The 57671-nt window shown below is 59.5% G+C and carries 53 protein-coding genes (1 of these 53 only partly in view); 34 read left to right on the top strand and 19 right to left on the bottom strand.

The window, feature by feature from the left end; translation table 11 throughout:
- Positions 1-249, bottom strand: the 5' portion of a protein-coding gene (locus FHX16_RS09345) for a hypothetical protein (RefSeq protein WP_040674664.1). Its footprint begins 72 nt before the window's first position; the window shows 249 of its 321 coding nt (coding positions 1-249); the start codon lies at positions 247-249; the stop codon falls past the left edge of the window.
- A 46-nt stretch (positions 250-295) separates the two neighbouring features.
- Positions 296-1186: a LysR family transcriptional regulator gene (locus FHX16_RS09340; RefSeq protein WP_183861596.1), complete on the bottom strand. Its 891-nt coding sequence runs from the start codon at positions 1184-1186 to the stop codon at positions 296-298.
- A 122-nt stretch (positions 1187-1308) separates the two neighbouring features.
- On the opposite strand from FHX16_RS09340, the gene FHX16_RS09335 reads away from it, so the two are divergent.
- The gene (locus tag FHX16_RS09335; protein ID WP_259127182.1) at positions 1309-2049 is read left to right on the top strand and encodes an SDR family oxidoreductase; all 741 of its coding nucleotides are present in this window, start codon (positions 1309-1311) and stop codon (positions 2047-2049) included.
- A gap of 83 nt (positions 2050-2132) precedes the next feature.
- Positions 2133-3032, top strand: a complete 900-nt coding sequence (locus FHX16_RS09330; protein WP_183861592.1) for an SDR family oxidoreductase — start codon at positions 2133-2135, stop codon at positions 3030-3032.
- A gap of 240 nt (positions 3033-3272) precedes the next feature.
- On the opposite strand, the gene FHX16_RS09325 is transcribed toward FHX16_RS09330, so the two are convergent.
- A complete protein-coding gene (locus FHX16_RS09325; protein ID WP_183861590.1) occupies positions 3273-4184 on the bottom strand; it encodes a LysR family transcriptional regulator in 912 nt (303 codons plus the stop codon).
- 167 nt (positions 4185-4351) lie between these two features.
- Between FHX16_RS09325 and FHX16_RS09320 the strand changes: the two genes are divergently transcribed.
- The 6 genes from FHX16_RS09320 to FHX16_RS09295 all read left to right on the top strand — a co-directional run bounded on the left by FHX16_RS09320 (position 4352) and on the right by FHX16_RS09295 (position 13712).
- Complete coding sequence (locus tag FHX16_RS09320; RefSeq protein ID WP_183755569.1) at positions 4352-5173, top strand: alpha/beta hydrolase fold domain-containing protein; 822 nt, start codon at positions 4352-4354, stop codon at positions 5171-5173.
- A gap of 41 nt (positions 5174-5214) precedes the next feature.
- Entirely contained in the window at positions 5215-6405 is a 1191-nt protein-coding gene (locus tag FHX16_RS09315; protein WP_183861589.1) for an efflux RND transporter periplasmic adaptor subunit, read from the top strand.
- A gap of 124 nt (positions 6406-6529) precedes the next feature.
- Positions 6530-9730, top strand: coding sequence for an efflux RND transporter permease subunit (locus FHX16_RS09310; protein WP_183861587.1), 3201 nt, complete (start codon positions 6530-6532; stop codon positions 9728-9730).
- 139 nt (positions 9731-9869) lie between these two features.
- Positions 9870-10853, top strand: coding sequence for a D-erythronate dehydrogenase (gene denD / locus FHX16_RS09305; protein WP_183861585.1), 984 nt, complete (start codon positions 9870-9872; stop codon positions 10851-10853).
- On the top strand, positions 10850-11746 hold the full coding sequence (locus tag FHX16_RS09300) for an NAD(P)-dependent oxidoreductase (protein ID WP_183861583.1): 897 nt from the start codon (positions 10850-10852) through the stop codon (positions 11744-11746). The genes denD and FHX16_RS09300 overlap by 4 nt, the downstream gene beginning before the upstream one ends.
- Positions 11747-11930: 184 nt before the next feature.
- Positions 11931-13712: a bifunctional diguanylate cyclase/phosphodiesterase gene (locus FHX16_RS09295; protein WP_183861581.1), complete on the top strand. Its 1782-nt coding sequence runs from the start codon at positions 11931-11933 to the stop codon at positions 13710-13712.
- Positions 13713-13725: 13 nt separating this feature from the next.
- Here the strand turns inward: FHX16_RS09295 and FHX16_RS09290 are convergent, their stop codons facing one another.
- From FHX16_RS09290 to FHX16_RS09275, 4 genes are all read right to left on the bottom strand, one after another.
- Positions 13726-14742, bottom strand: coding sequence for an NAD-dependent epimerase/dehydratase family protein (locus FHX16_RS09290; RefSeq protein ID WP_183861579.1), 1017 nt, complete (start codon positions 14740-14742; stop codon positions 13726-13728).
- Positions 14743-16059 carry a UDP-glucose/GDP-mannose dehydrogenase family protein gene (locus tag FHX16_RS09285; protein WP_183861577.1) on the bottom strand — a complete coding sequence of 439 codons (1317 nt, stop codon included), beginning with the start codon at positions 16057-16059 and terminating at the stop codon, positions 14743-14745.
- A 95-nt stretch (positions 16060-16154) separates the two neighbouring features.
- Positions 16155-17582, bottom strand: coding sequence for a mannose-1-phosphate guanylyltransferase/mannose-6-phosphate isomerase (locus FHX16_RS09280; RefSeq protein WP_183755576.1), 1428 nt, complete (start codon positions 17580-17582; stop codon positions 16155-16157).
- Between the two features lie 34 nt (positions 17583-17616).
- Positions 17617-19041: a phosphomannomutase gene (locus FHX16_RS09275; protein WP_259127166.1), complete on the bottom strand. Its 1425-nt coding sequence runs from the start codon at positions 19039-19041 to the stop codon at positions 17617-17619.
- A 152-nt stretch (positions 19042-19193) separates the two neighbouring features.
- On the opposite strand from FHX16_RS09275, the gene ung reads away from it, so the two are divergent.
- From ung to FHX16_RS09230, 9 genes are all read left to right on the top strand, one after another.
- Positions 19194-19895 (top strand): uracil-DNA glycosylase, encoded by a 702-nt coding sequence (gene ung, locus FHX16_RS09270; RefSeq protein WP_183861573.1) that lies wholly within the window; start codon positions 19194-19196, stop codon positions 19893-19895.
- Between the two features lie 139 nt (positions 19896-20034).
- A complete protein-coding gene (locus tag FHX16_RS09265) occupies positions 20035-20967 on the top strand; it encodes a VOC family protein (RefSeq protein ID WP_183755579.1) in 933 nt (310 codons plus the stop codon).
- Positions 20968-20978: 11 nt separating this feature from the next.
- Entirely contained in the window at positions 20979-21587 is a 609-nt protein-coding gene (locus FHX16_RS09260; RefSeq protein ID WP_183861571.1) for an alpha/beta hydrolase, read from the top strand.
- Positions 21588-21756: 169 nt separating this feature from the next.
- A complete protein-coding gene (locus tag FHX16_RS09255; protein ID WP_246712588.1) occupies positions 21757-23592 on the top strand; it encodes a GNVR domain-containing protein in 1836 nt (611 codons plus the stop codon).
- Between the two features lie 66 nt (positions 23593-23658).
- A complete protein-coding gene (locus FHX16_RS09250; protein ID WP_259127156.1) occupies positions 23659-24924 on the top strand; it encodes a glycosyltransferase family 4 protein in 1266 nt (421 codons plus the stop codon).
- Positions 24925-24940: 16 nt separating this feature from the next.
- On the top strand, positions 24941-25915 hold the full coding sequence (locus tag FHX16_RS09245) for an NAD-dependent epimerase/dehydratase family protein (protein ID WP_183861569.1): 975 nt from the start codon (positions 24941-24943) through the stop codon (positions 25913-25915).
- The gene (locus FHX16_RS09240) at positions 25912-27210 is read left to right on the top strand and encodes an oligosaccharide flippase family protein (RefSeq protein ID WP_259127152.1); all 1299 of its coding nucleotides are present in this window, start codon (positions 25912-25914) and stop codon (positions 27208-27210) included. The genes FHX16_RS09245 and FHX16_RS09240 overlap by 4 nt, the downstream gene beginning before the upstream one ends.
- A complete protein-coding gene (locus tag FHX16_RS09235; protein WP_183861565.1) occupies positions 27210-28541 on the top strand; it encodes a hypothetical protein in 1332 nt (443 codons plus the stop codon). The genes FHX16_RS09240 and FHX16_RS09235 overlap by 1 nt, the downstream gene beginning before the upstream one ends.
- 2 nt (positions 28542-28543) lie before the next feature.
- The gene (locus FHX16_RS09230; protein ID WP_183861563.1) at positions 28544-29137 is read left to right on the top strand and encodes a DapH/DapD/GlmU-related protein; all 594 of its coding nucleotides are present in this window, start codon (positions 28544-28546) and stop codon (positions 29135-29137) included.
- Here the strand turns inward: FHX16_RS09230 and FHX16_RS09225 are convergent.
- Positions 29115-30968 (bottom strand): SGNH/GDSL hydrolase family protein, encoded by a 1854-nt coding sequence (locus tag FHX16_RS09225; RefSeq protein ID WP_183861561.1) that lies wholly within the window; start codon positions 30966-30968, stop codon positions 29115-29117. The two genes, FHX16_RS09230 and FHX16_RS09225, sit on opposite strands and share 23 nt — an antisense overlap.
- Positions 30969-31258: 290 nt before the next feature.
- Here FHX16_RS09225 and greA point away from each other — a divergent pair, with 290 nt between their 5' ends.
- Positions 31259-31741 (top strand): transcription elongation factor GreA, encoded by a 483-nt coding sequence (gene greA, locus FHX16_RS09220; protein ID WP_183861559.1) that lies wholly within the window; start codon positions 31259-31261, stop codon positions 31739-31741.
- 327 nt (positions 31742-32068) lie between these two features.
- Positions 32069-32914, top strand: coding sequence for a GNAT family N-acetyltransferase (locus FHX16_RS09215; RefSeq protein WP_183861557.1), 846 nt, complete (start codon positions 32069-32071; stop codon positions 32912-32914).
- Here FHX16_RS09215 and FHX16_RS09210 read toward each other — a convergent pair.
- On the bottom strand, positions 32911-33828 hold the full coding sequence (locus tag FHX16_RS09210; protein ID WP_183861555.1) for a DMT family transporter: 918 nt from the start codon (positions 33826-33828) through the stop codon (positions 32911-32913). The genes FHX16_RS09215 and FHX16_RS09210 overlap by 4 nt on opposite strands.
- Positions 33829-34024: 196 nt before the next feature.
- On the opposite strand from FHX16_RS09210, the gene FHX16_RS09205 reads away from it, so the two are divergent.
- Both FHX16_RS09205 and FHX16_RS09200 read left to right on the top strand, forming a co-directional pair.
- On the top strand, positions 34025-35323 hold the full coding sequence (locus FHX16_RS09205; RefSeq protein WP_183861553.1) for an adenylosuccinate synthase: 1299 nt from the start codon (positions 34025-34027) through the stop codon (positions 35321-35323).
- A 60-nt stretch (positions 35324-35383) separates the two neighbouring features.
- Positions 35384-37720 (top strand): hypothetical protein, encoded by a 2337-nt coding sequence (locus tag FHX16_RS09200; protein ID WP_259127125.1) that lies wholly within the window; start codon positions 35384-35386, stop codon positions 37718-37720.
- Between the two features lie 73 nt (positions 37721-37793).
- Here FHX16_RS09200 and rpoH read toward each other — a convergent pair whose 3' ends face one another.
- Both rpoH and FHX16_RS09190 read right to left on the bottom strand, forming a co-directional pair.
- A complete protein-coding gene (rpoH, locus tag FHX16_RS09195) occupies positions 37794-38702 on the bottom strand; it encodes an RNA polymerase sigma factor RpoH (protein WP_016554940.1) in 909 nt (302 codons plus the stop codon).
- A gap of 162 nt (positions 38703-38864) precedes the next feature.
- Positions 38865-39899, bottom strand: coding sequence for an RluA family pseudouridine synthase (locus tag FHX16_RS09190; protein ID WP_183861549.1), 1035 nt, complete (start codon positions 39897-39899; stop codon positions 38865-38867).
- Between the two features lie 42 nt (positions 39900-39941).
- On the opposite strand from FHX16_RS09190, the gene FHX16_RS09185 reads away from it, so the two are divergent.
- Both FHX16_RS09185 and FHX16_RS09180 read left to right on the top strand, forming a co-directional pair.
- Positions 39942-40328, top strand: a complete 387-nt coding sequence (locus FHX16_RS09185; protein ID WP_183755591.1) for a hypothetical protein — start codon at positions 39942-39944, stop codon at positions 40326-40328.
- Positions 40329-40332: 4 nt separating this feature from the next.
- Complete coding sequence (locus FHX16_RS09180; protein ID WP_183861547.1) at positions 40333-41151, top strand: RNA methyltransferase; 819 nt, start codon at positions 40333-40335, stop codon at positions 41149-41151.
- A gap of 2 nt (positions 41152-41153) precedes the next feature.
- Here the strand turns inward: FHX16_RS09180 and FHX16_RS09175 are convergent, their stop codons facing one another.
- Both FHX16_RS09175 and FHX16_RS09170 read right to left on the bottom strand, forming a co-directional pair.
- Positions 41154-42311, bottom strand: a complete 1158-nt coding sequence (locus FHX16_RS09175; protein WP_183861545.1) for a hypothetical protein — start codon at positions 42309-42311, stop codon at positions 41154-41156.
- A 119-nt stretch (positions 42312-42430) separates the two neighbouring features.
- The gene (locus FHX16_RS09170) at positions 42431-43027 is read right to left on the bottom strand and encodes a DUF1134 domain-containing protein (RefSeq protein ID WP_183861543.1); all 597 of its coding nucleotides are present in this window, start codon (positions 43025-43027) and stop codon (positions 42431-42433) included.
- A gap of 191 nt (positions 43028-43218) precedes the next feature.
- Between FHX16_RS09170 and chpT the strand changes: the two genes are divergently transcribed.
- Together chpT and FHX16_RS09160 are read left to right on the top strand one after the other, a co-directional pair.
- Positions 43219-43866 carry a histidine phosphotransferase ChpT gene (chpT, locus tag FHX16_RS09165; protein WP_183862006.1) on the top strand — a complete coding sequence of 216 codons (648 nt, stop codon included), beginning with the start codon at positions 43219-43221 and terminating at the stop codon, positions 43864-43866.
- Positions 43867-43978: 112 nt separating this feature from the next.
- Positions 43979-44341, top strand: coding sequence for a PleD family two-component system response regulator (locus FHX16_RS09160; protein WP_183861542.1), 363 nt, complete (start codon positions 43979-43981; stop codon positions 44339-44341).
- 115 nt (positions 44342-44456) lie between these two features.
- Here FHX16_RS09160 and ctrA read toward each other — a convergent pair whose 3' ends face one another.
- The gene (ctrA, locus tag FHX16_RS09155) at positions 44457-45158 is read right to left on the bottom strand and encodes a response regulator transcription factor CtrA (protein WP_003542362.1); all 702 of its coding nucleotides are present in this window, start codon (positions 45156-45158) and stop codon (positions 44457-44459) included.
- A 442-nt stretch (positions 45159-45600) separates the two neighbouring features.
- On the opposite strand from ctrA, the gene FHX16_RS09150 reads away from it, so the two are divergent.
- On the top strand, positions 45601-45951 hold the full coding sequence (locus FHX16_RS09150; protein WP_016554933.1) for a hypothetical protein: 351 nt from the start codon (positions 45601-45603) through the stop codon (positions 45949-45951).
- Positions 45952-46052: 101 nt separating this feature from the next.
- On the opposite strand, the gene FHX16_RS09145 is transcribed toward FHX16_RS09150, so the two are convergent.
- Together FHX16_RS09145 and FHX16_RS09140 are read right to left on the bottom strand one after the other, a co-directional pair.
- Positions 46053-46334 carry a GNAT family N-acetyltransferase gene (locus FHX16_RS09145; protein ID WP_183861539.1) on the bottom strand — a complete coding sequence of 94 codons (282 nt, stop codon included), beginning with the start codon at positions 46332-46334 and terminating at the stop codon, positions 46053-46055.
- Positions 46335-46647: 313 nt separating this feature from the next.
- Positions 46648-46923, bottom strand: a complete 276-nt coding sequence (locus FHX16_RS09140; protein WP_007533628.1) for a DUF1153 domain-containing protein — start codon at positions 46921-46923, stop codon at positions 46648-46650.
- Positions 46924-47322: 399 nt separating this feature from the next.
- On the opposite strand from FHX16_RS09140, the gene FHX16_RS09135 reads away from it, so the two are divergent.
- Complete coding sequence (locus tag FHX16_RS09135; RefSeq protein WP_183861537.1) at positions 47323-48063, top strand: LuxR family transcriptional regulator; 741 nt, start codon at positions 47323-47325, stop codon at positions 48061-48063.
- A 17-nt stretch (positions 48064-48080) separates the two neighbouring features.
- Here the strand turns inward: FHX16_RS09135 and FHX16_RS09130 are convergent, their stop codons facing one another.
- Both FHX16_RS09130 and cysQ read right to left on the bottom strand, forming a co-directional pair.
- Entirely contained in the window at positions 48081-49118 is a 1038-nt protein-coding gene (locus FHX16_RS09130) for a DUF2793 domain-containing protein (protein WP_183861535.1), read from the bottom strand.
- 134 nt (positions 49119-49252) lie between these two features.
- On the bottom strand, positions 49253-50047 hold the full coding sequence (gene cysQ / locus FHX16_RS09125) for a 3'(2'),5'-bisphosphate nucleotidase CysQ (protein WP_183861533.1): 795 nt from the start codon (positions 50045-50047) through the stop codon (positions 49253-49255).
- A 446-nt stretch (positions 50048-50493) separates the two neighbouring features.
- On the opposite strand from cysQ, the gene FHX16_RS09120 reads away from it, so the two are divergent.
- The 7 genes from FHX16_RS09120 to FHX16_RS09090 all read left to right on the top strand — a co-directional run bounded on the left by FHX16_RS09120 (position 50494) and on the right by FHX16_RS09090 (position 57117).
- Positions 50494-51396, top strand: a complete 903-nt coding sequence (locus FHX16_RS09120) for a branched-chain amino acid ABC transporter permease (protein ID WP_016554928.1) — start codon at positions 50494-50496, stop codon at positions 51394-51396.
- 4 nt (positions 51397-51400) lie between these two features.
- Positions 51401-52795, top strand: a complete 1395-nt coding sequence (gene livM, locus FHX16_RS09115; protein WP_183861531.1) for a high-affinity branched-chain amino acid ABC transporter permease LivM — start codon at positions 51401-51403, stop codon at positions 52793-52795.
- Entirely contained in the window at positions 52795-53670 is an 876-nt protein-coding gene (locus FHX16_RS09110; RefSeq protein ID WP_016554926.1) for an ABC transporter ATP-binding protein, read from the top strand. Before livM ends, FHX16_RS09110 begins: the two co-directional genes overlap by 1 nt.
- Positions 53670-54398 carry an ABC transporter ATP-binding protein gene (locus tag FHX16_RS09105; protein WP_016554925.1) on the top strand — a complete coding sequence of 243 codons (729 nt, stop codon included), beginning with the start codon at positions 53670-53672 and terminating at the stop codon, positions 54396-54398. The genes FHX16_RS09110 and FHX16_RS09105 overlap by 1 nt, the downstream gene beginning before the upstream one ends.
- A 24-nt stretch (positions 54399-54422) precedes the next feature.
- On the top strand, positions 54423-54776 hold the full coding sequence (locus FHX16_RS09100) for a DUF6867 family protein (protein ID WP_114713530.1): 354 nt from the start codon (positions 54423-54425) through the stop codon (positions 54774-54776).
- 119 nt (positions 54777-54895) lie between these two features.
- Positions 54896-56020, top strand: a complete 1125-nt coding sequence (locus tag FHX16_RS09095; protein ID WP_016554923.1) for a branched-chain amino acid ABC transporter substrate-binding protein — start codon at positions 54896-54898, stop codon at positions 56018-56020.
- 125 nt (positions 56021-56145) lie between these two features.
- Complete coding sequence (locus tag FHX16_RS09090) at positions 56146-57117, top strand: D-glycerate dehydrogenase (RefSeq protein WP_183861524.1); 972 nt, start codon at positions 56146-56148, stop codon at positions 57115-57117.
- 27 nt (positions 57118-57144) lie between these two features.
- Here FHX16_RS09090 and FHX16_RS09085 read toward each other — a convergent pair whose 3' ends face one another.
- Positions 57145-57450 (bottom strand): N-acetyltransferase, encoded by a 306-nt coding sequence (locus tag FHX16_RS09085; protein ID WP_246712587.1) that lies wholly within the window; start codon positions 57448-57450, stop codon positions 57145-57147.
- Positions 57451-57671: the final 221 nt, after the last annotated feature.

Raw genomic sequence — 57671 nt, 5'->3', positions numbered from 1 at the left:
GGTGTCCTCGAGGCCTTCCTCCAGTTCCTCTTCCAGTAGTGCGGCATCCTTGCCGCGTGCTCCGTCGACCTGCGAACTCTGTAGCGTTGCGGCAAGCAGCGCCCTTGCGCGAGTAATCGCGTTGTCGCTCGTCAGTCCGGGAGAGGCTGCAGCATAGAGCGTGACCGATATGTTGTTGCCGGACTGATCCGTAAAGATGACAACGAAGCCGCCGTCCTTCGGATGTACGGTGACGTCTGTGATGGCCATGGAAATCTCCGGGTTCTGACAGTTGCTCCAAGTGAAACGCTTTTCGCTAGGATTGTCGAGCAAAGACCTTCACCAGCCAGTCGATGAAAACGCGAACGCGCGGAGAGAGCTGCCTGTTTCGCGGATAGAGCAGGGAGACGGGTGTCTCCGTCGGCGGAAAATCCGGCAGCACATGAACCAGCGTGCCATCGAACAGATCCTTCTCGGCATGATACCGCGGCACCTGAATGAGACCGAGGCCGAGCCGGGCTGCCGACATGAAGCTTTCGGCGGCGTTGACGGTGACCGGCGCCGGCAGGGTGACGTTGTGGATATTGCCGCCGACGAGGAATTCCAGGGGCAGGACACCACCCGTCGCGGTCGAGCGAAAGCCCACCATGCGATGACCGTCGAGCCTGTCGGGATGCTCGGGCACACCATGCTTTTCAAGATAGCCGGGAGACGCCAGCGTGATCTCTTCCAGCATGGCGACGCGTCGCGCCACCATGTCGCTGTCCTGGGGAACGCCGACGCGCAGCACGCAATCGATGCCTTCGCGGACGACGTCGACCAGCCGGTCACCCTCGCTCATGTAGAACTCGATATCGGGATAGGTCTCGAGGAAGGACGGAAGACTTGGCAGCACGAAATGGCGGGCAAGCGTGCCATGCACGTCGACGCGCAGCATGCCTTTCGGCTTGGCGCCGGCGAAGGCGCCCTCTGCGTCCTCGATGTCGGCGAGTATGGAAAGACAGCGCTGGTAGTAAGCTTCGCCATCAAGCGTGGGGCTGACATGGCGCGTCGTTCTCTGCAGCAATCGTACGCCGAGGCGGGCTTCCAGCTGCTTAACCGCATCCGTGACCGTGGAGCGCGGAAGGCCGGTGTCCTCGGCGGCGAGCGTGAAGCTCCGCCTCTCCACGACGCGGGAAAACACCCGCATGGCATCGAATCTGTCCATCTTGTTTGTTCGTTATGTCCGGATAGTGATGCCGAATAATGGCTGATTATCCGCTATTCGAAAAGTGGCATCTTCTCCTCATCCAAAACGCGGCGAGCCGCACCCAGTGAAGGAGAAAGGTAATGAGCAACAACGAGAACAAGGTCGCACTGGTCACAGGCGCATCGAGGGGCATCGGTGCCGCAATCGCCGAACGGCTGGCCAGGGACGGTTTCACCGTCGTCGTCAACTATGCCGGCAACGCAGCACTCGCCGAGGCGCTGGTGGAAAAGATCGAGCAGAGCGGCGGCAGGGCGTTGACGGCTCAGGCCGATGTCAGCGATCCCGCAGCCGTCCGCCGCATGTTCGATGCTGCGGAAGCAGCCTTCGGCGGTGTTGATGTGCTGGTCAACAATGCCGGCATCATGCAGCTCTCGTCGATTGCCGATGCCGACGATGCCAATTTCGATCGCCAGGTCAGCGTCAACCTGAAGGGCACCTTCAACACTCTGCGCGAAGCCGCAAAGCGTCTGCGCAACGGCGGCCGCATCATCAACTTTTCGACGAGCGTCGTCGGTCTGAAGCTTGAAAACTACGGCGTTTACGCCGCGACCAAGGCGGCTGTCGAAACGCTGACGGCGATCATGTCGAAGGAAATGCGTGGTCGCGAAATCACCGTGAACGCAGTGGCTCCGGGGCCGACAGCGACCGACCTTTTCCTCGATGGCAAGTCGGATGAACTGATCGCCCGCATGGCCAAGATGAATCCGCTGGAGCGCTTGGGGACGCCCGAGGATATCGCCGCTTCTGTTTCGTTCCTGGCAGGCCCCGATGGTTCCTGGATCAACGGTCAGGTGCTGCGCGCCAACGGCGGCATCATCTGACTCCAGCCTTGCAGCGGCGGGGTCGGCCCGGCGCCGATCTCCCGCATCAGACGTCATCAGTCACTTCTCGAAGGAATAGGACAATGGAAAAGCAGGTCATCGTCATTACTGGAGCATCCAGCGGCTTCGGCGCTCTCACCGCCCGTACACTCGCCAAGGAAGGGCACATCGTCTATGCCGGCATCCGCGATACGGCGGGCCGCAACGCAAAGGCCGTCGCCGATATCGCAACGTTCTCGGGGGACAACAAGGTCGATCTCCGCTCAGTCGAGCTCGATGTCGTCTCGGATGCTTCCATCGCAGCCGGAATTGCCAAGGTGCTCGAAGAGGCGGGTAGGCTGGATGTCATCATCCACAATGCCGGTCATATGTCCTTCGGACCGGCCGAAGCATTCACGCCGGAGCAATATGCCGAGCTGTTCGACATCAACGTGCTATCGACGCAACGGGTGAACCGCGCCGTGCTTCCCCATATGCGCAAGCGGGGCAAGGGGCTTGTCGTCTGGGTGTCTTCTTCCAGCACGCGCGGCGGCACGCCGCCCTATCTCGCACCCTATTTCGCGGCCAAGGCGGCGATGGACTCGGTTGCCGTTTCCTATGCGTCCGAGCTTACTCGCTGGGGCATCGAGACCGCGATCATCGTGCCCGGCGCCTTCACCAAGGGCACCAACCACTTCGCGCATTCCGGCTCGCCGGCTGATGCGGCGCGCGCGGCCGAATACAACGACGGACCTTACAAGGGTGTGCCGGAGCAGGCGCTGCAGGGGCTTGCTGCGCTCGAACCTATTGATGCCGATGCCGGTTCGGTTGCGACGGCAATTGCAGAGGTTGTCGCGATGCCTTTCGGCAAGCGTCCGTTCCGTACCCATGTCGATCCGTCCGAAGATGGCGCCGAGGTGGTCAATGGTGTTGCTGATCGTGTTCGCGCCGAAATGTTCCGGCGGATCGGGCTGGAAGATCTCCTCAAGCCAGCTGTTCACTAGTCGTGATATTTGCCATTGTTCCGTTTTTGCGAACCTGCTGTGCAGGAATCAGCACTTAACAAACGGCAAAAAGCAGGCTTATATTTGTGATGTAAGGGCGACTGGAAGACCTCCAACTCCGGGCGCCAACCTCAGATACCGGCCGAGCCATTTCCCTGGTGGCGCGACGAGGTCTGAAAGGAATTTGAAGACAGACAGTTGCGGCCCGTCGAAGGAACTCCCTTCCGGGCCGCAACTGCGTCACGCATCGTTCAACTTCGCATCCGAGAGCAGTTTCACCAGCCAGTCGACGAAGACGCGGACCTTGTTGCTGAGGTGCCGATTCGGCGGATAGACGATGTAGAGAGGAAGGGGTTCGCGGCTCCATTCCGGCAGGATTTCCACGAGGTCGCCCTTGGCCAAGGCGTCGCGGATCATGAAGCGCGGCAGTTGAGCAATGCCGAGCCCCCTCAATGCCGCTGTCACGAAGGTCCGGCTGTCGTTGACCGATAGCAGGTAGCGCGGATTGATCTCCAGATCCTCATTGTCCTTGCGGAATTCGAAGGGAAGCGTCCTGTTCGTCTGGGCGCGGAAGTAACTTACTGAATAGTGGTCGTTTTCCAGCTCTTCCGGACGGGCGGGAACGCCGAATTTCTCGATGTAAAGTGGCGCTGCGCAGGTCACCAATTCAACCTCTGATACGCGTCTCGCGATTAGTGACTGGTCGGCCGGCGTGCCGCCGCGAAGGGCGCAGTCGACGTTCTCCGCGAGGTAGTCGACGGTGCGGTCGCCGACGCCGAGATCGACACGAATATCAGGATATTTCTGGTAGAAATCGCAAAGTGCGGGCACGACGATCCAGTCGGCGAAGGCGCCTGCCATTTCGACGCGCAAGCGGCCGGTCGGCAGGCCCTGGGAGTTCGAAAGGCTGCCGTCCAACTCCTCGAGTTCGGAGACGATCTGCGCCGCTCGCTCATAGTAGAGTGCGCCATCGGTCGTCACCATGACGCGGCGTGTGGTGCGGTTGAGAAGCTTGGTGTGCAGGTGCGCTTCAAGCCCCTGAATGAGATTGGTCACCGTCGCCTTGGGCATGGCGAGTGTGTCGGCGGCCCGTGTGAAATTGCCCGTCTCTACGACGCGGATGAAAGCGCGCATTGCCGAGAGCTGGTCCATCGGAAATCACCTAAGCAGGTTGCACTGCGGTATTGTTCGAAATTCGGAACAGTGTAATTGCTCTATCGCTTCTTATTCCGACAATGGAATAACAATATGTTTTCTTCAGAAATTGCAAGCCGTCTTGGCTCGCAATACGTTATGTGGGTCAGACGCGAGCCGAAACGATGACGGTGCAGGTGAAAGACATAGTGATGGAAAAGGTGGCCACTGGCCCCGTTTCCGCACGCGTCTATCAGGGCGCCGAGTTCGGCAAGGGGTCGCCGATCGTGCTGTTTTTCCACGGCGGTGCTTTTCTGCAGTCGGGCGTTAGGGACAGCGTGGTTGCCGAGAGCCTGGCGAAAGCGGGCGCCATCGTCGCCGTGCCCGACTACAACGCCCCACTTGGCAACGTCTTTCCGAAGCCGCTCGAAGTCGGCTACTCTGTTTTTTCCTATCTCGCCAACAAGCGGGCGTCCGGCATTGGCGATCGCAATTCGTTGCTGATCGTTGCTGGCGAAGAGGCGGGCGGCAATATTGCTGCCGGTGTCGCTTTCAAGGCGCGAGACCATTATGCGGATGCGCTCGATGGCCAAATTCTGATTTCGCCACTGCTTGATCCTTTCATGGGTACGTCGTCGATCCGCAAGGCGGACGGCATCGGTATGCGTCAGCGCTGGGCCGAGGGCTGGAGTCATTATCTCAGCGGCGGCGGTTGTCATCCCTATGCGGCGCCGTGTCTCTGTTCGCGGATTTCAGGGGTCGCGCCCGCGCTCGTTCTGACCGCAGAAGATGATCCACTTCGCGACGAAACGCTCGGTTACGCAGACCGCCTGAAACAGGCTGGCGTTCCAGTTCGCCGGAATGTCCTCCCCGCCGGGGCAGGCTGGCCGTTGCTTTATGGCGGGAAGTGCGAACAGGCACCGAATTGGGAACGGACGATCACGGACCAATTCGAAAGCTTCGTTCGGGATATTAGCAGCCAACCTATTGCATTGAAGACGAACTGATTGAATTCGGCCACTGAGAGAGGGCCGTAAGGAGAGTACCAATGACGTCCAGTAAAAAGCGCTGGGCCCTTGTGGGCGCCGGCTTGGGACTTGCTGCGTCCGTTTCGGCCGCAGCCATCTTTTTCGAACTGCCGATGAGCACGACTGCAACGGCGGCTTCCACACCTGCGCAGGCTCCCGCTGTGCCGGTCACGGTTGCCGTCGTCGCCAGCCGTGACGTCACGACATGGCAGGAGTTTTCGGGGCGGCTTGAGGCCGTCGACCGCGTGCAGGTCCGTTCACGTGTAGCCGGCGCCGTCCAGTCCGTGCACTTCCGCGAAGGCGCGCTGGTCAAGGCCGGCGATCTGCTCTTCACCATCGATCCGGAGCCCTACCAGGCGGCGGTTTCGCAGGCTGAAGGACAGACTGCCTCTGCCGAGGCCAAGGTCAATCTTGCTCAGATCGAGCTGGAGCGTGGCCGCAGGCTTTCCGACAACAAGACGATTTCGCAAAGCGATTTCGACCAGCGGCAGAATGCCTTCACCGAGGCGCAGGCCGGTCTCCGCACCGCCCAGGCGGCGCTTCGCTCGGCACAGCTTGAGCTCGGCTACACCGAGGTCCGCGCCCCGGTTGCCGGCCGTGTCGGCAAGATCGAGGTGACGGTCGGTAACCTCGTTGCCGAAGGCAGCGCATCTCCCGCGTTGACGACGCTCGTGTCCGTCGATCCGATCTACGCCAGCTTCAACGCCAGCGAAGAGATGGTGACAAATGCGCTTGCCCAGCTTCCTGCTGGCGACGGTGCCGTTCCCGCTGTCGAGCAGATCCCCGTCGAGGTCGGCACGCTCGCCGACCAGGGCACGCCGATCAAGGGCAAGCTGCAGCTGATCGACAACCAGGTTGACGCTGCCAGCGGCACGATCGGCGTTCGCGCCGTCTTCGACAATCCCGGCGGCAAGCTGATCCCCGGCCAGTTCGTCCGCGTCCGCATGGGCGAGCCGAAGGCCGAGAACAAGATCCTGATCAGCGACCGCGCGATCGGCACCGACCAGGACAAGAAGTTCGTGTTCGTCGTCGATGCCGAAAACAAGGTCAGCTACCGGCCGGTCCAGCTCGGCCCGTCGGCGGATGGCCAGCGCATCGTCGAAAGCGGTCTTGCTGTCGGCGACAAGATCGTCGTCAACGGTCTGCAGCGTATCCGTCCGGGTGCAGTGGTTGCACCACAGGCGGAAGAAAAAGTCGCGACGGCTCAGTAAGTCGAAGCATCCGGAGCGTCCCGGCGCTCCGCGTTAATTCCGAAATGACCCGACCCACCGGCGGCCTCCCAACCGCCGGAGAGGGTCGTTGCATCCAAAATTTCATCCCGGAGAGGGCTTTGAAATGAATTTCTCCAGATTCTTTGTCGACCGTCCGGTGTTCGCCGGAGTTCTATCGGTCCTCATCGTGGTCGCCGGCCTGCTTGGCCTGCGTTCACTGCCGATTTCCGAATATCCGGAAGTCGTTCCGCCATCGATCGTCGTGCGCGCCACCTATCCCGGTGCAAACCCGGAGGTCATCGCGCAGACGGTCGCGACACCGCTCGAAGAGCAGATCAACGGCGTCGAGGGCATGCTCTACATGTCCAGCCAGGCGACCTCGGACGGCGTCATGACGCTGACGGTCACCTTCAAGCTTGGCACCGACCCCGACAAGGCACAGCAGCTCGTCCAGAACCGCGTGTCGCAGGCCGAACCGCGTCTGCCGGAAGAGGTGAAGACCATCGGCATCACGACGGTCAAGAGCTCTCCCGACCTGATGATGGTCGTGAACCTGATCTCGCCTGACAACCGCTACGACATCACCTATCTGCGCAACTACGGCGTCCTCAACATCAAGGACCGGTTGGCGCGCATCGATGGCGTCGGCCAGGTACAAGTGTTCGGTTCGGGCGACTATTCGATGCGCGTCTGGATCGACCCGCAGAAGGCGGCCGAGCATGGCCTTGCCGCCAGCGACGTCACCAATGCGATCCGTGGCCAGAACGTCCAGGCCGCAGCCGGCACCATCGGCGCTTCGCCCAGCCTGTCGGGTGTCGACCTGCAGCTGAACGTCAATGCGCAGGGCCGTCTGCAGACGCCTGAGCAGTTCGGCAACATCATCGTCAAGACCGGCACGAACGGAGAGATCACCCGCCTGCGCGACGTCGCCCGTATCGAACTCGGCGCTGCCGATTATTCGCTGCGCTCGATTCTCGACGGCAAGCCGGCGGTCGCCATTCCGGTCTTCCAGTCTCCTGGTTCCAACGCCATCACCATCTCGGACGAAGTCCAGAAGACGATGGAAGAGCTGAAGACCGCCATGCCTGACGGCGTCAGCTACGAGATCGTCTATGACACGACGAAGTTCGTCCGTTCGTCGATCGAGAAGGTCGTCGATACGCTGCTCGAAGCCATCGCGCTCGTGGTCATCGTCGTCATTCTGTTCCTGCAGACATGGCGCGCCTCGATCATCCCGCTGATTGCCGTTCCGGTTTCGATCATCGGCACGTTCGCGGTGATGTATGTCTTCGGCTTCTCGATCAACGCGCTCAGTCTCTTCGGCCTCGTATTGGCGATCGGTATCGTGGTGGACGACGCGATCGTCGTTGTCGAAAACGTCGAGCGAAACATCGAAAATGGTCTCAGCCCGCGGGCTGCCACCTACAAGGCCATGAAGGAAGTGTCTGGTCCGATCATCGCGATCGCGCTGGTGCTTGTCGCGGTCTTCGTGCCGCTCGCCTTCATCTCCGGTCTGTCCGGACAGTTCTATCGCCAGTTCGCGCTGACGATTGCGATCTCGACGGTCATTTCGGCCTTCAACTCGCTGACGCTGTCTCCGGCTCTGGCTTCGCTGCTGCTGCAGGACCATCACGCCAAGCGTGACTGGCTGACCCGCGCCATGGACGCCGTCTTCGGCTGGTTCTTCCGTGGCTTCAACAAGGCCTTTGGCGCCGGTTCGCGAGGCTATGGCAAGGGCGTCGGCGGTCTGCTGTCGCGCAAGAGCATCGTCATGCTTGTGTATGTCGTGCTGGCAGGCGCGACCTACGGGCTCTTCAATGCCGTGCCGGGCGGCTTCGTGCCGGCGCAGGACAAGCAGTATCTGATCGGCTTTGCCCAGCTGCCGGATGCCGCCAGCCTTGACCGTACCGAAGACGTCATCAAGCGGATGAGCGACATCGCCATGGCAGAGCCTGGCGTCGCGCATGCGATCGCCTTCCCGGGCCTGTCGATCAACGGCTTCACCAACTCCTCGAACGCCGGCATCGTCTTTGTGACGCTGAAGGATTTCGAGGAGCGCAAGTCGCCGGCGCTTTCGGGCGGCGCGATTGCCATGTCCCTGAACCAGAAGTTCGGGGCGATCCAGGATGCCTTCATCGCGATGTTCCCGCCGCCGCCGGTCAATGGTCTCGGCACGACCGGTGGCTTCAAGATGCAGCTCGAAGACCGCGCCGGTCTCGGCTATCAGGTGCTCGACGAGGCCAACAAGGCGATGATCGCCAAGGCCTACCAGACGCCTGAGCTGACGGGCATCTTCTCTGCCTACCAGATCAATGTTCCGCAGCTCTATGCCGATCTCGACCGTGAGAAGGCGGAACAGCTTGGCGTCCCGGTAACCGACGTTTTCGAGACGCTGCAGATCTACCTCGGTTCGCTCTATGTCAACGACTTCAACGCCTTCGGCCGTACCTACAGCGTGCGCGTCCAGGCCGATGCCAAGTTCCGGGCGCAGCCCGAGGATATCGGCAAGCTGAAGGTTCGTTCGGCATCGGGCCAGATGATCCCGCTGTCTGCGCTCCTGAAGGTGAACGCGACAACCGGGCCGGAGCGGACCAACCGTTATAACGGTTTCCTCTCCGCCGATATCAACGGCGGTCCTGCTCCGGGCTTCTCCTCCGGCCAGGCTCAGGCAGCGATCGAAAAGATCGCCGAAGAGACCTTGCCGAAGGGCATCAGCTTCGAATGGACGGATCTGACCTATCAGCAGATCCTGGCCGGCAACTCGGGCGTGATCGTCTTCCCGCTGGCGCTGCTGCTGGTGTTCCTGGTGCTCGCTGCGCAGTACGAGAGCCTTGCCTTGCCGATCGCGATCATCATGATCGTGCCGATGGGCGTGCTGGCGGCGTTGACGGGCGTCTGGCTGACCGGTGGAGACAACAACATCTTCACGCAGATCGGTCTGGTGGTCCTTGTCGGCCTCTCGGCGAAGAACGCGATCCTGATCGTGGAATTCGCCCGCGAGCTGGAATTCGAAGGACGGACTCCGGTTCAGGCTGCCATCGAGGCAAGCCGCCTGCGTCTGCGCCCGATCCTGATGACATCAATGGCGTTCATCATGGGTGTCGTGCCGCTGGTCACCTCGACCGGTGCGGGTGCCGAGATGCGCGCCGCCATGGGTGTGGCGGTGTTCTCGGGCATGATCGGGGTCACCTTCTTCGGCATCTTCATGACGCCCGTCTTCTACGTGCTGGTCCGCAAGCTGTCGGGCAACCGCCCGCTGATCCAGCACAAGGAGCACGAGCACGATGCGGAGGAAGCCGAAATCATACGACTCGCTGCCGAATAGCCCCTCCGAGCGGCGAGACGTGGAAAGGCGGAGCAATGCTCCGCCTTTCCTGTTTTCATGGGAGAGCCATACGGCTATGTCTCAAAAGGGATGCAGGGCGAGGGGAGTCGCACACTGCAACGATTGATGGAGGCAGCCAGTGCATATCGCGATTATCGGCGCAGCTGGAATGATCGGGCGCAAATTGACGGCGCGGCTTGTCTCGGATGGACGGCTAGTAGGCCAGTCGATCAATCGGCTTTCTCTTGTTGATGTCGTCATTCCCGCCGCGCCTGAAGGGTTCAACGGGCGTGTCGAGACCAGCGCGATCGACGTTTCTGGTCCAGGGCAAGCCGCGCGAATTATCGCCTCGCGGCCCGATGTGGTGTTTCATCTCGCCGCAATCGTGTCGGGCGAGGCTGAGCTGGATTTCGAAAAAGGTTACGGCATTAATCTAGAAGGCACGCGTGCGCTTCTTGAGGCGATCCGGGAGGCACATCTTCAGGACGGCTATCGGCCCTGCGTCGTTTTCACCTCGTCCATAGCGGTCTTCGGAGCACCATTCCCCGAGGTGATCCCTGACGATTTCAATCTCACACCGTTGACGAGCTATGGCACGCAGAAGGCGATGGGCGAATTGCTCCTGGCAGATTATACGCGCCGGGGCTTCATCGACGGCATCGGCGTCCGGTTGCCGACGATCTGCGTCCGTCCCGGCAAACCGAATAAAGCTGCCTCCGGTTTCTTCTCCGGCATCGTGCGCGAACCATTGGCCGGGCAGGAGGCAATCCTGCCGGTGCCGGAAACTGTCCGTCATTGGCATGCGTCGCCGCGTTCGGCCGTCGGCTTTCTCATCCATGCCGCCAGTATCGATCTCGAGCCGCTTGGCGCCCGCCGCAGCCTGACGATGCCGGGTGTCAGCGCTACGGTGGGGGAGCAGATTGAAGCGTTGCGCAAGATCGCAGGAGAAAAGGCCGTCACTCTGATCCGACGCGAACCCGATGAGCTAGTCATGAAGATCGTGTCCGGTTGGCCGCAGGCATTCGCGGCCGAGCGCGCGAGAAAGTTGGGTTTCGTCGCCGATGCTTCTTTCGACGACATTATTCGCGTGCATATCGAGGATGAACTGGGAGGACGGCTATGACGACCAGCAAATCGCGCAGCATTGCATTCCTGGGGACAGGGCTGATGGGCGCACCGATGGCTCGCCGCTTGCTCCACGCCGGCTTTGCCGTCACGGTCTGGAATCGCAATCATGCCAAGGCGCAGGAACTTGCCGGGGACGGCGCGGTGGTTGCCGATACGCCAGCTGCTGCGGTCGAGGGAGCATCGGTGGTTTTCACGATGCTCACTGACGGAACGGCAGTAGAGGACGTGTTGTTCAAGCAAGGCGCCGCAGAGGCGCTCGATACCGGCGCGGTCGTCATCGATTCCAGTTCCATTGCCCCGGATGCGGCGCGAGAGCATTCCTCGAAACTCGCCGAGCGTGGCATTGCACATCTCGATGCGCCGGTGTCGGGCGGTGTGGTCGGCGCGGCTGCCGGTACGCTTGCGATCATGGCAGGCGGCGACGCCAAGCTGATTGAAGAGCTGGCGGACGTCTTTGCGCCGCTTGGCCGCGTTACGCATGTTGGACCGAGCGGTTGCGGGCAGCTCGCAAAGCTTGGGAACCAGCAGATCGTTGCCATAACGATCGGCGCCGTTGCCGAGGCTATGCTGCTCGTCGAGGCGGGGGGCGGTTCGCGTGAGGCATTTCGCCGCGCGATCCGGGGCGGTTTTGCCGAAAGCCGGATCCTGGATGTTCACGGTCAGCGAATGGTTGATCGCGATTTCGGAATCGCAGGTCCCTCCAAACTGCAACTCAAGGATCTGAACAACATCATCGCGACTGCCGACGGTCTCGCTCTAGCCCTGCCGTTGACGCAAGCGGTGCGTGCCGAATTTGCGGAGTTCGTCGAACATGGCGGTGGCGAAACCGATCATAGCGGCTTGCTGTTGCAACTCGAACAAAAGAATCTTCGTTCCTCGAAAGGCTGAATTGCCTAGTCCACTGGATCTCTGCCAAGATCGAGTGCTGTGTTTCGCCTACAGTTGTTGATGGATTTTTAGTGCATCCTAATTAATCTCTCGCCAAAAGGTTGGTTCTGCCCGCATAATGAGATTCCTCGCACGAGGACCGATACCCTACTGTTACTGAAAGCTGTATGAGGCTTGAACGGCGTTGGCATCGAGCAGTCCCACACGGTCCGAACGAGAGTTCCAGGACATCCTGCGGCGCCTTGAGCTTGCGCTCGATGCGTCCCAGATTGGTGTGTGGGAGCACAATCTCGCTCAGAATGAGATTTCCTGGGACGTCCAGATGCATCGACTGTACCAGACCGGACGAGGCAATGGTCCGGTCCCGACGGCTGTCTGGTCGGATGCAATTCATCCCGACGATCGCGAGCGCGCCGAACTGGAATTCGAGGAAGCGACTGCGCGGCGTGGGCTATACAATTCAGAGTTCCGGATCGTTTGGCCGAACGGTGAGATACGGCATATCCGGTCACGGGCCCATTTCTATGTCAACGAGGAAGGATCCCCCTTCTTCATTGGTGCCGAATGGGACGTTACGGCGGACGTCCTGCTCGCGAACGAGGCTGCCCGTCAGCGCACCGTTGCCGAGGCGCGTGCCTTGGCCTTGGAGGAGAGCAGTGCCCGCATCGAACATGCAGCGGAACACGACTACTTGACGGGACTTCCCAACCGTCGTCTTTTCGACAAGCGTCTGGCGGAACTGGCGGAGGATGCCTCGGTCTCTACGCTTGCAGTCCTGCATCTCGACCTCGATGAGTTCAAGCAGATCAACGACAGCCATGGCCATGTCGCGGGCGACACCGTGTTGCGGGCTGCCGCCTTGCGGATCGAGACGGCTGTTCCGAAGGCGGCCATGGCGGCGCGTATCGGCGGAGATGAATTCGTCATCCTGCTGGTCAATTTCGGTGGTCTGACAGATCTAAACCGGATGGCGCGCGACGTGCAGCGACGCTTGAAGAAGAAGATTCGCTTCGGCCACGAAATGTTGCAATCCGGAGCTTCAATCGGCATTTCCTGGTCATCGGATCGCTCGGGTTCCAACCTCCTCGCAGAGTCGGACATCGCGCTCTATCAGGCAAAAACATCAGGGCGCGACCGCATCGAGTTCTTCTCGCAGCAGCTCAAAGACGATTTGATGGGTAAGCGGCGTCTTGCCGAAGAGTTGAAGCTCGCGCTGGAACAGGGCGACATCATTCCATTCTACCAACCGCAGCTCGATGCCCACACCCGGGAGATCGTCGGAATCGAGGCATTGGCGCGTTGGCATCATAGCGAGCGCGGCACGCTCTCACCCGGTATATTCCTGAAAATCGCCGACGAGTTCGGCTTGTCCTCCGAGATCGATGCTTCGATCCTGCGACGCGTGCTCGCGGATCGGCTGAGCTGGGGGCAGCACGGAACTGCCCTACCGCGAATTTCGGTCAATATCTCCGGACAGCGGCTCTACGATCCGCAATTGATCGAAGATTTGGAGACGCTGGAGATACCGGAAGGGGCTTTGGTTTTCGAGCTCGTCGAGACGATCTTTCTGGATGATTGCGACGATGAACTTCTGCAGGCTGTCGATCGCATCAAGCAAATGGGTATCGAAATCGAGATCGATGATTTCGGCTCGGGCCACGCGTCGCTGATCGGCCTCGTGCGGCTGCGACCGGCCCGGCTGAAGATCGATCGGCAGCTGGTCAGCGAGGTGGATACTTCGTCCGAGCAACGCCGCGTCGTCAAGTCGATCGTCGAGATCGGCAAGGCGCTCGGCGTCGACGTGATTGCGGAAGGCGTCGAGACTGAAAACCATGCGGTGACGCTCGCGAAGCTCGGCTGTCACACGTTGCAAGGCTTCGCGCTCGGCCATCCGCTGCCGGCGTCCGAGATCGATGGGATTTTTGCATCGAAAAAGGAGGCGCTGGCCGCCAACCTCCGCCGTTAGCCAGACGGTAGGTCTACGGTTCGAGTTCGCCGCGCGCTTCCAGATACCAGTCGACGAATGCCTTGACGCCGATATCCAGCGTTGTCTCCGGCTTGTAGCCGGTCAGCGCCATCAACAGGTCGGGGCTGGCAAAGGTGCGCGGCACGTCACCCTTCTGCATCGGCAGCATCTTGCGCTTGGCCGGCTGGCCGAGTGCCCTTTCGACGGTCTCGACAAAGGTCATCAGGTTTTCGGGCTGACCGCCACCGATGTTGACGACGCGGAACGGCGCCTGATGTGAGAGGGTCTCCACCCGTTCGTCGGTCACGCGATTCGCTTCCGAGGGAACGACGGAAGAAAGCCGGAGGATCGCCTCCACGAGGTCATCGATATAGGTGAAGTCGCGGCTCATCTTGCCTTCGCCGTAGATCTCGATCGGCTGGTCTTCCATCATGCTCTTGACGAACTTGAAGAGGGCCATATCGGGACGTCCCCAAGGGCCGTAGACAGTGAAGAAGCGGAAGGCTGTCGTCGGGACCTTGTGGAGATGGGCGTAGCTGTGCGCCATCAGTTCCATCGATTTCTTCGTCGCCGCGTAGAAGGTCAGCGGTTCGTCCGCACGGTCTGTCTCGCGAAATGGAACGGTCGGATTGGCGCCATAGATGGACGACGTCGATGCCAGCATGAGATGGCTGACACCGACATCCTTGGCAATCTCCAGGATGTTCCAGGAGCCTTCCAGATTTGATGTCAGGTAAGCGCGCGGATTTTCCAGGCTGTAGCGCACACCGGCCTGTGCTGCGAGGTGGACCAGCACATCCGGCCTTGCGTCCGCGATGGCGCCTTCCAGGGCATTGCGGTCTTCCAGCATCGCCGTCACCGGGCGGAAGGCAGGAAACTGTGCCAGCGCGGCATTGCGCATGTGCTTCAGCTTGATGTTGTAGTAGTGCGTCATGCCATCGAAGCCGGTGACTTCGTTGCCCTCCTGCAGCAGGCGGCGGGCGAGATGAAAACCGATGAAGCCTGCGGTGCCGGTGATGAAATAACGCATCTACTTCTTCTCGTTCTTCTTTCCGACTGCAAAGTAGCTGAAGCCGTGCTTTGTCACTTCGGCGACCGGGTAGATGTTGCGCAGGTCGACGACAACAGGGGTTCTCACCATAGACTTCAGCCGCTTGAAATCGAGCGCGCGGAACTCGTCCCATTCTGTCACGATGACAATGGCGTCGGCACCGTCAGCAATGTCGTATGGGTCCTTGCCGTAGGTGATCGGGCCGATGACTTCCTTCGCCATCTCCATGCCTTCCGGGTCGAAGGCGTGAACCTTGGCGCCACCGTCCAGCAGCGCCTGGATGATGGTGATCGACGGTGCGTCACGCATGTCGTCGGTATTCGGCTTGAAGGTCAGGCCGAGGATAGCGATCTTCTTGCCCCGAACATTACCGTCGCAGGCTGCGATGACCTTGCGGCCCATGGCGCGCTTGCGGTTGTCATTGATCGCGACTGTCGTCTCGATCAGGCGAACCGGGCTGTCATGATCCTGTGCGGTCTTGACCAGTGCCAGCGTATCTTTGGGGAAGCATGAACCGCCGTAACCGGGGCCGGCATGCAGAAACTTGTCGCCGATGCGCTTGTCCATCCCGATGCCCTTGGCGACCTTCTGCACATCGGCGCCGAGCTGTTCGCAGAGGTCTGCGATCTCGTTGATGAAGGTGATCTTCATCGCCAGGAAGGCGTTGGCGGCGTACTTGATGAGCTCAGAGGTGCGGCGTTCGCAGAAATAAAGCGGCGCTTCGTTGAGGTAGAGCGGGCGATAGACTTCACGCATGACTTCCACGGCGCGCGGCTCTTCAGTGCCGATGACGATGCGATCCGGGCGTTTGAAGTCCGTGATCGCCGCGCCTTCGCGCAGGAATTCGGGGTTGGAGACGACCGCAATATCCTTCTCCGGGAACTCGTCGCGGAAAATGCGCTCGATTTCATCACCGGTGCCGACAGGAACAGTGGACTTGGTGACGATAACGGTAAACCCGGAAACGGCTGCCGCGATCTCGCGGGTCGCGGCATAGACGTAGCTCAAGTCGGCGTGGCCATCGCCGCGGCGCGAAGGTGTTCCGACCGCGATGAAGACGACATCCGCCTCGGCAACTGGAGACGCCAGATCCTTGGAAAAGTCGAGGCGGCCGGCAGTGCGGTTATGCTCGATGATGGCGTCGAGACCGGGTTCAAAAATCGGAACTTGGCCGGCTTCCAGCGCGTCGATCTTCGCGGCCGATTTGTCGACGCAGGTGACATGATGGCCGAAATCGGCGAGGCAGGCACCGGAGACAAGGCCGACATAGCCCGAGCCAATCATCACAATACGCATGGATTCATTCCCTGAGACGGCGATCGCGGCCCGGCCGGTTGGCGGAGCCGCGATGGTGTTACAGGGGGAAGTTTATAAGTTCAAGACAACAGTGATCAGCTGCGGCCGAACTCGTCCACGATACGGATGATATCGTCTTCGCCGAGATAGGATCCGGTCTGCACTTCGATCAGCTCGAGCATGATCTTGCCCGGGTTGGCCAGGCGATGGATTTCGCCGAGCGGGATGTAGACGGATTCGTTCTCTCTCAGCATCTGCACGTTCTCGCCGATGGTCACCTCGGCCGTGCCCTTGACGACGATCCAATGCTCGGAGCGGTGGTGGTGCTTCTGTAGTGACAGTTTCTTGCCCGGCGTGACGAAGATGCGTTTCACCTGGAAGCGGTCGCCGTTCAGCACCGAGGTATAGCCGCCCCAAGGCCGGTAGGAGGTGGGATGGGTCTCGGTCAGCTGCGATGTCGTGGGGGCGGAGGCGAGCATCTTCACGAGGTTGCCGACGTCCTGGCTGTCCTGCAGTCGGCCGACATACACGGCGTCCTCGCTGGCGATGACAGCGATATCGTCCATGCCCTGGACGGCTAGGTGTACACCATGTGTCATGATGAGCGAGTTCTTGGTGTTGACGACCGTCGTATTGCCGGCTGCCACATTGCCATATTCATCGCGGCTACCGCTCTTCCAGACGGAATCCCAGCTGCCGAGGTCGGACCACTTGAACGGCGAGGGGACGACGGCGGCGTTGCTCGTCTTCTCCATGATCGCGTAGTCGATCGAGATGTTCGGGGCCGCGGAGAACGCTGCCTTGTCGAGACGGATGAAGTCGAGATCCCTGACGCTTTTTGCGAGCGAGTCGGCTGCTGCCTTCAATACCGGTGCAGCATAGGTGCGCATTTCGGCGAGCAGACGCGAAACCGAAAACATGAACATGCCGGAATTCCAATAGAAACCGCCAGCGGCGAGCATTTCTTCTGCATTGGCGAGTGGCGGCTTTTCGATGAATCGTGCCACCACCCGAGCACCCGAAGGAAGCTGCTCCCCACCCTCGATGTAGCCGTAGCCCGTTGCAGGCTCGGTCGGCTGTATGCCGAAAGTTGCCAGCTTTCCCTCGGCCGCCGTTGCGGCAGCAATGTTGACACAGCCAAAGTAGGTGTCGTCGGCAACGATTTCGTAGTCGGAGCCGAGCACGTGCATAATGGTGTCCTCGTCAAAACGGTCGCGTACCAGCGTCGCAGCGGCGGCTACGGCGGCGGCGGTATTGCGGGCAACCGGTTCGAGCAAGATGGCGGCGAGGTCGATGTCCAGCTCACGCGCTTGCTCGGCGACGAGAAAGCGGAATTCTTCGTTGGTAAGAATCACGGGCGCTTCGTAGAGCGCGGGATCGGACACGCGCCGCAGCGTTTCCTGAAAAAGTGTCTTGTCGCCAACGAAACGGATGAACTGCTTCGGTGCTGCAGCGCGTGACAATGGCCAAAGCCGAGTACCTTTGCCGCCTGCCATGATCACGGGAACGATCTTCTTCGTCATCTCTAATATCCTTGACTATCTCTTGCTTGGTCGATCAGTTCGTCTTGGCCCACCAGCGGATGCGTTGCAGTCCGGCACCGAGCAACGCTGCGGCGGCGGCTTCGCCTTCTGCCTCAACGTAGCAGCGCATTTCCGGAGCATTGCCGGAGGGACGGAAATGAATGATTCGTCGGTCCTTCAGCGTGACACGCAGCCCGTCGATATCGCTGACGCTGCCAACTTTGCCGATCGGCTCCAGAAACGCCGCGAGGTTGGAAGACCCGGAACGGAGATGCGCCATCAGACGGGCACTTGTCTCAACCGGAAAGTCTTCGAGACGGTCAGCCATGGCAAACGGCAGGCCGTAGGAAGCAACGATGACCGAAAGCGGCTGCCGTCTGGATGCTGCAAGAAACAGCGTCGCCAGGATGGGCACGAAGCAATCGCGCGTCGGCAGGGCGCGCAGCGTGTGGCCGTTGACTTCGGAATCGCTCGCCGTCAGCACGCCGCCATTCGCCTCGAAGCCTGCGACATGGTTCTGGCCCGCTGTGATTGCCTCTTGCATGCCCGATATCACAAAGGGGGAGCCGACGCGGGTGCGAATGACGCTAAAGCGCCCCGCAGATTCGATCCCGGAATTCGACGTAACCGGTGTAACCACTGCGGTCGCACCGAGGAAGTTTGTGGCGATCAATCCAAGAAGATCACCGCGCAGCGGCGTGCCCGTCTCATCTGTCACCAGCGGACGATCGCCATCCCCATCGGCGGAGACGATCGCATCGAGGTCATGTTGTCTGGCGGCATCCGTCAGTTTGGCAATCGTTTCTTCGGAAACGGCTTCGGTGTCGACAGGATTGAATGTCTCTGACCGGCCAAACGGGACAACTGTCGCGCCGTAATGCTTCAAGAGATCCACAAGCAGGTCGCGGGCGACCGTGCTATGCTGGTAGATGCCGACCTTGAGGCCAGCAAGCGCGCCCGCGGGAAGAATATTGGCATTCCGTTCGCGGAAGGCCGTCAGGCATTCGGACGAAACCTCGTGCGGACGTGTGCCGCGGGGCGCAAACGCAAAGCCGGTACGATCGAGTTCTGTTGCCAAAGCGGTGATTGCCGCCTCGTCTGCTTTGTCGATCTCGCCGTCCGGCCGATAGAACTTGATGCCGTTACGATCAGCAGGTATGTGCGAACCGGTCACCATCAGACAGGCGGCCTTTTGCTGGAGACCATAAAGCGCAAGGGCTGGCGTCGGCGGCGTGCCGCAGTCCTGGACATCGAAACCGAGGCTGACAAGGGCATCAGTGCAGTTGGCCGTGATTTCTGGACTCGAATCCCGGTAGTCCCGGCCGATCAGGATGGCGTCGCCCGCGCGCGCCAGTCCGCTGTCGAGCAGGTAGCGTCCGAACGCGGTGGCATAAAGTGCCGAAGCGCGCCCCTTGAGGTCGACAGACAGGCCGCGAAGTCCACTTGTTCCGAATTTCATCTTGAAAGGTTCCCGACGCGCTTGAATTCACCTGCGATTTGAACGCAATCTACCCCGCATTTGTAAATATTGCCGACGGCCAACAATAAAATGTCCGCCAATTCCCGCCTCGAGGCAAGTTGAAAGCGCGCAGAAGCGGATGAGGACTGTCAATGGATGAACAATCGATCGCGCTGGAGGAGAGCTGGAAGAACGCACTCGCTGGCGAATTCTCCAGTCTCTACATGCAGCAGCTAAAGGCGTTCCTCCTCGCCCAGAAGCAGGGAGGAAAAAGGATCTTTCCGAAGGGGTCTGAGTACTTCCGCGCTCTCGACCTCACGCCACTGGCGGACGTCAAGGTCGTGATCCTCGGGCAGGACCCTTATCATGGACTCGGGCAAGCGCATGGCCTTTGCTTCAGCGTCCGACCGGGCGTGCGAATTCCGCCCTCACTCGTCAATATTTACAAGGAAATGCAAAGCGACCTGGGAGTTCAGCCGGCGCGGCATGGATTTCTGGAACATTGGGCGCGGCAGGGCGTGCTGTTGCTGAACAGCGTGCTGACGGTCGAGGAGGCTCAGGCTGCATCGCACCAGGGCAAGGGGTGGGAGCGCTTCACCGACGCTGTCATTCGCAAGGTCAACGACGAATGCGACGCGGTGGTCTTCATGCTTTGGGGCTCCTATGCGCAAAGGAAGGCCGCCTTCGTGGATACGTCGCGTCATCTGGTGTTGAAGGCGCCGCATCCGTCGCCACTTTCCGCACACAGCGGCTTCTTTGGCTCTGGCCATTTTTCCAAGGCCAATGCCTTCTTGCAGGCGCGCGGCCGGGCGCCGATCGACTGGCAGTTGCCCACGAACCCAACTGATCTTTAGGCTCTTTCTGAACGATCTTTATTTGTCGTTCACTAAAAGGAGACAATGCGTTCTGGTCGTCGGGGCTATTCCGATCGACCCTTAGCGATCATCTATATCCCATCCGAAGCCCGCGAGGCGGGCAAGAAAGGGGTCTCAAATGCTCGATCAAATCAAGGGTCTGCACCACGTCACATCGATGGCGGAGGATGCCCGCACCAACAACCAGTTTTTCACCAATGCGCTCGGTCTGCGTCGCGTCAAGAAGACCGTGAACTTCGACGCACCTGACGTCTATCACCTCTACTATGGTGACGAGACCGGCGCGCCAGGTACGATCATGACGTACTTCCCATTCCCGAAGATGCCGCAAGGACGTCCGGGAACCGGTGAGGTCGGGACCACCGTTTTCTCTGTCCCGCAGGGTTCGCTCGGTTTCTGGAGCGATCGTTTGAACAAATTGAATGTCACCGGCCTGAAGACCGAGGAAGCATTCGGCGAAAAGCGCCTGAACTTTGGCGGTCCCGATGGCGACGGCTTTGCGCTGGTTGAAGTCAAGGAAGACGATCGTCTGCCCTGGACGCACGGCGGCATCAGCGAGGACCACGCGATCCGCGGGTTTCACTCGGTCGCCATGCGACTGCGCGATGACGGCGCCACTTCCGAGCTGCTTAGATTCATGGGCTACGAAGTCCAGGAAGAGCGCGATGGCGTGAAGCGCCTGACCATTCCCGGCGGAAACGGTGCCCATCTCGTCGACCTGGAAACCATGCCAAACCTCTCGCGAGCTCTGCCAGGCGCAGGTTCGGTGCACCATGTCGCTTTCGCCGTGGAGAACCGCGAGAAGCAGCTCGAAGTGCGCAAAGCGCTGATGGATACGGGATATCAGGTTACGCCTGTCATCGACCGCGATTACTTCTGGGCGATCTACTTCCGCACCCCAGGTGGCATCTTGTTTGAGATTGCGACCAACGAACCCGGCTTCAACCGTGACGAGGACACGGCGCATCTCGGTGAAGCACTGAAACTGCCGCAGCAACATCAGCACATGCGCGCTCTTATCGAGCAGCACCTGCAGCCGTTGGAAGCCTAAGGGGACACACGATGACCGATAACAGCTATGTGCACCGGCTCCAGGCCGGTGCACCCGGAAAGCCCATTCTTGTCGTACTGCACGGAACGGGCGGCGACGAGAACCAGTTTTTTGATTTTGGGCGACGCTTGTTGCCGGAAGCGACGATCGTATCGCCGCGCGGCGATGTTTCCGAGTTCGGCGCAGCACGCTTTTTCAAGCGTACCGGCGAGGGCGTCTACGATATGGCGGATCTTGCTCGAGCAACGGAAAAGATGGTGTCCTTTGTCGCAACGCTTGCGAAAGAACATGAGGCGACCGATGTCCTCGGGCTTGGCTTCTCGAACGGCGCAAATATCCTTGCCAACGTGCTGATCGAAAAGGGATTGTTCAATGCTTCGGTTCTGATGCACCCGCTGATCCCGTTTCAACCGAAGGCAAATCCAGCGCTCGGCGGACGAAAGGTACTGATCACTGCCGGTGAGCGCGACCCGATCAGTCCTGCGCCCGTGACGAGGGCCTTGGCGGAGTATTTTGAGGCGCAGAATGCTTCCACCACGACGGAATGGCATGCCGGTGGGCACGATATCAGGCAGAACGAAATCGATGCCATTCAGAGGTTCTTCGAGCCATATCGCTAAGCAACTCCTGTCGGATGGCCCTCGACCATCCGGCAGGCTTCATTCAAATGCAGGGGGTGATAATCCAATAGGATTATCTGTGGTTGTGAAGCGTCCCTGCTGTGGTAATTGTTTGCGCGATAAAACCTGAGCGAGTATTCGGCTGTATCGGTTGAGGGTTTGCATTCGCATGAACGATGTCGCAGACCCTCGAATGCTGATTGGACTAGCCCACCGGCAAGTCCGTACAATATTGGCGGTGGCTCTGCCGATCTTCCTGCTGAGTGTTGCTGTCCTCTTCTCTCTCTCACCGCGGTATACCGCTCAGTCGCTGGTTCTTGTCGATACGAGTTCAAAGAATCTTCTCGACCCCAATACTGCCGCCACAAGCGGCCTGACCGACAACTCCCGAGTAGAGGGCGAGGTTCGCATCGTTCGATCCGATGCAGTGCTCCTCGACGTCATAAGGGACGGCAATCTCCTCTCCGACCCGGAGTTTACATCCAATGGTTTCATGGAACCGCTACTGGCCGTCGTTGGCCTCAAGCGGACGGCGTCGTCGGGCGACAAGGCGATTGGGGCCGTTCTTAACTCTTTCAGGTACGCGGTCCGGGTTCGCCGCGAAGGTCTGACCTATCTTATCACCGTCGGTGTGACGTCGAAGGATGCCGAGAAGGCGGCGCGGCTCGCAAATCTTGTGACGGCTGTCTACATCAAGAAACAGGTCGAGGCAAAAGTCGCGAATACAGTCTCGGCCGGCAAGATTCTCGAGCATCAGGTCACGGCCGCTCGAGACGTCCTTGCGCAGAATGAGCGAAATCTCGATCTGTTCGTCACCTCCCATGGCAATCTCCAAGCCGCCGGATCGCTGCAGCAGTTGCGGCTGGCGGACGCGCAATTTGGCGAAACCGCCTCCGATGCGCGCGGTCCAAGCTACGGGCGCGGTGTATCCTCGGAAATCCTCACCCAATACTATGCGCTGCAGCAATCGGCGCAGGTCGCAAGGACCCAATATCAGAACCTTTTGACGCGACTGCAGGATTTCGAGGCGCAGGCGAGTCTCCAGGTCGCCGACAGTCGCATAGTATCCGCAGCGCTCGCCCCGATCGAGCCATCGTATCCGAGGAAAGGTCTTGTGCTCGCAGTGATGGCCATCCTGGCGCTGGGTCTGGGCATTGGAGGCGCCTTGCTCCGGGAATTCTTTATAGGCGGCTTTACAAGTGAGGATCAGGTAAGCGCAGTACTGAACATTCCGCTCGCCTCGGTAACGCCGGATCAGGCAGGCAGCGAAGTTGAAAAGCCGCACGGGCGAGGCCTTTCCGACACAATCATGTCAGCCCCGCTCTCGCTCTTCTCTGAATCACTGCGACGCATCCGCGTGTCGCTGGATCAGACGTTATTGCGAAATGCCGGGCTCCTCGAACCTGAGACCGAAACAGGCGTCGTCGTTATGGTTGCTTCGGCGCTCTCTGGAGAGGGAAGGTCAACGCTCGCGACCTCCCTGGCACGTACCTATGCTTTGGCCGGAAAGCGGACACTGCTCGTCGATTGCGACCTTCGCAAGCCCAGCATCCATCGGCATGTCGATCGCGAGCCGACATCGGCATTCGTCAATCTTTTGCGTGGCGAGCCTGATCCCGGTCTCGCGAACATGGTGGTGACAGATCACGCTACCAACCTCTCCGTGATCCTCGGCGCACGGCCCGCCGAATTTCCGACGGACGAGCTTCTGATGGGGCCGCGGGTCAGGAAACTGCTGGAGCGAGCACGCCAGCACTTCGACTACATTATCGTCGACACGCCTCCAATGGAGGCGGCTGTTGATGCCCTCTATCTCGCGCGGCTGAGCGACGCTGTGCTCTTCGTCGTGCAGTGGGCGACTACGCCTCAAAAGGCCGCGCGAAAGGCAGTCACCGCCCTAAGGGGCCATACGAGAGATGCAGCGCCAATCATCGCGGTGCTGAACAGACGGGATCAACGCAAGTGGTTCGCGGTTGGAGGGCATTATGTTCTTGCAAGTGCCTAAGAACTGCGTGCGTGGCGTAGGCTTCAGCCGAGCAGCAGGCTGCGCGGGGGTGGTTGGAATACAGCAGTGGCGGCGGCTTTCTGCTGGGGCGGTCAATTTGCGGCATCTTTTTCTTCATTTCATCTGAGAAAAGACATGAATTGCCGACGGCGTATACTTATTCATGATTACTCGGGTCACCCTTTTCAGGTCGAGCTGTCGCGCTGTCTTGCAGAACGCGGCCATCAGGTTTTCCACGTCCATTCAGAGAGCTTTCAAACCCCTAAGGGCGACCTGACGAACCGTTCGGATGATCCCACGAGCTTGCAGATCGCAGGTGTTCGTCTGGACGGAGTCTTTCACAAGAACAGTTTCCTCAGGCGAAGGTCCCAAGAGATCGAAACCGGACGGTTGGTTGCAGTTCAAATCCAGCAATTTCGGCCGGAGGTCGTTATTTCCTCCAACGCCCCGCTGGATACCCAAGCCGTGATCTACAAAGCGACACGGGCGATCGGAGCAAAATTCGTCTTCTGGCTTCAGGATATCTATAGCGAAGCGATCGGCCGCATCTTGCCCCGTAAGCTTCCGGTGCTCGGCAGCCTTGTCGCCAAGCGCTATCGCAAGCTCGAATACGACCTCTTGAGGGGAAGCGACCATATCGTCGCGATCACGGACGACTTTGTCCCGTTTCTTTGCAACAACGGCGTCTCAACTCACGATATTTCCGTCATTGAAAATTGGGCGCCGCTGAATGATGTGAGCGCGCAAGGGCGAGCGAAGCCGGGAAATGGAACGATACACGCCGTTTACGCGGGAACGTTGGGCTACAAGCACAATCCCGAGGTTCTTCTTTCTGCGGCGAAAGCGCTGACCGTGACGATTGACGTCCTCTCCGAGGGCCGCGCGGCAGACGAGCTCGCGCATCGTGCAAAGACCGAAGGCATAACCAACCTCGTGGTCCGACCGTGGGTTCGATTCTCGGATCTGCCGGGGGTGTTGGCTGATGCCGACATACTGATCGCCATGATCGAAGCCGATGCTGGGATCTTTTCGGTGCCGTCGAAGGTACTCACTTACCTCTGCTCCGGGAAGCCAGTACTCGCCGCCATCCCCGCAGGAAATCTCGCTCGGAGAATCCTCGAGCGGGAGCAAGCCGGGCTCGTTTCGGAACCCGGCAATCACGCAGATTTCGTGACCAATTTTCGTCAGTTGGCTGAGCGTGCGGAGGTCCGGGCGAAGCTTGGCGCAAATGGTCGCGCGTATGCCGAGAGAAGTTTCGGGATTGATCGGATTGCGGATCGATTTGAGGGAATTCTTGAACGGCTGTTCTTGATGGAGTTGCAGGCAAAATAGCGCTGGGGGGCGTAAGGTGCTGGGGAAAACTGCTCTTGTCTGTGGTGCCGGAGGCTTCATCGGCAGCCACCTTGTCCGACGGTTGAAGCATGAGGGGTTCTGGGTTCGCGGCGTCGATCTCAAGTATCCGGAATATGAAGCGACGGTAGCCGACGAATTCATTGCGGGTGACCTTCGCCGGCAGGATGTTTGCGAGAGGGTCATCGACGGTCGCTTCGACGAGGTCTACCAGATGGCCGCTGACATGGGCGGGGCTGGGTATATCTTCACCGGCGAGCACGACGCCGACATCATCCACAATTCTGCAACCATCAACCTCAATGTCGCCGAAATCTGCCGCCGTCAGAATGTCGAGCGAATTTTCTACTCCTCTTCGGCCTGCATCTATCCTGCGTACAATCAGGAAGATCCGGACAATCCCAATTGCGCGGAATCATCGGCCTATCCCGCCGCGCCAGACAGCGAATATGGGTGGGAGAAACTCATCTCCGAGCGCCTCTTTCTCGCCTACAACCGCAACCATGGAATGAAGAACCGCGTTGCGCGATACCACAACATCTTCGGACCTTCCGGTACATGGCAAGGCGGCAAGGAAAAAGCGCCAGCTGCAATCTGCCGCAAGGTTGCGATCGCCTCGCATGGCGATGAAATCGAGATCTGGGGTGATGGCCTGCAGACCCGCTCTTTCCTCTACATAGACGAATGTCTGGAGGGAACGACACGCCTGATGCGCTCCGGTTTCGAGGGACCGGTCAACATCGGGTCGGACGAGATGGTGACTATCAACCAGCTCGTTGACATGGTCTGTGCCATCGCCGGCAAGCGGCTTCAGAAGCGACATATTCCCGGTCCCCTTGGTGTCCGCGGGCGGAACTCCGATAATCGTTTGATCGAGGAGAAGCTGGGCTGGCGACCAGCGCAAAGCCTCATTACCGGTTTGGAGGCAACTTATGCCTGGATCGAGAGCCAGTTGATCCGAGTGGCCGCATGACGGCGATCGGTGCTCACCAGGCAAAGGTACGTGGTGAGCGAGGCCTGTCGTGGCGGGGAACCGGCAACGCAGCGCTGTTGATTGCGAGCTTCGGGATAGGGCAGGGATCGATCTTTCTCGCGCAGACCCTGCTGGTCAGTCGGGGGGAACTCGAGCTACTGGCGCGCTTCGGGACATGTTTTTCCTTTGCTGTTCTCGCGCTGATGATTGTCGATTTTGGATGCATGACCTCGGTCGCCCGCAGAGTTGCCTTAGCAGATGTCAAGGGTGACGGTGCGGAGATCCGACACTGCTTCTGGTCCGGAAGCATGGTGCGGCTTTGCGTGGCCATTGCTGTCGCATTGATTGGTTTGTCGTACGCGCTGTGGTCGTGGGATGACTTCAGCTGCGCCTACCTCACAGCGGCCACTCCGGCCCTCATATTCTGGGCTTTCAACGCCGGCGGCATTCTTGATGGACTGAAGCTGAGTGGACTGAGCGGGGTGACCGGCATGGCGACGTACCTCTGCTCTGGGGCAGCGCTGCTGCCTGCGAGCGGTCTTTCGGCCAACCAGTCTGGTCTGATTCTCGGGGCGGCCTTGTCGATGGGATGCGGCATCGCCGTCACCATGCAGTTGTTGACCCTTTGCCATGTCGGCCGCCCTCCTGGGAGGATATCGGTGACATGGCGACGCTGCAGGGACCTTGTCCGCGAAGGAGTGTCGGTCTTGCTTGCGCTACTGCCGGGGCAGCTGTCGTTTCGATTCCAGCTCATTATCTGCTCACTGCTTTTTGGCCAGGGACCGACGGCGATTTTTCTCTACGGTCGGCAGATTACGGCAGCGGGCTCGCAGGTCCTGGAATGTGTCCGCCGAGCGCATTTTCCTCTGCTCGTACACAGGATTGCCACGAGCGTCAGCCCGGTTTGGACAGCATGCGGCGTTCAGCGCTTGGCCACATGGATTTCCGTATCTGGTTCATCTGGCCTTTTGATAGCCGGTTTGCTGATCGCCGGATCGACACATGCTGCGATCGCCGCAGCGGCCGGTGTTGTCAGTCTTTTCTCGTTTGGGATACTGAGCGGTGCATTGGTGTCGACGCTATCCCAGGCGGCACAGGCACTGGGGCACTACCGCGCGGTCGCCTTGTCGGCCAATGGCGCCATGCTGATCTGTTTCGTCGCAACTGCCGCGCTCGGCTACTGGCTTGGTCTTGCTGGGCTTGCGGTTGCCGAGGTGGTCTCGCATGCCGCGGGCGCGTTGGGCCTTTGGTATCTGCTCTTTCGTCGTGGTCTACCGGCATGGCGAGGGAAGTGATGATCAGGCTCGGGACGGTGCTGGCACTCTACCTCCTCAACTTGCCTTTCGCCGACAGTCTTTTCGTGGTCGGCCTGAGCTTGCCGCTGTTCGCCATTGTGATCGTCGGTTTGGGGCGCCTGCGATCGCGCGATTTCGAGATTGGCGACATTTTCTGGTTCTGTCTGTTTATCTATTTTGTGATCTCGCCGTTGCAGCGAATTCATGGGGACCGGATCGGTGGCGCGACTGCGATAACGGCCTACGCCTACGATCCGGCCGAGTACGCTCTGGCGATGCTGGTCGTCGTTGTCTTTGCCTTCCCATTCCTCTTCGTGTCGATGCAATCCGATGAACAGCCGGCGGCGACCGATGTCCGACCTGCTATACCTTTCATCCTCTTCCTCAACGTCGTTGCCTTCATCCTGTTCGCCATGTCCGAAGGTGGCTTCGAAAGGCTGCTTTCATCGCGCTTGGAGCAGGATGGCTCGCAGCCCTTCATCGCGAGCATGCTATTTCTGGCCGTTCAATCTGCGAGTGCTTGCCTGGTGGCAGCATACTGTCGCTTATCGCCGCGTAGGCTTACCGCGGTGTCGATGCTGCTGCTCGTTCTGGTTTTGCTGGCGGTCGCCAGAAACCCGTTCAATGCACCACGCTTCGTGCTGCTGGCGGTGTGGGGACCCGTGTTCCTGGCACTCGCTGGTGGCAAGCTATCGGCGGCGAAATTCTACCTTTGTGGCCTGGTGGCGCTGACGATCCTGTTTCCGATCCTCAATATAACGACACGCTCAGGATTGGAGGGATTGCAGGATCTGTCGCAGGTCTCGGTTGTCGGGAACTTCTTTGACATCCCTTCCGTCGATGTGTTTGACATGGCTGTCCACTCCGTCCGCTACATGTCGACGCATGATCTCATGTGGGGCGAAAAGCTGACCGCTGTCGTACTGTTCTTCGTTCCCCGCGCCGTCTGGCCGGGTAAACCGATCGTCGGCGGGCTTGATATCGGCAATGATCTCTTTGCCGCCGGCATGTACGGGACGCCAAACCTCTCCCTCTTTCTCGGCTGCGATTTCTACATGGATTTCGGGTTTGTGGGCGTCGTGCTTGGCGGCTTCGCATGTGCATTTCTGCTGGGAGCGATGATCCGGTTCAACCAGGACAGGTTCTTCGGGGTTCGCGTACTCCAATTCTTCATCGCAGCGTCCTTGCCCATTCTTCTGCGTGGGCCGGTGGGTGCGGTGCTTCCGCTTTTCGTCTGTCAACTGTTTGTCGCGAAGCTGCTTTCGGTCTCGCTCCGGCGGTTCGTCCAGCCACCGGCACAGTTAGCCGCCGTTCGAGCTTGGAGGCGATGATAATGGAACAGCATGCCTTGGGCATCCTCGACGCAAGGAAAAGCGGCTCGCGCACCGGCGGCCCAAGCTTTTCGCTGCAGCACAGGATGTTACGGGCCGCGTGGGCGGTCGCGTGGATGCTTCTCGCTGGTTGGACGCCGGCCCCCTTGCATCGATGGCGGGCGATGCTGCTCCGCATGTTCGGCGCACAACTGGCGGCCAACGCCCGCGTTCATGGTTCGGCAAGGATCTGGTATCCACCGAACCTGGTGATGGAAGAGAACGCACTGATTGGCCCGCGTGTCATTTGCTATGCGATGGCGCCGATCCGCATCTGCCGGAATGCCGTGATCTCACAAGGCGCGCATCTTTGCGCCGGTAGTCATGTAGTGGACGATCCCTATTTCCAGCTGGAGGCACATCCGATCACGATCGGGGCCAATGCCTGGGTGGCGGCCGAGGCCTTTGTCGGCCCCGGCGTAATTTTAGAAGAGGGCTCTGTCCTCGGTGCGCGTGGCGTCGCCTTCAGCAACATCCCGGCCTGGACGATCTTTGCCGGCAACCCGGCGCGTTTCCTGCGCAAGCGCGTGCTGTTTACCAGCCCTGGACGATCGTAGCGCCAGCCCAGGCGGCGGCGACGACCGCATAGCCTAGATCATTGAGGTGGATTGCATCAGCCCGCAGCGATCGTGGCACCAGGCCGGCCGCCACGTCCTCCTGATCGCCAGAAGTCTGGTTGGCTGCGGACTGAAGGGCAGCTTGAAGATCGACAAAGTGGTTTTGGTAGACGGTCTTGAGAGCCGCATTCAGCTCCGATATCTGCTGCATCGCCTCGGGTGTGTCGCTTGCCGCAGGCAGGATCGAGCCAACGAGATATCGCCCGCGTGCTACCCGATTTGCCATTGCTGCGATATCGGACATAACCGTAGCTGGAGCGCTGGCGTTGTTGCGGCCGGCCCAGATCCACTGGACGTCTCCTCGTGTCGCGATGGCGTCGTCCAAAAGGAAGGTTGCGGAATAGGGCACGCCGGCGCTGTCGCCTGCGGACCTTCGCGTAAAGCTCCAATTGCCTGCGGCATCGGCGGAGATCGATCCTTTGATGCCGACCAGCGTGCCGGAAGCGCTGCCGCGGTGAGCGCCGGAATCGATGAAGATGTCCGCGGATTTGTAGGTGACGGGAATTTGCGGGCTGCTATCGCCCCACTCGATGGAGATGTTGTCAAGCGACCAGGTGACATAGCTGTCGCTGCTGACAAACGCGATCGCACCGCACGACTCGTTACCGAAAGTGCTGTTGCCACTGGTTAAGATCACTTCGTGGTGGCCACGGTAGCTGATAACCGAGGTTGCATTTCCTTCGGCGGTTTCCGCCGCCCAACTGCCACCGGGTGCATTGAGGCCGCCGATCTGGACAAGGCCGCCACCCTCGATGAAGTCGAGATCGAAGCCGACGCGAATGGTTTTGCCCTGTGGCACCGCCGCCAGGGCGATCTCGCAGCCGCGAAGGATTCCGGCGTCGTCGTTGCTGACCAGTAGTTTGCTGCTTTCCACCCGTAGCGGGGTTGTGTGGCCATCCTGGACGCGCGGGGTCCAGCCGTTCGCGCTGGTGCCGAAGCGGGATGTCGTAGAGAAGGTCGGATTGTAGAGGTTGATCGTTCCGTCGCCAGGTGTGAGTTGCAGGGAGGTTCGCAGCGGGCCGGCCTCGAACTGGCCCGGAAAGATGCGAAGCGTGATGTCGATAGTGCTGCCGACGGCAACATTCAGCAGGAAGGTCGAGCGAATAAAGGCGTGGGTTGCTTCACCGCTTTCCGATACGGAATTGCGCGCACCATCGAGTGGAAAACCTGGCGACGCGATTTCGTTGAGGTAGCCGCCGGCCTCGTCAGCTTGAATGAGCAGGAGATTGAAACCGTTCACGCCGCTGGTGGAGCCGCCAACCAGTTGAGCCTCGCCAGAGATAGTCCAGCGGCTGCCAGCTTCGACTTTCAGGTTTGCGGCGATGGAGCTGTATATCTGTCGACCGACATCCGTGAACGATCCGGTTGCCATTCCGTGAACGCGAACGTCGCCATAGGGAAGTCCGTTTTCATCAACCCCTGCCGCTACCAATTCGTGAGTGAGTCCGTTGATGACGCCTGCATCAAACGAGGTCATCCAGTCTCGGCTGCGGGGATAGAGGTTCTTGGTTTCAGTACCCTGGACGGCGAGCAGCAGGGGCGTGCCTCCCTGACGGGAAGCGATCTGGGTCGAGGTCTGGCCGCCGACCCCGCGATTAATGACAGTGCGAGGTGGGTTGAATAGCGAAGCTGCCAGAGCGGGATAGGAGTGGTCTGACGAAGACGCGCCCGCGCCTGCCGTCAGACTGTCGCCGAAGGCGACGATGGAGCGCGGCCTGGTCCCGTCGCGATGGGCGGGGCAGCCGGCACTGATATCGAGACCGAGAAACATTATTGAGACCTCCACAACAGTAAATGGGACTATGATCCTATTTCATGTTGGGCGGGCGGGGACGTTCGCGCACATGACCAGATTGCGTCGGCGGGCATTTGCCGCGCATTGCGGTGGTCGCCGGCGGTGCTCAAGTTGGGAGGTGTGGTTTTGTCCGAGCCGGCGTTCTTCCCGCTGGGACCACTGGAAGAGATGCTATAACATGGACAGGGTATTGTCGTTCCATCAGTCGGGATGACCTGTCGCCGGTGCGCCGGGAGACCACGAGGCGCCCAAACGGAGTTGCGAAATTGAGTGTTGCTTTCGTCAAAGAAGAAAGTGCTGAAGCCGCATCTGAAACTTTGCTGCCGGATCGTCCAATTTCGCCGCATCCGAACCTTGTGACCGAAGCGGGATTGAAGGCTCTGGAATTGCAGCTCCAGCAGGCGCGCGACGCATTCGATGCCGCAAGCACTATCGAGGACATCAATGAGCGACGGCGGCAGGCTGCGAATCCCTTGCGAGACCTACGCTACCTCGCGACTCGCGTTCGCACCGCCGAGGTTATTCCCGACCCGTCTTCGTTCGATCAAGTGGCCTTTGGAAGCACCGTGACGTTCAGCCGCGACGACGGGCGTGTGCAGACATATCGCGTTGTTGGAGAGGACGAGGCTGATCCCAAAGCGGGATCGATATCCTTCGTGTCCCCAGTGGCAAGGTCCCTAATCGGCAAGTCGATTGGAGATGTCGCCACTGTCGGTGGCCAGGAACTCGAGGTTATCGCGATCGCGTAGGGCGTCGCTTCCGCGTCCTGCGGAGCGTTTTTATCGAAGATGGGCATCCTGGCACGATATAAAATCCAGTTGCTCGTCTGATGGTCGTTACTGAGAACTTACCATGTCTTTATGTTCTCTTAAGTAATTCCCTTGAGATTGTATTCTCCCTGTTCCATGATGATTGCGATGCGAAGAATTTCGGGTCGTGCCTCATGACGATCGATGTAGATCGCCTCGGCCATGAACATGTTTCTTCGCTCCCGGCCGACTTTGCGCCGTTAGACTTTCATTCTTGTCTTTTGCCGCGGGTATAGGCTTGCGGTCGATCTGATTTAAGGACGTTGCATGAATTCGGAGTTTGCCGTTCGCCCGATGCGACCCGGTGAGTTGGAGCTAGTGCTCGAATGGGCGCGTCAGGAGGGCTGGAATCCTGGCCTCGACGACTCGATTGCCTTTCACGATGCGGACCCCTCCGGATTTTTCGTTGGCGTGCTCGGGGAGGTGCCGGTCGCCTCGATTTCGGTCGTCAAGTATGGCGACGACTTTGCTTTCCTCGGACTCTATATCGTGCATCCGGATTTTCGCGGCCGCGGCTACGGCAAAGCCATCTGGAATGCCGGCATGGCGTCCGCGGAGGGCCGCAGCATCGGCCTGGATGGCGTCGCCGCTCAGCAGGGTAACTACCGCAAGGCCGGCTTCGAAGAGGCCTATCGGACGGTTCGCTACGGCGGCGTGATATCAGCCCTGCCGGCCTCGACGCTTGTCGCGCAGGCTGTCTCCGACAAACTTGACGGATTGTTGCGCTATGACGCGACCATCTTTCCCGCCCCGCGGCCAGCATTTGTGGCGTCGTGGTGTGCGGCCCGCAGGGACAGGCACTCGGCCGTGGTGCGCAGGAGCGGCAAGATCCGCGGGTATGGCACGATCCGTCGTTGTTACGACGGCTACAAGCTCGGCCCGCTGTTTGCTGCCGACAAGGATAGCGCCGCAGCGTTGCTTTCGTTGCTGGCACCGCAGGCAAAAGGAGCGAGGGTCTTCATCGACATCCCCGCCAGCAACGGCGAGGCGATTGCGCTTGCAGAGGAGATGGGCTTGGCGCCCGTCTTCGAAACGGCTCGAATGTATCGCGGCGCCGCGCCGGTCGTTCCGCTGAAGAACGTCTTTGGTGTAACGACGCTGGAACTCGGCTAATCCATTGGTGATGCAGGGGCGGTGGAGACGGCTGTCTGGGGGCGGCCCTTTTCGGCAATGGCGATGCCGCCCAATGCAAGCGCCAACGCAACGATGTGAAAGGCCTGCAAATGCTCGCCAAGCAGGGCGACCGACAACAGCGTTCCGAAAACTGGCACGAGATTGATGAAGAGACCGGCCCGGTTTGCGCCGATCGCCTCAACGCCTTTGATGTAGAGGATTTGCGCGAGGAGTGAGGCGAAGATCGCGGTGTAAAAGGCGATCAGCCAGCCGCTGTTGTCGGGCAGTTGAATGGCGCCTTGACTGCCCTCCCAGATGAGTAGCGGCACGGCAGTGAGCGTCGCGCCGAGTGCGGGAACGGCCATCAGCGTGCGCCAATCGAGTGGCGGCTTCCAGCGAAGAAAAATCGTATAGACCGAATAGGCGGCGACGGCGATCAGCATGAGTCCGTCGCCGCGGTTGAGGCCGAGCTGTAGCAGCGTCCTCAGGTCGCCGTGCGCGGCGGTCAATGCGACCCCGACCAAGGTCATCGCGAAGCCGACGACTTGCGCCGTAGAAACGCCTGTGCGGAAGAAAACAAAGTTCAAGAGGAAGATCAGCATCGGGATGCCGGCCTGCTCGATCGCAACATTGATCACGGTCGTATACTGGACGGCGGAGTAGAGCATCGCGTTGAAAAGCGTGTAGCCGACGACGCCGTAGAAGAAGAGAAGCGGCAGGTTCTTGCGAACGATCGGCCAGTCGCGCTTCAATTGCGGGACCGAAACGGCGGCAATGAGCGCTGTTGCAAGGAACCAGCGCAGAAATGTCAACGTCATCGGGCTGACGTGCCCGAGCGCGAGCTTGCCCGCTACCGCGTTTCCGCCCCAGCACAATGCCGCGACGACGAGAGAAATATAAGCGGCAACCTGCACAGGCGATTCTTCCAGATGACGGCGATGCGTTCTCAACCCCAGGATATGATTGGCCAATAGCCCGATGATGGCTGATTTGTCACGTAAAAAGCCGATTCCGGCGGCATAACAGGGTCGCTTTCCCCGTGACAAAGCTTTATAGATGCGCGGGTTTGAGAAGGGTGCGGTTAAATCCGCCTTTAACAGGAAGACGTGAATGACGAACGTAGTCGTGGTCGGTTCGCAATGGGGTGACGAAGGCAAGGGCAAGATTGTCGATTGGCTTTCGGAACGTGCGGACATCGTTGTGCGCTATCAGGGCGGACACAATGCAGGCCATACGCTGGTAATCGATGGAACCAGCTACAAGCTCTCGCTGTTGCCATCCGGCGTCGTGCGTCCCGGCAAGATGGCCGTGATCGGCAACGGCGTCGTCGTCGATCCGCACGCACTGATTGCCGAAATCGAGAAGCTGGGAAAGCAGGGCGTCAAGATTTCCCCCGAGAACTTGCGCATCGCCGACAACGCGACGCTTATTCTCTCACTGCACCGCGAGCTCGACGCCTACCGTGAAGACGCTGCGTCCAACAGCGGTACGAAGATCGGCACCACGCGCCGTGGCATCGGCCCGGCCTATGAAGACAAGGTTGGCCGCCGTGCGATCCGTGTGATGGACCTCGCCGATCTCGACACGCTGCCGGGCAAGGTCGACCGCATCCTGACGCACCACAATGCACTGCGTCGCGGCCTTGGCGTTGCCGAGGTCAGCCATGATACGATCATGACGGAACTGACGTCGATCGCCGACCGCGTGCTTCCGTACCGCGATACGGTTTGGCTCTTCCTCGACAAGGAACGCCGCAAGGGCGCTCGTATCCTCTTTGAAGGTGCGCAGGGCAGCCTGCTCGACATCGATCATGGCACGTATCCGTTCGTCACGTCTTCGAACACCGTCGCCGGCCAGGCCGCGGCTGGTTCTGGCATGGGCCCGGGATCGCTCGGCTATATCCTCGGCATCACCAAGGCCTATACGACGCGCGTTGGCGAGGGACCGTTCCCGACCGAGCTGCATGACGAGATCGGCCAGTTCCTCGGTGAAAAAGGTCACGAATTCGGTACGGTGACGGGCCGCAAGCGTCGTTGCGGCTGGTTCGATGCAGCGCTGGTGCGCCAGTCGGTTGCCACCAACGGCATTACCGGCATTGCGCTGACGAAGCTTGATGTTCTCGACGGCCTCGACGAACTGAAGATCTGCGTCGGCTACAAGCTGGACGGCGAAGAGATCGATCATCTTCCTGCCAGCCAGGGCGCGCAAGCTCGCGTCGAGCCGATCTATGTGACGCTCGAAGGCTGGAAAGAATCGACGGTCGGCGCGCGCAGTTGGGCCGATCTGCCGGCCCAGGCAATCAAGTATGTTCGCCAGGTTGAAGAGTTGATCGGGGCGCCCGTCGCTCTCCTGTCTACAAGTCCTGAGCGAGACGACACGATACTTGTGACCGATCCTTTTGAGGACTAAGGTCGCGGGTCATTATTTGTGCGGTTCGCGTGGCGGACCGCACTCTTAGAGAAAGTACGAATGGCGGATTTTATCGCAGTTATCCGGCGGGCGGTTGACGGCCTGTCTGAAAATACTCCCGAGATGCGGGTGAAAGTCTACGAGCGCGCTCGCGGTGCTGTGCAGCGGCAGCTCGAGAACATGAAGCCGCGTCCGCCGGAAGCGATGCTGCAACGGCAGCTTGAAAAGCTCGAGGCTGCAATCCGCGAAGTCGAAGCGGAACACGCCGAAGCCGTTCCGTCCGCGGACGATGTTGCCGCGGCGGCTGCGCCCGAAGTCGAGACCGCCCATGAGCCGGAGGCCACCGCTCCTGAACCGGTCGCCGCCGAACCCACTGTTGACGAGCCGGCAGACGAGACATCGGTTCACCAAGAGCATGTAGAAGCTGAAGAGCCTGCGCCTGCCTATCAGGAGCCGCGCGAAGAGCCTGCGCATTATCACGAAGAGCCTGCCGCTGCCGAGCCGGAATATGCTGCCCAGCACGACACGCATTGGCCGCATGAAGAGCCGTCGGCTCCCGCTGAAGAAGTCGAACCCGTCGAGCACCTGCGCTCCGCTCCTTCCGAAGAGGTCGCTCACGAGGAACGGCAGGGCTCTGACGAGCATGTGGGCATAGAAGAGCCTGTTGCCGAGCCCACCGAGCCTCCGTACGTGGAGCCGGCTTTGCAGCCAGCGGCGCGCGACTACGATCTGACCAACCGTCTGGTCGAACCAGTCTATGGCTTGGATCGCTCGCCGGAAGAATTCGTGGATCGCAGCCAGGAAGAGCCGCTCCATGCGGACGCCGCCGGGCATTTCGATCCGGTATGGGCTGAGCCCGTCGAGGAAACGCCGGCGCCGCCGGCCAAGGATGCCCCGACAGACTGGGCGCTCGAGGAATTGAGGCAGTTTTCCGAGGCAGCGCCCGTTGCTCCGGCAAACGAAGCCGCGCGCGCGTTCGAGGACGTCATCGCCGGCATCGACCATGCACCGGCTAGGGTGAAGATGCCTGCCGCCAACGAGGGGTTCTCCTGGGAGGCAGCAGCCTTCGACGATCTCCCACCGATCGAAAGCGGCAAGAAGGTTCCGATCAACGCGCATTTCGACGATGGCGATCTCTTCTCGGAGATCCATGGCACCGCGAAAGCTGCGCCGGAAACCAATCCTGCGTGGCAGGAGGCACGGCCGCTTCGTGGCTACGACAACCGCGGCGTTGTTGCCGAAGACGACGACGGCACTGCGCCGCCCGATCTCGACAGCGCCGTTGCCGCGAAGTTCCAGGGCAAGAATCTGCGCATGGAGCCGAAGCGCCGCCGGTTCGGCATCGGCTCCATCGTAACCATCCTCATTGCGCTGGGCGTTGTTGGCGGCGGCGGGTATGCCGCCTGGACCCATCAGGATGCGCTGTCGACGATGTTGAAGAACCTTGTCAGCGCCGCTCCGTCGCAGAGTGCGAAGAACGAGCAGGCGCCGGCCAAGCCGGATGCTTCGACGCCAGCCGCGGCGCCACAGACCAGCGACGCCAAGCCGGCAGACGCAAACAAGGAAGTCGCCTCGTTGAATGACGGCGCTGCCGTCAACAACAAGTTCAACCAGCGGCTTCGTGCCGACGGCACCGAGGTCGACAGCGGCCCCGCTGCTGTTCCAGGAACGCCGACGGCCGAAGGAAAGTCGGTAGCCGAGCAGAACGTTGCTGCGGCCGATCCGACGCCGCCTGCGACCTCGACGACGCCGCCCTCGACGAGCGCTACCCCTCCGGCAGCCACGTCAGCGGCGACGCCGCCGGCGGACGGTGCAGCACAAACCGCGCCGGTCGGGTCAAATGAGAAAATGTTCCTCTATGAAGAGCGTATCGGGCAGAGTTCGCCGACTGCTATCCAGGGGTCGGTGGTTTGGAGCCTCCAGCACGAGGCAGGCTCGGACGGCAGGCAGGAAGCATCCGTGCAGGCGACCGTGACCGTTCCGGAACGCAACCTGTCGGCGCAGCTCACCTTCAAACGCAATTCGGATCCGTCGCTGCCTGCAAGCCACATCGTCGAAGTCGTCTTCTCGTTGCCGCCAAACTTCGAAGGCGGCGCCATCGAGAGCGTTCAGCGCATTTCGATGAAGCGGACCGAGCAGGATCGCGGCGACGCGTTGATTGCCGTTCCCGCAAAGATCACGGACGATTTCCATATGATCGCGCTGAATGACTATCCGGATGCGCGCAAGGCGAACCTCGATCTCCTCGGAAGCCGCGACTGGATCGATATCCCGATCACCTATCGCAACGGCCGCCGTGCCCTTCTGACGATGCAGAAAGGCTCGACGGGCGCGGAGGCGTTCAACGCCGCGATCAAGGAATGGGCCGCATTTGGCGACGTATCGACCAGCCAATAATCACTGGTTGGAGTAAATAAAAAAGGGCGAGACCAAACGGTCCCGCCCTTTTTCATTTGAGGAAACTTGCGCTTTAGGCTGTCGCTTCCACGACCCGAACGGCCTTGGCGCGCTCCAGAGCTTCCTTGCGCACGGCATCCTGGACTTTTTCGAAGGCGCGGACTTCGATCTGACGAACGCGTTCGCGGCTGATGTCGAACTCTGACGAGAGGTCCTCCAGCGTTACCGGATCTTCAGCGAGACGACGCGCCTCGAAGATACGGCGTTCGCGATCGTTCAGAACGCTCATCGCCTTCGCCAGCATACGGCGACGCGTGTCGAGTTCGTCCTGCTCGATCAGAACCGCCTCTTGGCTATCGTGGTCGTCGACGAGCCAATCCTGCCATTGCCCGGATTCGCCTTCCGAGGCCTTGATCGGTGCGTTCAGCGACGCGTCGCCCGACAGGCGACGGTTCATCGAGACGACCTCCTCCTCGGAGACGTTCAGCTTCGTGGCAATCTCAGCGACGTGTTCCGGCTTCAAGTCACCGTCGTCAATGGCCTGAATGCGGCCCTTGAGACGACGCAAGTTGAAGAACAGTCGCTTCTGGTTGGCGGTCGTGCCCATTTTCACCAGAGACCACGAACGCAGGATGTACTCCTGGATCGACGCCTTGATCCACCACATGGCATAGGTGGCAAGACGGAAGCCGCGTTCCGGATCAAACTTTTTGACGGCCTGCATCAGGCCGACGTTCCCTTCGGATACGACTTCGCCGATCGGCAGGCCATAGCCGCGGTATCCCATCGCGATCTTCGCAACGAGGCGCAGGTGACTGGTGACGAGTTTGTGAGCGGCTTCGCGATCGCCATGTTCCGCATAGCGCTTCGCAAGCATATATTCCTGCTGCGGTTCCAACATCGGGAACTTGCGGATCTCGTCGAGATAGCGATTGAGACCGGCTTCGCCGGCGGTAATGGACGGCAAGTTATTTCGGGCCATAAAAGCACCCTCCTATCTGAATTCCGGTTCCCGATGGAACGCGCCCCTGCGTTAAAAAGGCGAACCGGGGACGTGCGGCTTTATCGGAGCCCGCACTAAGTCAATGTACAGATAAGTATGGCCGAACAGGGGTTCAAGGCCGCACACCGTTTCACGAAGGCGTTACTCCGCCTTGGCCCGCAGGGCGCTTGCCAACTCTTCCATGTCCTCAGGCAGAGGCACTTCAAAGTGCATCACCTCGTTGGTGCGGGGGTGCTCGAATTGCAGCATATAGGCATGGAGGGCCTGCCTGCCAAAGGCATTCACAGTCTTCCTGGCAGCATCCGGAAGGAGATTTGCCTTTGTCTTGAAACCTGCGCCGTAGACCGTGTCACCGAGCAGCGGGTGGCCGATATGTGCCATGTGCACGCGGATTTGATGCGTGCGGCCGGTTTCGAGATGACACTCGATGAGTGAGGCGAGCGAAGTCGCGTCGGGATTCTCATGAAAGCGCTCGAGCACTTCATAATGTGTGATCGCCTCGTCGGCATCCTGCGTCTCGGGCCGTTTGACGGCACGACGCGTACGGTCGCCGACGGAGCGCCCCAGCGGGGCATTGATCGTCCCCGTCAGCGCGCGAGGACGCCCCCAGACGATTGCCTGATAGGCGCGCTCCAAGGGCATGGTGCGCCCGTGATCGGCAAACTGCAGCGAGAGGTGGCGATGAGAGATGTCGTTCTTGGCGACGACCATTACACCTGTGGTGTCTTTGTCCAGGCGGTGAACGATCCCCGGACGACGGACGCCGCCGATACCGGAAAGACTGTCGCCACAATGGTAGATCAGCGCATTGACGAGCGTACCGGTCCAGTTCCCTGCCGCTGGATGGACGACGAGGCCCGCAGGCTTGGAGATGACGATGACATCGTCGTCTTCGAACAGAATATCGAGCGGAATGTTTTCGCCCTGGGGCGTCGGGTCTTGCGGTTCCGGTAGGACTATCTCGAAGACATCGCCTGGACGCACTTTTTTCTGCGGATCGGCGACGACCTTGCCGCCCGCCGAGACCTGGCCTTCCTTGATCAGCACCTTCACGCGACTGCGCGAAAACTCTTCCCCAAGCTGTGCCGTCATCCACGCATCGAGACGGCCTTCGGCACTCTCGTCGGCCGTGAGGACTTTTCTAATGCCGGATGCTTGTTTAAAGGGGTCGCTCAAGACGCTTCTTCTCCGAATGATTTATAGAACGGAACGCCACATATGACGAATATCCAGCCAGAAGGTGATCAGGACGAAAAGCCCCTTGATCCGGTGATGGAACGTGTCCGGCGCAAGATGATCCGCCTGCAGATTGTTTCAGGCATCATCATGTTCGTGAGCCTTATGGCGGTCTTCGGCGCCATTGTCTACAAGACGATGCGGACTCCCGCGAGCGAACCAACAGCCGTGACATCGGCCGGCGTACCGTCGGATGCGCCTATATCCGTGACGGCCGTGTTGCCGCCGGGCTTCATCATTCAGTCGTCGTCGTTCTCGGGAGGGCAGATCATGTTCTTTGGGGCCACGGCCGACGGGATCATGAAGTCGCTCGTCTTCGATATCAAGGCAGGACGCATTGTCGCCGATGTGACCATCAACGGCGGCTAGGGCGATGGCTTCTCGGCTCGTTGCGATCGAGAGCGCGGACGATGCTCGCATCGCTGAGTTCCGCGATATCCGCGAACGGGATCTGACCGGTCGGCAGAACCGCTTCATTGCGGAGGGTACGGTCGTGCTTCGCATGTTGGCGGAAGCCAGCCACAGCGGCAGCTTTACAACCGAAAAGGTGCTGTTGCTCAGGAACCGCGTCGATGGCGTCGCTCCCATTCTCGAGCGGCTGCCGATCGAGGTGCCCGTCTATGTTGCCGAGGCCGAAGTTCTGGACCGGATCGTCGGATTTCATCTCCATCGCGGCGTATTGGCCCTCGGCAGGCGCGAGGTAGCGGAAGTCGATCTCGTCGACCGATTGTCTAAGCGTTCGCTGGTCCTTGTCGGTTGCGGCATTTCCAATCATGACAATGCCGGATCCATGTTCCGCAACGCGGCCGCCTTCAAGGCCGATGCCATCTTCCTCGATGAAACGTCCTGCGATCCGCTGTATCGCAAGGCATTGCGCGTCTCCGTCGGCTCCGTCCTCAGTGTGCCTTACCAGCGGAAGGGCACTGGACTTGATATACTGGCGCGGCTTGCCGCGAACGGCTTCGCCATCTGGACACTCTCGCCGCGCGGCGAGACCGACATCCGGGCGATACCGCCAGCCGGCAGGATGGCGTTGGTCGTAGGCACGGAAGGCGAGGGATTGCCGCCTGTTGTCCTTGAGCGCTTCAACAGCGCGCGCATTCCGCAATCGGAGGGATTGGACAGCCTCAATGTGGCGACGGCCACGGGCATCGCTCTTTTCGCCATGGCGTCAGCAGTGAAGCGGATCTGATCTCAGCCTGGTTCCGACAGGATCGTCGCTGCGCGCTGCGCAAGGTTGATGCGCTCACCATCCTGATGGTCTGCGGCATCCGGCAGAAGGTCTCGGATCGGCGACGTGGGGCCTTCATTGATCGCTGTCAACGCGACCATTCTTGCGGCTATGTCGGCGATCTCTTCGCGTGCGGCTTCATCCTGATACGTGTCCGACTTTGCTTTCAACTGTTCCGAAACGGCGGCGCTGCGCTTGCGCACTTCTTCGCTCAGGCGTGCCGCGATCGCCGCGGTATCGAGTTCGGCTGCCATCGTTTCCTCGGTTGCCCGCTCCTCTGAAACCGCATCTGCGGCTACGGGTTGAAGACCGGCATTGCGCAGTGCACGGTTTGCCTTGCGCAGTTCGGCGTTCGCCGCCTTGATCTGTTCTTTCAGCTTCGCAATTTCCTGCTGGCGGCGTCCGAGTAGCGTATCCTTGTCGGCCACCGACGCCGCATCGCGGTCTGCCTGATCTTCCAGCCTGATGACCGCGTGCTCGTGCTGGGCGAGGGTCTGCTCCGCATCCTTTGCGCGCTTCTGCAGCAAGCTCACGTCCTGGCGAAGCGTGTCGCGCTCGATGCGGACCGCATTCGCCTTGAAGCTCATGCTTTCGATTTCGGTCTCGCGCGCCGCCAAATCGATCTTCAAATTGTCGCTCTGTTCCGCAAGTCTGTTGAGGCGCGTGCGAAGCGCTTCAAGTTCGCCTTCCTTGGCCGCACTTGCCTGCTCCGCGATGTGGAGGCTCGTCTTCAGCTGGCTGATGTAGTTTTCATCCTTGCGCAGATGCGAGCGCTGTTCCGCTGCTTCGACACTCATGTCGCTGATCTGCGCCTGCAATCCGCCGATTTCAGCCGCAAATCGTCCGGCGTCGAGCGCCAGTGAATCGTGTTTCAACTGCAGCGCCAGCGACTTCTCGCGCTCGCGCACCAGCTGTTGCGTCGTTTTGGCGTTTTCCGCGGCATAGAAGGCTCGGACCATGTCCTTCTGCGCCCGCACCTCCTGCGGGCTGAGCGGCATGGTCGCGCGCATCCGATTTTCTGTATACCAGACGATGCGACGGTGGACAGCGGGCGACACCAGGAAAACGAGGAACGCTGCCGTCAGGAAGCCCAGTCCGAACAAGAGAGCATATTCGATCACGGAGTTGCCACGGCTTCCAAAAGTTGATTTGCGTCAGGACCAATGATTAAGCGGACCTGACGCGTAGAGCAAGTGGCGGAAAGGTAACGGCGAGCGAGAGTTCGACAGCGCCGATAGAATCAGAAGGGATTCCAGGTCGGATTCGGCGTGACCTTGAGGTATCCGACATTCAGTCCAAGGCGCGCCCCGACACCGGTGCGGATCGGCACCACTAGGACGTTTTCATTCTTGAGAAGCGTCATACCGAAGCCGGCGATGACGAAGGCCTGACCGCTGACGCCGCCGAAACGGGCATAGATGGCGTCGGTCGAGGGCAGGTCATAGACCAGCATCATGACGCGTGTGCCCTGGCCACCATAGTCGATGCCGAGCGACGGGCCTTGCCAGTAGAGCGGATGCTCGCCGGCATTCTTGGTGTTCAGCTGACCTTCGCCATAGGTAAGTCCGGCGATGAAGGCACCGGAGCCTTCCTGGCCGAGGATGTAGCCGTTCGGAAGGCCGTATTTCTGAAAGGCCGCTTCGACCACCTTTGCGAGCCCGCCGCTGGTTGAGCCGAAAAACGAGTGTCCGGCGTCAACGATCTCCTGCATCGTGTACTGGCCATTGTTGGCCTGCTGCGCCGCCGCCTGCATGGGGATAAGCACGAGGGGCGAGAATATCAGCGCAACGAGAAGCCGGCAGAGGACCGGGAGTCTTCCGAGGAAATGGGCGCGCATGGGTGTCATCCGTTCATCATGGTCGGTACGATGAGCCGTTTCCGGCGTTTGATTCATTTTGCGCGTATGGTCTTAACAATCGGTTTACCAAATATGGTGTCATTATGGCGCCGAGTACGGCCGCAAACTTCGCGCAATTTTGATGACGCAAGATAGACGGCGGAATGACCCTGCCGCCCCTGGAGACGATGATGTCGAAGAATCCAAACCTCACCCTGACCGGTCCCGACTTGGCCGCGCTTCTGTGCAGCCGCGTCTGCCATGATGTCATTTCGCCGGTCGGCGCAATCAACAATGGTCTGGAGCTTCTGGACGAGGGCGGCGCCGACGCCGATGCGATGGATCTTATCAGGACAAGCGCGCTCAACGCGTCTGTGCGCCTGAAGTTCGCCCGGCTTGCCTTCGGCGCCTCAGGCTCGGTCGGCGCCTCGATCGATACCGGTGAAGCCGAACGCGCGGCGAAGGATTTTGCGGCTGCCGAGAAGAAGACCGAGGTTACTTGGAGTGGCCCGCGTGCGATCATCGCCAAAAACCGCGTCAAGCTGCTGCTCAATCTGTTTCTCGTGGCCTATTCGTCCATTCCGCGTGGCGGCACCATTGAAGTCACACTGGAAAACCCGGAGCTGGACGCAAAATTCAAGATTGTCGCAAAGGGCAAGTTGATGCGCCTGCCGCCGAAGTTCGTGGAAATTTCGACCGGGGAAGTCGAGGAGGCAATCGATGCCCATACGATTCAGCCGTACTATACGGTGCTGCTTGCCGATGAATGCGGCATGACGCTGGGCCATGGTGCAACCACCGAAGAACTGACCTTCACCGCTGACGTTATCGCGGCTTGATACAAGCCTCGACGGCGATTCGGCACCCCGAGGTAATAAATCCTTAGCCTAATGTTTTTATCCTTGGCTAGTAATTCGCCAGCCGGGACAGAAGCTGGGGCAAGGAGCAGCCATGCAGAGGTTTATGATCGCCGACTCGTCGGACGTTGTTCGCAAGGTCGGGAAGCGTATCCTGTCTGAGCTGGATTTCCTCGTCAGCGAAGCCTCGAATGTCTATGAAGCCCTTTCCAATTGCCAGGTCGAACTTCCGGACTACCTGATTGTCGATTCCGGAATGGACGGTGCGCTTGAACTGATCTCCACCATCCGCGGTATGGAAGGCGGCAACGAGGTCAAGATCTACTACTGCGTGGTCGAAGCCGATCTCAAGAAGCTGATGATGGGGAAACGGGCAGGGGCGACGGATTTTCTGCTCAAGCCGTTCGACCGCAAGATTTTGACTGCCGTTTTCGGCAATCGCGCTATCGCCGCATAATTGCGAACCTCCTTTCACCAATCAAGGCCGCCCTGGGCGGCTTTTTTATGCCGGAAACGAAAAAAATCCCGCCACAAGGACGGGACTTTTTCTATTTGGCAAAGGGGATGAAAACTCAGGCAGTCTCGGCGTACTCAGCGCCATCCGGCTCGCGCAGAACATAGCCCCGGCCCCAGACGGTTTCGATGTAGTTCGCGCCGCCAGCGGCGTTGGCCAGCTTCTTGCGCAGCTTGCAAATGAAGACGTCGATGATCTTCAGTTCCGGTTCGTCCATGCCGCCATAGAGGTGGTTCAGGAACATTTCCTTGGTAAGGGTGGTGCCCTTGCGGAGCGAGAGCAGCTCCAGCATCTGGTATTCCTTGCCGGTCAGGTGAACGCGCTGGCCACCGACTTCGACGGTCTTGGCGTCGAGGTTGACGATCAGTTCGCCGGTCATGATGACGGACTGGGCATGACCCTTGGAGCGGCGCACGATCGCATGAATGCGGGCAACCAGTTCGTCCTTGTGGAACGGCTTGGTCATGTAGTCGTCGGCGCCGAAACCGAGGCCGCGAACCTTGTCCTCAATGCCGGCCATGCCGGAGAGAATCAGGATCGGTGTCTTGACCTTGGACAGACGGAGAGTGCGGAGCACTTCATATCCGGACATGTCGGGAAGGTTCAAATCGAGAAGGATGATGTCGTAATCATACAACTTCCCGAGATCCACGCCTTCTTCACCCAGATCGGTGGTGTAGACGTTAAAACTTTCTGATTTGAGCATCAATTCGATGCTCTGCGCTGTCGCGCTATCATCTTCGATGAGTAGTACCCGCATTCTTATCCCCTTTACCGCCGCCGAAAGGTGGTCTGGCCCCCTACACGATACCGAATATGTCACTGCGTGATTTGGAAGCTGCCACGAAATGGTTAACAAATTCTGATTCACTCTGGCAAGAGGTAATCAATTTATTAAATATTTTGTCCATTCCGCTGTTTTCCAACGAGAATCCGCAAAGCCTACTTCTTAACTTTTACATTAAGAATGGCCGGTAAGCGATTCATTCGACTCACCAATGAAGCGGTATCGGAAATCGCGTAGTTGTGTTTACCGACCCTTAAATCATCGGCACTATCATTAACGATGCCCGTAAACGAAAGGTTACCAGCGGTAGGTTTTTGTTAATACCGACGGAAATTTTTTGGGCAGGCCGTTTCAAAGCGGCTCGCAGGGGCGGTTTTGAGTGGAGCAGGGGTCTCGCATCACTGGAGTAATGCGTATGAAGTCGCGTGAGAGCCTAACTCGCCTGAAGGAGTTTCAGGTGAACGAAAAACGTCGCCAACTGCAGCAATTGCAGATGATGATGTCCGAATTTGAACGGATGACGAAGGATTTGGAGAGCCAGATCCTCGTTGAAGAAAAGAAATCCGGCATTTCCGATCCGAATCACTTCGCCTATCCGACTTTCGCAAAGGCAGCGCGCCAGCGGGCGGACAATCTTCAGGTTTCGATCAAGGAGCTGAAGATGCAGGAAGAGTCGCTGGAACAGGCGCTCGAAGAGATGCAGGCGGAGTACGCACGTGCGGCCGCGCTGGAAGAGCGCGACAGCGCGGTCCGGGCAAGAGCCTAAGGCAGGAATCGGGCGCCGCTAGGGCGCCTCGACATCGCCTCGAAAAAGCCATGCATGATGGGCTGCCGCGTCCGTCATACATGGCTTTTGGCGTTGCGATGTCAGCTGTTGATGACATCTGCCCATTCCGCGTGGCGTTGGGATTGGGCTTTGAAGAACGGGCAGAGCGGGAAGATCTTCCATCCGCCCTTGCGCGCTTCCTCGACGGCGTGCAGAGCCAGTGCCTGGCCGACGCCCTTGCCGCGCAGTGCATCGGGTACCCCGGTGTGGTCGATGATGACGAGCTTAGGCGACGTGCGGGAGTAGGTCATCTCGGCCTGATGGCCCTCTAGCTCTGCAACGTAGCGACCGCCGGAAGTCGTTGCTTCGTTCTTGATGTTCATTGCCATTCCTCATCAACAGTGTGCTGTTCGGGAAAGTGGCATGTCACATTGCATACGCCAAGACGGTAGACGAGAACACAGTGTTCGATGAGGTCGGCGGGGAGAGGGCTGCCGGTATGGGCCGGCAGCGGTTCCAGCGTCACCGATCGAGTTTCCAGCTGAGTGGTCCATGAAGCGGGAATTCGCGGTGAAGCTTGTCGGTGATGGCGAGACGAAGCAAGTTCGCTGCGTCGCGAATTCGGGCCGTCTGTATATCCCCCTCAGGACATGCAAGCGGCCCGACTTGTAAAATTCGTTGCCCAAAAAGGGCTAGTCAGTGGCGATACTGCTGGATGCGGGTCGTGCGCAAACCGGCAAGACCATGGCTGTTGATCGAAGACTGCCAGGAGAGGAACTCTTCAACAGTCAGCGTGTAACGCTCGCAGGCTTCTTCCAAGCTCAGCAGGCCACCGCGAACCGCCGCTACAACCTCAGCTTTGCGGCGGATCACCCAGCGCCGTGTATTCGGCGGCGGCAGATCAGCAATCGTCAGCGGGCTGCCATCGGGGCCGATGACATATTTTACTCGGGGACGTATCATTTCGGTCATTGGACTCTCTACACAACTCAAGACCACGGCAGTCACTCTAGCTTGTCACATTTAAGAATTGCCTAAGCGCATCGTAACACTTTGATAAGAAATTTAGGCGTCGGAGCCCTAAGAAGCGATTTGCGCTTTAGCTGCCTTCCGCAACGTTAATTTGTAACTGGCGCATAGGAGCCATGCGTAATGGTTGATGGGCAATTGATATTCGCCAATTTATAAGCGGCGCAACATATGTGAGCGCAAGATCCCGTCTCCGTTCTTCTTGTGGCGCCCGGAATGACTAAAGCTGTTTGCTTCGTGTCCTTTTGATACGACGCCCTTTGCTTTTCGCTCGGTGCCGCGCGGCCTTTTATGGGTCGACAAACGCAGCAGGTGGGGTCGGAGCGAGCCGGGGATAAGACAATGAAGAAACAAGAGCGCGCCAGTCGCGATGGCGCGGAGCATGCTGTTTTTTCGCGGATCGCGTCTGGGCAGAACATGTCTGTACAGCGATTCAGCGATGGCATGGCCGAGATGGCGAGTGAGGCGGACTTCAACCACTACTTGCTGGCGGAGTTTCCACGCGGCGACCGCAGTGGCTTCCTCAGCAACCATCTGGCAAGCAACTGGCCGCAAGAGCTACTTGATATCTACGAAGAGGTTGATTTCTTCTACTGCTGCAAGCTTCTTGTAGCTTTGAAGACGACGACGATGCCGGTCTTCCATGACATTGCGGCCTTCGAGAGTGCGGCGACCAACCAGGGCGGCCAGCTCCAGACGGCCGTCTTCAAAAGATATGGCCTGAAAAATACATTTGCCTTTGCGCTGCATGATGTGCACCTGCGCCACTATGTGTTCGCATTTTCGGGTGAGCGCGAGTCACCTGCTCGCGATGAGGCGATGAGGCTGGTCTTCCGCGCGATGGAACTCCTGCAGCAACTCGGCCATCAGAACCCTGTAGAGCAGCCCGCGGAAAGCCTCAGCAGTCGCGAAATCGAATGCTTGCGTTGGTCGGCCGCTGGAAAGAGCAGCGAAGAGATCGCGATCATCCTTGATCTCTCCGCGCATACCGTGGTCGGCTACTTGAAGAGCGCGATGCGAAAGCTCAATTCCGTCAATCGCATGCAGGCCATCGCCCGCGCGTTTCGCTACAGGTTGCTCTAGACGGTTGTTGCTTTGATCTAAAGCATCACGACCGAAAGCTCGGTTTTCGCAGATCCGAACTCATACTGTGCGTTGCCGTGGTGCAGCAGCGCCAGCGAGTCTCCCTCATTCAGCGATGCTAAAGTGCAGGCAGTATGACGTGCCGCGCCGGTCGAAGCAGGACCGACAGCGGCCGCAAGCGCCACCGTGCCATTTGCCTCGAGGACGGCCTCATGTCCGGACGAAGACAGCGTGCTTGCTGTGAGCAGCAGGAGATATAGGCCGGTCTCGGGGATGAGCAGGCGGTTGCCAATGCCGGGTGAAATGACCGGGCCAAGAGAGAAGCCGCCTTGCAGCAGATGGAATTCGTTGAAGCCAGTTCGGCTGCCGGATGCCGGCGTGGATGCTCCCGCCGCCAAGGAGACACGAGCGGCGGGTTTGGCTGGCGTTCTTACAATCCCTCGCGGCGAAATTGTCAGAGCCGTCAGCCAATCGCTGCCGTTGCCGCTGATCTTGATCGAGAAATCGTCGTTGCCGGCGAGGCCTAGTTCCGCCCGGCCGGACCATGCTGTCTGGAAGAGCAGCGTTCCCGTCTCGCCGGCGGCAGACTTGTTGATCTTCAATTGGTGCCCGTGGCCGGAGTGACTGAAGAGGCTTGCGTCGGACGCCACCGAGAGGCGGTTGAAGGCATCCGGCGAGGTATTGATGCCGACCATCGGTAGAGAATTATCGTTATCCAGCGCTATCGCATGCCACCCGTCGGTGCTCAATGCGCGGAGTTGGCCCTGCGCCATGAAGAAGGCGCGCCAGCCCGGCCTCGGCTCGATATAGATCCAGGCGGCGTCCTGGCGGAGTGCCAGCATTCCGTCCCGGCCGGACCAAGCACCGCCGGCCCCTTCGGAGACCAGATAGCATTGTCCTTCGGAGACGTCGGGTGGAGGAAGGGAGGATTCTCCGGTGACGCTCAGTTGGACAATGGCATCCAGACGCTGCAGCGCTTCGTTGTGGGTAACGTGCTTTTGTGCCTGGGATGGCAGGATATAGGGCAGGGCGAGATTGTTGGTCTGGTCAGACACGGTTTTGCGGCTCCCGGATTGGCCGGAGCTTGCGCCCGGCACGGATTAATTTCGCCGAAAATCCTAGATGCTGCTAATGGGGCGTGGACGGTGGAAGCCGCGCTTCGCTGATTTTCCGTGTCTTTTCGAAAAGGTTATGCCCGCTCGAGCGCGGATCTCGCGCCGCCCCAGGATATGAAATTAGGGTTGGCGAAGTCGCTGTCATGCGGCTGTGACGTCTTGCCATAGGTGAGCGGCAGTCCGTCCAGCGTTACGGTCGAGCCGCCTGCGGCGCGTAGCACGGCGTCGCCGGCGGCCGTATCCCACTCCATCGTCCGCGTGAAGCGCGGATAGACGTCGGCCAGCCCTTCAGCCAGCATGCAGAACTTTAGCGATGAACCGATGTTGGTACAGCGGGAGATCGCATTCGCGCTCAGAAAGACATCCGTCTCAGGGCTGTTGTGCGATCGGCTCGCCAAAGCCGTCCGGTCGGCCGGTTGCGGCCGCACACGGATGGCGGTTCGCCGGATCACTTGAAAATGCTCGTTGACAAGAAGCTTCTCGGCCTTGTCGTTCTCTGCAGAAAACGCGATGCCGAGGGCAGGGGCATAGACGATCCCGGCGAGGGGCCGCCCGTCTCCGATGTAGGCGATGTTCACCGTGAACTCGCGACGCTTGTCGATGAATTCCCGAGTGCCGTCGAGCGGATCCACAAGGAAGAAAGACGCGCCGATCGCGGGAACGTTGCCGGCGGCCACCGACTCTTCCGCAATGATCGGGGTATCGGGGAAGGCTGCTTCAAGCTGTGCAATGATGATGCGCTCGGCGCGCTCGTCGGCGATGGTGACCGGGCTGTTGTCTGCTTTCCTGGCGGACGGGCACCCCTCCAGATAGACCTGCATAATTGCCTTGCCCGCTTCGAGAGCGGCGCGCTCAAATGTTTCGAGCATTGCTCGCCTTCCGGATCTTCCGCACTGCGCTCACCTCGAGCGCCTTTTCTTATATAGGGAATTCCCTCGACGATGTGAATCGTATCAGCGCAACGGGTTGCCGTCGAATGCGTGCAATCATGTATCGAATGCGCGCAGCACTCCCGGAAAAGAATCTCTGCGGTCGTCTTCATATGCTGCATCGCCTGGCGCCGAGCGAAAAATTTCGGTTGCTTGCGCCGTTAAAAGTCAAAAAGCGCTTTCTTAGGCTTAGCATGCTAAAAAAAGCGAATTCCTGACCGCAAAAAAGTCATTTTCACCAAAACGGCAAAGAACTTTGGGGCTTTGCGATTTTGCACTTCCCTTTTGGTTTGAAAGCGGTATGAAATCCTTAATCAAGGGCTCATTTAAGGTCCTAATAACAAGAGATGCTGGCTGAACTGGCTTGCATCCAGGGGAAATGACATATGGAATATTTTGTCCAGCAGCTCGTTAATGGGCTGACTCTTGGATCCATCTATGGCCTTGTGGCTATTGGCTATACGATGGTTTACGGCATTATCGGCATGATCAACTTCGCCCACGGCGATATCTTCATGCTCGGCGGCTTTGCCGGCCTTATTGTCTTTCTCGTTCTCACATCCATGTTCGCGGGCCTTCCGGTAGCGGTTCTGCTGTTGGTAATGCTGCTCATTGCGATGCTGATGACGAGCTTGTGGAACTGGACGATCGAGCGCGTTGCGTATCGTCCGCTGCGTGGATCTTTCCGCCTCGCGCCTCTGATCACCGCGATCGGCATGTCGATCACGCTGTCGAACTTCATTCAGGTGACGCAAGGTCCGCGCAACAAGCCGATCCCGCCGCTTGTCAGCACCGTTTACAACGTTGCGGGCATTTCGATTTCGCTGAAGCAGATCGTAATCATCCTCATCACGGTCGTGCTGCTGACGGTGTTCTGGTATCTCGTCAATCACACGTCCCTCGGGCGCGCCCAACGCGCAACCGAGCAGGACCGCAAGATGGCAGCGCTGCTGGGCGTCAATGTCGATCAGACGATTTCCGTTACCTTCATCATGGGTGCGGCGCTCGCTGCCGTCGCAGGTACGATGTATCTGATGTATTATGGTGTCGTGAACTTCAACGACGGCTTCGTACCGGGTGTGAAGGCGTTCACCGCGGCTGTTCTTGGCGGCATCGGCTCCTTGCCGGGTGCTGTTCTCGGCGGGCTGATGATCGGTCTCATCGAGTCGCTGTGGTCGGCTTACTTCACCATCGCGTACAAGGATGTGGCGACATTCGCCATCCTCGCTTTCGTGCTGATCTTCAAGCCGACAGGTATCCTGGGCCGGCCGGAAGTCGAGAAGGTATAACGTCATGGAAAATGCTGTACGTTCCGCTGACAAGTCCGCAAACGCCGGACTTGTTCAGAAGGGTATTAAAGAAGCTCTGTTCGCGGCTCTCATCTCGTTCGGCATGTTCGTGCTCTACGTCGGCCTGAAGACCGACCAGAACATCAGCAACGAACTCATCATCGTTCAGCGCTGGGGCCTCCTGGCCATCTTCGTGGCAATTGCTGCCGTCGGTCGTTTCTTGACGGTGGTCTTCTTGAGGCCACATCTCGATGCGCGCAAGTTGGCGAAGGCTCGTAGCGGCGAGCTTGATATCTCGACCGAGAAGGGCTTTTTTCACACGCACTTCTTGAAGATCGCGCTCATCGCGCTGCTGCTCTATCCGGTGTTTATCTATGCCGTTGCCGGTCCACAGGGCTCGCTGAAGTGGGTGGACAACTTTGGTATCCAGATCCTGATCTACGTGATGCTGGCCTGGGGATTGAACATCGTCGTCGGTCTCGCCGGCCTGCTCGATCTCGGTTACGTCGCCTTCTACGCGATTGGGGCGTATTCTTACGCGCTTCTATCCAGCTATTTCGGCCTCTCGTTCTGGGTGCTGCTGCCTCTGTCCGGTATTCTGGCTGCACTGTGGGGTGTCATTCTGGGCTTCCCGGTTCTGCGACTGCGCGGTGACTATCTCGCGATCGTAACGCTGGCTTTCGGTGAAATCATTCGCCTGGTGATCATCAACTGGACGGATCTCACCAAGGGGACGTTTGGGATCTCGGGCATTCCGAAGGCGACGCTTTTCGGCATTCCGTTCGATGCAAGTGCCGGCGGCTTTGCGAAGCTTTTCCACCTGCCAATTTCATCGGCCTACTACAAGATCTTCCTTTTCTACCTGATTTTGGCGCTTTGCATGCTGACCGCCTATGTGACGATCCGTCTGCGCCGGATGCCGATCGGCCGTGCGTGGGAGGCGATGCGCGAAGACGAAATCGCCTGCCGCTCGCTTGGGATCAATACCGTGACAACGAAACTCACGGCCTTTGCGACGGGTGCGATGTTCGGTGGTTTCGCCGGCTCGTTCTTTGCCGCTCGCCAAGGCTTTGTTTCTCCGGAATCGTTCGTCTTCCTGGAATCGGCGGTCATTCTGGCCATCGTCGTTCTGGGCGGCATGGGGTCACTGACGGGCATCGCGATTGCGGCAATCGTCATGGTTGGCGGCACGGAATTGTTGCGTGAGATGGCTTTCCTGAAGATGATTTTCGGACCGGACTTCACGCCAGAGCTCTACCGCATGCTGTTGTTCGGTCTGGCGATGGTCGTTGTGATGTTGATCAAGCCGCGTGGCTTCGTGGGATCGCGTGAACCGACGGCCTTCCTCAAGGAGCGCAAGGCAGTTTCCGGCAGCTTTACCAAGGAGGGCCACGGTTGATGAGCCCTCAGGAAACAAACATGACCAGCGATACTTTGCTCAAGGTCGAGCACCTGTCGATGAAGTTCGGCGGCCTGATGGCGATCAACGACTTTTCGTTCGAAGCCAAGCGCGGCGACATTACCGCGCTCATCGGCCCGAACGGCGCCGGCAAGACGACGGTCTTCAACTGCATCACAGGCTTCTACAAGCCGACGATGGGGATGATCACGCTGAAGCAGAAGAGCGGCAAGGAGTTCCTGCTGGAACGGCTTCCGGACTTCCGGATCACCAAAGAGGCCAGGGTTGCCCGTACCTTCCAGAACATCCGGCTGTTTTCCGGCCTGACCGTTCTCGAAAACCTGCTCGTCGCCCAGCACAACAAGTTGATGAAGGCGTCCGGCTACACGGTGATGGGGCTGGTGGGCATCGGACCGTATCGGGCCGAGGCGAAGAATGCCATCGAACTGGCGCGCCATTGGCTTGAAAAGGCCGATCTTATGGATCGGGCCGATGACCCGGCTGGTGATCTGCCCTACGGCGCACAGCGCCGGCTTGAGATCGCGCGCGCAATGTGCACGGAACCGGAACTTCTGTGCCTGGATGAGCCTGCCGCTGGACTCAATCCAAGAGAGTCGGCTGCGCTGAATGCGCTGCTGCGCAGCATTCGTACTGACAGCGGCACGTCGATTCTTCTGATCGAACACGATATGTCGGTGGTTATGGAAATTTCCGACCATGTCGTCGTTCTGGAATATGGCCAGAAGATCTCCGACGGCACGCCTGATGAGGTGAAGAATGACCCGAAGGTTATCGCAGCCTATCTCGGCGTCGAAGACGAGGAAGTGGAAGAAGTGATTGCAGCCGTAGAGAACCTCGAAGGAGGCTCGCACTGATGACTGGTCAGCCACTTCTCAAAGTCCAGGGCGTCGAAACCTATTACGGCAACATTCGGGCTCTGGCCGGAATCGATGTCGAAGTCCATCGCGGCGAGATCGTCAGCTTGATCGGCGCCAACGGTGCCGGCAAGTCGACGTTGATGATGACAATTTGCGGCAGCCCGCAGGCGCGCAACGGTTCGGTGGTTTTCGACGGTCGCGACATCACGCGTATGCCGACACACGAGATCGCCCGGCTTCGCATCGCGCAGTCGCCCGAAGGACGTCGGATATTCCCGCGCATGACCGTCATGGAAAACCTCCAGATGGGTGCCGGCCTGGATAACCTGAAGTACTTCAACGAGGACGTCGAAAAGGTCTTTACGATGTTCCCGCGGTTGAAGGAACGCCAGACCCAGCGCGGCGGCACGCTGTCTGGCGGCGAGCAGCAGATGCTGTCGATCGGTCGCGCGCTGATGGCGCGTCCGAAACTGCTGCTTCTCGACGAACCGTCACTCGGTCTCGCGCCGCTGATCGTCAAGGGCATTTTCGAGGCGATCAAGAAGTTGAACAAGGAGGAGGGGCTCACTGTCTTCCTCGTAGAGCAGAACGCCTTCGCGGCACTTCGCCTGTCCGACCGTGCTTATGTCATGGTCAACGGCAAAGTGACCATGAGCGGTTCCGGCGCGGAACTGCTGGCGAATCCGGAAGTGCGTGCCGCCTATCTCGAAGGCGGACGGCATTGAGCATGACGAAGGGGAGACTTTGATATGCAGGGACTTTTCTTTGAGGGCGATACCGGCGTTCGCAGTGCCATTCGGCTTTTCGTCGTGCTGATCGGATTCTGGACCGCTTGGCGAGCAGGCAAGGCTGCGGCGGACAGCTGGAGCGACTATCCGCTGGTGATCGCCTACACGGTTCTGCTCGCCGCTGCGATGCAGTTTCTGCATCACGCACTGTTTGATGGACCGGTCCTCAGCCTCTTTTACTATGTGATCGACCTCGTCCTTCTCTCGATCTTCTCGACGGCCGGCTATCGCTATCGCCGGACCAACCAGATGGTCAACAACTACTACTGGCTATACGAAAAGACTTCCCCCTTCTCCTGGAAGGCAAAACATTGACAGCCGGTTGAATCTAGGGACAGATTGCCCCTTCGAGTGGAACAAGTTTCCTGGCGCAGTAAAGTGGGTAATGCGCTGGGTGGTGGAACAGAACCCGCTAAAAAATTGGGAGTAATAGAATGAAAAAGTCTCTCCTGTCGGCTGTAGCTCTGACGGCGATGGTCGCCTTCAGCGGCAACGCATGGGCCGACATCATCGTTGGCGTTGCTGGTCCGCTGACCGGCCCGAACGCTGCGTTCGGGGCTCAGCTCCAGAAGGGCGCAGAGCAGGCGGCCGCTGACATCAACGCTGCCGGCGGCATCAACGGCGAGCAGATCAAGGTCGTACTCGGCGACGACGTCTCCGACCCGAAGCAGGGCATCTCGGTTGCGAACAAGTTCGCTGCTGACGGCGTCAAGTTCGTTATCGGCCACTTCAACTCGGGCGTTTCGATCCCGGCTTCCGAAGTCTACGCTGAAAACGGCATGCTCGAAATCACCCCGGCTGCTACGAACCCGAAGTTCACCGAGCGCGGTCTCTGGAACACGTTCCGTACTTGCGGCCGTGACGACCAGCAGGGTGCAATCGCCGGCAAGTATCTTGCTGACCACTTCAAGGACGCCAAGATCGCCGTCGTTCACGACAAGACGCCTTACGGCCAGGGTCTCGCTGACGAAACCAAGAAGTCTCTGAACGCTGCCGGTGTTACCGAAGTCGTCTACGAAGGCATCAACGTTGGTGACAAGGACTTCTCGGCCCTCATCGCTAAGATGAAGGAAGCCGGCGTCTCGATCATCTACTGGGGTGGACTTCACACCGAAGCTGGTCTGATCATCCGTCAGGCTGCCGACCAGGGCCTCAAGGCTACGCTGGTTTCCGGTGATGGTATCGTTTCGAACGAACTGGCATCGATCGCTGGCGACGCAGTCGCCGGTACGCTGAACACCTTCGGCCCCGATCCGACGCTGAACCCGGCCAACAAGGACCTCGTTGCGAAGTTCAAGGCTGCTGGCTTCAACCCGGAAGCTTACACGCTCTACTCCTACGCTGCGCTGCAGTCGATCGCTGGTGGCGCAAAGGCTGCCGGTTCCAACGACGCTGAAGCCGTTGCTGCGGCAATGAAGGCAAAGGGCCCGTTCCCGACCGTTCTCGGCGACATGTCGTTCGACGAAAAGGGCGACCCGAAGCTTCCTGGCTACATCATGTACGAGTGGAAGAAGGGTCCGGACGGCAAGTACAGCTACTTCCCGCAGGAAGCCAAGTAAGGGTTCATCCCCGCTTGTGCGGATTTTGGAAGCCCGGTCGCAAGACCGGGCTTCTTCCGTTTGGCCCTCGGCGTTTTTTTGCGCTACTGGGTAGGAAGTCAATCACGGCAATCGGAACGGTTCTCATGTCCAAACCACGCATTCTCGTCACGCGTCGCTGGCCTGCAACGGTAGAAAAGATCCTCTCGGACCGTTTTGACACGACGCTGAATGCGGATGATATCGCCATGAGTGGGGAGGCACTGAGCGATGCGCTTGACGCGTACGACGCCGTCCTGCCGACGGTCTCCGACCGGCTGCCGGCTGCCGTCTTTGATAGTGTGACGCCACGTGCCCGCATCCTGGGGAATTTCGGGGTAGGCTACAATCACATCGACATAGGTGCAGCGAAGGCGCGAGGGATCGTGGTGACGAACACGCCCGGGGTGCTGACCGACTGCACGGCCGATATCGCCATGCTCCTGCTGCTCACCGTCGCTCGCAGGGGTGGCGAAGGCGAGCGCCAGATCCGGGCTGGCGAGTGGCAGGGCTGGTGCCCGACGCATATGATCGGGACGAAGGTCACCGGTAAGACAGTCGGTATCATCGGTTTCGGGCGCATCGGCAAGGCGTTCGCGCAGCGTTGCCACTTCGGCTTCGGGATGGATGTCGTCTTCTTCAATCGGTCGCCTGTCGATCCGACGGAAGCGGCGCGCTACGGCGCAAGACAACTGCCGACAGTTGAGGATGTATTGGCGCTCTCCGATTTCGTTTCCTTGCACTGCCCTGGCGGCGAGGAGAACAGACATCTGATGAATGCTGCCCGGTTAGCCTCGATGAAGCCCGGCGCGTTCCTCATCAACACGGCTCGCGGCGATGTCGTCGATGAAGCGGCGTTGATCGCGTCCTTAAAGGACGGTGTCATCCGCGGCGCCGGGCTCGACGTCTATGCAGCCGAGCCGCATGTATCGGAGGCGCTGAGAGCCATGGAGAATGTCGTCCTGCTGCCACATCTCGGAAGCGCAACGGAGGAAACCCGCACTGCCATGGGAATGAAGGTTGTGGAGAACATCACCGCCTTCTTCGAAGGCAAAGAGCCGCCGGATCGCGTTACCTAGCGCCTTGGTCCGACTGATGGTTCAGAGTTAAAGACTCCGTTCAAAGTGCAATTCGCCCTTCAGGTTGCCGATCAAGCGCCACCCGGCGCGATGATAGAGGCGCGTGGCTCTCGTTGCGGGATCCGTCGTCAGCCATATGCTGTCGAAGCCCGCCGATTTCACTGTTGTGCAGGCCCGCTCGAGGGCGCGTCCGATGCGACGGTTGCAGTGCCGCTCATCCACGAACAGTGCCCAGATGGAGCCGTTGCGCGTATCCGCGGCCGAGAAGCCGCAAATACCGCTTTCATCCTCCCAGACAAAGATGCCGGGATTGACGATGAACCATGTCCTCAAGCGTAACCTTGGACGGATCGGACAGGGCGTTCTCGGAAACGCCGGCGCAGATTTCGACTATTCGGGCGATGTCCTGCTTTGTCGCCCTGCGGATCAATGCAGCTTCCTCCAAATCTTTATCATTAGGTCTCGCGCGACCGATCGGAGATCTCATCTTACGGCTTCGGATGCCGGTCCATTGCGCACATGCCGCTTTTGTCGGCAGTTGAGGAGGCGTGCCA

Source organism: Rhizobium sp. BK661, from assembly GCF_024808825.1.
Lineage (GTDB): Bacteria > Pseudomonadota > Alphaproteobacteria > Rhizobiales > Rhizobiaceae > Rhizobium.
The sequence above is the reverse complement of the archived record's forward strand: the minus strand, read 5'-3'. Positions and strand labels throughout refer to the sequence as shown.

Excerpts from the sequence above, each read along its gene's own strand:
- FHX16_RS09300 (WP_183861583.1), top strand. The coding sequence starts at position 10,850 with ATGACGACCAGCAAATCGCGCAGCATTGCATTCCTGGGGACAGGGCTG.
- FHX16_RS09290 (WP_183861579.1), bottom strand. The coding sequence starts at position 14,742 with ATGCGTTATTTCATCACCGGCACCGCAGGCTTCATCGGTTTTCATCTC.
- FHX16_RS09265 (WP_183755579.1), top strand. The coding sequence starts at position 20,035 with ATGCTCGATCAAATCAAGGGTCTGCACCACGTCACATCGATGGCGGAG.
- FHX16_RS09105 (WP_016554925.1), top strand. The coding sequence starts at position 53,670 with ATGACTGGTCAGCCACTTCTCAAAGTCCAGGGCGTCGAAACCTATTAC.
- FHX16_RS09320 (WP_183755569.1), top strand. The coding sequence starts at position 4,352 with ATGACGGTGCAGGTGAAAGACATAGTGATGGAAAAGGTGGCCACTGGC.
- ctrA (WP_003542362.1), bottom strand. The coding sequence starts at position 45,158 with ATGCGGGTACTACTCATCGAAGATGATAGCGCGACAGCGCAGAGCATC.
- FHX16_RS09335 (WP_259127182.1), top strand. The coding sequence starts at position 1,309 with ATGAGCAACAACGAGAACAAGGTCGCACTGGTCACAGGCGCATCGAGG.
- FHX16_RS09110 (WP_016554926.1), top strand. The coding sequence starts at position 52,795 with ATGAGCCCTCAGGAAACAAACATGACCAGCGATACTTTGCTCAAGGTC.
- FHX16_RS09140 (WP_007533628.1), bottom strand. The coding sequence starts at position 46,923 with ATGACCGAAATGATACGTCCCCGAGTAAAATATGTCATCGGCCCCGAT.
- FHX16_RS09170 (WP_183861543.1), bottom strand. The coding sequence starts at position 43,027 with ATGCGCGCCCATTTCCTCGGAAGACTCCCGGTCCTCTGCCGGCTTCTC.
- FHX16_RS09150 (WP_016554933.1), top strand. The coding sequence starts at position 45,601 with ATGAAGTCGCGTGAGAGCCTAACTCGCCTGAAGGAGTTTCAGGTGAAC.
- FHX16_RS09215 (WP_183861557.1), top strand. The coding sequence starts at position 32,069 with ATGAATTCGGAGTTTGCCGTTCGCCCGATGCGACCCGGTGAGTTGGAG.
- FHX16_RS09325 (WP_183861590.1), bottom strand. The coding sequence starts at position 4,184 with ATGGACCAGCTCTCGGCAATGCGCGCTTTCATCCGCGTCGTAGAGACG.
- livM (WP_183861531.1), top strand. The coding sequence starts at position 51,401 with ATGGAAAATGCTGTACGTTCCGCTGACAAGTCCGCAAACGCCGGACTT.
- FHX16_RS09285 (WP_183861577.1), bottom strand. The coding sequence starts at position 16,059 with ATGCGTATTGTGATGATTGGCTCGGGCTATGTCGGCCTTGTCTCCGGT.
- FHX16_RS09205 (WP_183861553.1), top strand. The coding sequence starts at position 34,025 with ATGACGAACGTAGTCGTGGTCGGTTCGCAATGGGGTGACGAAGGCAAG.
- FHX16_RS09230 (WP_183861563.1), top strand. The coding sequence starts at position 28,544 with ATGGAACAGCATGCCTTGGGCATCCTCGACGCAAGGAAAAGCGGCTCG.
- FHX16_RS09100 (WP_114713530.1), top strand. The coding sequence starts at position 54,423 with ATGCAGGGACTTTTCTTTGAGGGCGATACCGGCGTTCGCAGTGCCATT.
- FHX16_RS09340 (WP_183861596.1), bottom strand. The coding sequence starts at position 1,186 with ATGGACAGATTCGATGCCATGCGGGTGTTTTCCCGCGTCGTGGAGAGG.
- FHX16_RS09260 (WP_183861571.1), top strand. The coding sequence starts at position 20,979 with ATGACCGATAACAGCTATGTGCACCGGCTCCAGGCCGGTGCACCCGGA.
- FHX16_RS09120 (WP_016554928.1), top strand. The coding sequence starts at position 50,494 with ATGGAATATTTTGTCCAGCAGCTCGTTAATGGGCTGACTCTTGGATCC.
- FHX16_RS09145 (WP_183861539.1), bottom strand. The coding sequence starts at position 46,334 with ATGAACATCAAGAACGAAGCAACGACTTCCGGCGGTCGCTACGTTGCA.
- FHX16_RS09315 (WP_183861589.1), top strand. The coding sequence starts at position 5,215 with ATGACGTCCAGTAAAAAGCGCTGGGCCCTTGTGGGCGCCGGCTTGGGA.
- FHX16_RS09090 (WP_183861524.1), top strand. The coding sequence starts at position 56,146 with ATGTCCAAACCACGCATTCTCGTCACGCGTCGCTGGCCTGCAACGGTA.
- cysQ (WP_183861533.1), bottom strand. The coding sequence starts at position 50,047 with ATGCTCGAAACATTTGAGCGCGCCGCTCTCGAAGCGGGCAAGGCAATT.
- FHX16_RS09280 (WP_183755576.1), bottom strand. The coding sequence starts at position 17,582 with ATGACGAAGAAGATCGTTCCCGTGATCATGGCAGGCGGCAAAGGTACT.
- FHX16_RS09160 (WP_183861542.1), top strand. The coding sequence starts at position 43,979 with ATGCAGAGGTTTATGATCGCCGACTCGTCGGACGTTGTTCGCAAGGTC.
- FHX16_RS09180 (WP_183861547.1), top strand. The coding sequence starts at position 40,333 with ATGGCTTCTCGGCTCGTTGCGATCGAGAGCGCGGACGATGCTCGCATC.
- FHX16_RS09135 (WP_183861537.1), top strand. The coding sequence starts at position 47,323 with ATGAAGAAACAAGAGCGCGCCAGTCGCGATGGCGCGGAGCATGCTGTT.
- FHX16_RS09225 (WP_183861561.1), bottom strand. The coding sequence starts at position 30,968 with ATGTTTCTCGGTCTCGATATCAGTGCCGGCTGCCCCGCCCATCGCGAC.
- FHX16_RS09185 (WP_183755591.1), top strand. The coding sequence starts at position 39,942 with ATGACGAATATCCAGCCAGAAGGTGATCAGGACGAAAAGCCCCTTGAT.
- FHX16_RS09275 (WP_259127166.1), bottom strand. The coding sequence starts at position 19,041 with ATGAAATTCGGAACAAGTGGACTTCGCGGCCTGTCTGTCGACCTCAAG.
- rpoH (WP_016554940.1), bottom strand. The coding sequence starts at position 38,702 with ATGGCCCGAAATAACTTGCCGTCCATTACCGCCGGCGAAGCCGGTCTC.
- FHX16_RS09235 (WP_183861565.1), top strand. The coding sequence starts at position 27,210 with ATGATCAGGCTCGGGACGGTGCTGGCACTCTACCTCCTCAACTTGCCT.
- FHX16_RS09240 (WP_259127152.1), top strand. The coding sequence starts at position 25,912 with ATGACGGCGATCGGTGCTCACCAGGCAAAGGTACGTGGTGAGCGAGGC.
- ung (WP_183861573.1), top strand. The coding sequence starts at position 19,194 with ATGGATGAACAATCGATCGCGCTGGAGGAGAGCTGGAAGAACGCACTC.
- FHX16_RS09200 (WP_259127125.1), top strand. The coding sequence starts at position 35,384 with ATGGCGGATTTTATCGCAGTTATCCGGCGGGCGGTTGACGGCCTGTCT.
- FHX16_RS09330 (WP_183861592.1), top strand. The coding sequence starts at position 2,133 with ATGGAAAAGCAGGTCATCGTCATTACTGGAGCATCCAGCGGCTTCGGC.
- FHX16_RS09310 (WP_183861587.1), top strand. The coding sequence starts at position 6,530 with ATGAATTTCTCCAGATTCTTTGTCGACCGTCCGGTGTTCGCCGGAGTT.
- FHX16_RS09095 (WP_016554923.1), top strand. The coding sequence starts at position 54,896 with ATGAAAAAGTCTCTCCTGTCGGCTGTAGCTCTGACGGCGATGGTCGCC.
- FHX16_RS09255 (WP_246712588.1), top strand. The coding sequence starts at position 21,757 with ATGAACGATGTCGCAGACCCTCGAATGCTGATTGGACTAGCCCACCGG.
- chpT (WP_183862006.1), top strand. The coding sequence starts at position 43,219 with ATGTCGAAGAATCCAAACCTCACCCTGACCGGTCCCGACTTGGCCGCG.